Below are 57,671 nucleotides of genomic sequence, written 5' to 3' on the forward strand. Positions count from 1 at the left end.
TGCCGACCTCGGGCATGCAGTTGATCACGCTCATGCAAGATCCGGTAGAACGTGGACTCTGACGCCAGATAGCATCCCCGATCAAGCTGATCCGCGACGATAAACGCCGGTGGGCGACTCCGGTACCGCGGCTGATTGCAGAGCGATATCACAGTCTCGCGCTCCTGCTCTGACAGTTTATTGTGCGGCATCGGTCTGGGTACGACCGGCCGCTGATCGGCGCTCACCGCCTGATGTGCCGTCCAGCGCTGATAAGTGCGCACACTCAGGCTTAGCAAGGCACACGCCTTGACCAGCGATGCACCGTTACGCTGAGCCTCTTGGATCAGGCTAACGGCATGCTGGCGATCCGGGAGGCGGGTCATTCGTCCTCGTTTTTGGGGCCCCAGATCGCCTCGGCTTTTTTTGACAGGATCAACAGTGCAGCCGTTTCTGCCAGTGCTTTGTCCTTCCGGCGTAGATCCGCTTCCAACTGTTTGATCCGTTTGCGCTCAGCTTTGCTGCTTTGGCGATGGTGCTTGGCCTGTTCATCGGCTTGGGCATTGGCCCCCATACAGGCGGCCTTCCAGGCTTCGATCTGTTCTGGATACACACCGTGCTTACGGCAATACTCACTGAGCTCAGCTTCGCTCATCGGCGCGGTTTCAAGCACCATGCGAAACTTGTCTTCGCTGGTCCATTTATCGGGTGACGCTGAATTGGACGGCAACACAACACCTCGTTTTCTGGCGGCTTTACGCCAATTGTACAGGGTGGCACTGCTGATGCCTTCCTGGCGGGCTAACTCAGCAACGGACAGGCTATGAGGTGGTGCCATCTTCTGGAGAATAGCGGCTTTACGTTCTTCTGAGTAATGGGGCATGGTTGTTGTCCTCTGAAATGTTCAGGTGACAACTACGCTGACACATAGGGTAGGCTGGAGAAGGCTTGAGTGTTGGTCAAGTGCTTGATACATGCGTAGAAGCATGGCGAGCATCATGATCAGAGTTCTCTGAAATATTCAGAGGAGCTATAACCTGGGCGCAGATCTGCTGGGGTGTCGTTGTTAGCGGTGATTTTTACTGCTCAAAGTGCTTTTGAGCTTGAAGAATGAGTGGGTAGGTGAAACGTATGCAAGAGCAAGCAAAGGCAAAATCTTGGTGCGCATCTTGGTGCACTTTGGGTTTTTGGCTATTTTTACAGGTTAAACTGAACACGAAATGTACGTAAGTCATTGTAATAAATGGTGCCCCAGGCAGGACTCTAACCTGCGACCTGCCCCTTAGGAGGGGGCTGCTCTATACAACTGAGCTACTGAGGCATGATTTGAACGGGGAGGATTCTAACGGTCAACAGGCGTTTTGACTAGGCTTTGCCAAGGCTACGTTGGCCTTCATAGCGACCCTTGTCACCTTTCTGGTCGTAGATGGAGTTGCCTTGTGCATGTCCCTGCAGCAATGCCAGCAGCTGGTCGTTGCTTTGCTTGCTGCGTAGCAGCACCTGTTCGTTGCGCTGGTTTTTAGTGCGGATTTCGTCAAGCACGGCTTCCAGCTGATGCCAGGCGTCTGTCATCACTTGGGCGTCGGGCTCGGCGATGCGGTTCAGCAAAGCCAGTACAGAGGCACGATCATGTGCAACCTGTTGCAGATCCAGCAGGCCGTTGCGTTCGCGAATGTTGCGGTCGATCGCCAGTAGACAGGTTTGCTTGTCCCGGTTACTGGCGTTCAGTGCATCCAGGGAACGTGCCTGCATCGCTTCCAGCTCGGTATCGAGCAGTGTCGTCAGTTCCTGTAACAGCTGAGTGCCCTGAACGATCAGGGTGTGCAGCTGTGATGCATATTCAGGTGAAATCGGTAAAGCCATTCAGACAGTCAGCCCAGAAGTTTGTCAAATTGCAGCATACGTTCGGCAACGCGTTCGTTATCAATCTTGTAGCTTCCGCTGTCGATGGCTGCCTTGATCTGTGCGACCCGATCAGTATCGACATCGGCACTACTGTCTTGCTTGCCGACGGAACGCTGAAGCGCCTGAGCCGTATCACTGATACGTACGGTATCACTGATGTCGGGCTTGGACGTCTGCATATTTGCAGATCCTGGCGTTTGCGCATTGCCTGGTGTCTGCTGCTCACTGACTTTACCACGGTTGCCGGCCGCGGGGGCGGGTGACATGCCGGGAAAATCGATAGCCATGTTCAATTACCTCGCAATCTGTTCTGTGCAAAGGTATCGGGCACCTTGAAGAAAACTTTAGTATTTTTTGCCGGTGATCAATAAATACCGTCAGTATAGCGAAAGCTGACGGCCACGGCGATCAGGGTACCTGGACCCGACCGCTGGCCGTGACGCGTGCGCGAATAACAGTGCCCGAGCGGCGATTGGTGACATCGATCATCTCGCCGATACGGCCATCTTCCTCGGCCGTGCCTTCTGTGCGGATCAGTATAGTGCCACGTCGTGCTTCGATAATGACCGCATCGCCGCGGCTTACAGCGTTGGCCAGGGTCAGCATGCGCGGTGTGATAACACTGTCAGCGCTGATGTCGATACGGGCAATACGGCCGGTCACGTCCTGTTGACGGTGAAAGTAGTCACCCCTTAATGAAGCAATGTCATGCTCACGCAACTGCAACAGTCCTGGCCGAATGCGACTACCTTTCAGGATAGGGCTGGAGGCCGTGACGATCGTTTTGAAGACATTGACCTTGCCGGTGACGAATAAACTCCAGCGCGGTGTCGAACAGCTGACCTTTGCAGTCATGCGTGCGCCGCTGTGAAACGGGATGTTGATAGCCAATGGGTGCCTGCAAGGAGAGAGCTGCAGTTGTCGGTTGACCGGGTTCAGCTGGACCTCGACGCGACTGTCTGGCACTTTTTCGGTAAAGTGTTGTTTAATGGCTTCAGTTACCTGTTGTTTGATTTGGATTGAGGTATCGTCAGCGAATGCGGAAAAGGAATGCATTAATCCGCAGACTATGGCAAAAACGGCGGCAACTGGTGTTAAAGTATTGTGATTCACGCGGGTGTCCTGGCTGTCCAGCCGGGCTAAACTCATCGTTAGTGACCTCGGGGTTGGTTAGATCATGTCAGGGATCCTGGATACTGTAAACCTGCGTACGCAGATGGTAGGGCAGAACCGTTTGGAGCTGTTGCTCTTCGGGCTGGAAACCAATCAACGATATGGCATCAATGTCTTCAAAGTCCGCGAAGTGCTGCAGTGCCCTGAGTTGACTGAAGTGCCGCGCCAGACAACGGCCATCAAGGGGATGGCGCATATCCGTGGTGAAACCATACCGGTGCTGGACCTATCCGAAGCGATTGGTCGCCACCCCATCCCCGATGAGGACCTGAGCAAAACGTTTCTGATTGTTGCCGAATATAACCGTCGTACGCTGGCGTTTATGGTACGCAAGGTCGATCGTATCCTGAATACGCAGTGGGATCAGATTATGGCTCCACCGAAGGAGATCGGCACGGAGAATTACCTGACGGCCGTATTTGAATACGAAGGGAAATTGGTCGAGATACTTGATGTTGAGCAGATTCTGGCCGATCTTTACCCTATGCCGACGGATGTCAGCGACGAAGTGGCAACCAGTGAAGTGCGTGCCCGGGCGCGTGAGCACCATGTGCTGATTGTCGATGACTCGGCAGTTGCGCGTAACCAGATGCAACGTAGCCTTGAAGATCTTGGTGTAAAAGTGTCAGTGGCCAATAATGGCCGTCAGGCTCTGTCCTTGCTCAAGGGGTTGTTGGACAAGGATATCAGTGTCGAGAAGCTGTTTCTGATGGTGATCTCCGATATTGAAATGCCTGAAATGGATGGTTACACCCTCACTTCCATGATTCGTGAAGATCAGCGCATGTCCGGTTTGCACGTAGTACTGCATACCTCACTGAGTGGTGGCTTCAATGTGTCGATGGTGAAAAAGGTGGGGGCTGATGGCTTCCTCGCCAAATTTAACCCCAATGAACTGGCGGGTGTGGTCGTCAATCGTATCCGCCAAGTCGAACAGGGATGATGGGAGTAAGACTGGGTGACTAGCAGCTTTAGTATCACGCCTGCCGAGTTTCGGGAGTTCAGCACGTTTCTTGAGAAAAGCTGCGGTATTTTGCTGGCAGAACACAAGCAGTACCTGGTGCAGAGCCGTCTCGGCAAAATCATGCAGCAACAGGGCTGCACCAATCTGAATGAATTGGTCACCCGGTTGAATCGGCCGGGCGGCGGTACCCTGAAAGAGCAGGTCATCGATGCGATGACCACCAACGAAACACTGTGGTTTCGTGATATACACCCGTACGAAATTTTGCGTAACAAACTGTTGCCCGAGCTTCATGCCAGTAGCCGTTTTCAGAAGCTGCGGATCTGGTCGGCGGCCTGTTCAACGGGGCAGGAGCCATACTCAATCAGTATGGTGATCGACGAGTTCAAGCAGCAGACACCGGGTGCGTTTTCATCCGGCGAAGAGATATTGGCGACTGATATTTCGTCTACTGTCCTGGATCAGGCCCGTCGGGGTGAGTACGAGATGTTGGCATTGGGGCGCGGCTTGTCTCAGGATCGTCTGCACAAATTTTTTCAGTCCACTGAAAGCGGTAGCTGGACAATAGCGCCCAAGATAAAAAGTCGAGTACGCTTTCAGAGCATGAACTTGCTTGGCCCTTACGGTGCGCTAGGGCAGTTTGATCTGATTTTCATCCGCAATGTACTGATCTACTTTTCTTCCGACGTGAAGCTGGAAATTCTGCGCAAGATGCATCGTCAATTGCGGCCGGGCGGTTACCTGCTGCTGGGCGCCTCAGAGTCTCTGTCCGGCTTGTCCGACCTCTACAAAATGATTCATTGCCGCCCCGGCATTATCTATCAGGCGATCTGACTCGGGCGGCAAGGCTGCGATGGCCTTGCCGCTTTGCCGGTATGGCTTTGCCGCTTTTGCCCACCACTGTCCCTTTTCTTGTATCCTGATTCTCTCTCGCGACCTTCCCGCACCCTATAAAACGCAGTAGCTCCTAACTTGGCATATGAATTGCATTGTTTTATGTGCAATCAAATTCTTGCAGTTGGGAGAGCTACATGGCGGTCAATTTCGATTCAGCACTGGGTATTCACGATGATGCACTGGCATTGCGTGCGCGTCGTGCCGAAGTGCTGGCCAACAATATTGCCAATGCTGACACTCCCAACTTCAAGGCGCGTGATCTCGACTTTGCCTCTGTTTTGGCGGGTGAAACTTCGAGTCAGTACAGCCTGTCGCTGGCGCAGACCGAAACCGGTCATCAGGATGAGTTCCTGTCACCGGATACCGCCGCCGACCTGCTGTTCCGTACGCCCAATCAGCCTTCCGTTGATGGCAATACGGTCGAAGTGCAGGAAGAGATGGCGCGCTATAGCGATAACGCCATCCGTTATCAGGCGTCCTTTCAGTTTCTGAACAGCAAGTTCCAGGGGCTGGTTCGTGCGATCAAGGGTGAATAAGCATGTCATTGAGTAATGTTTTCAATATTGCCGGTTCCGCCATGACGGCACAGACCGTTCGCCTTAATACCACGGCGAGTAACCTGGCCAACGCCGAGAGCGTGAGTTCCAGCGAGGTGGATACCTACCGCGCGCGCAAGCCGATCTTTGCCGTTAAAGAGATTGCGCCTGAACAGTTGCCGGAAGCGTACCGCTCACTCGTGCCGGGGCAGGGTGTTGAAGTGCAGGAGGTGGTCGAGAGTGATTCACCACTGCGCATGGCATATGAGCCCAATCATCCGATGGCGGACGAGCAGGGCTACGTCTGGTATCCCAACGTCAATGTGGTGGAGGAGATGGCAGACATGATATCGGCTTCGCGCTCCTTCCAAATCAATGCCGATATTATGAATACGGCCAAACAAATGCTGCAGCGTACGCTTACGCTGGGGCAATAAGGCTGTTGAGAGGATAGCGCCATGAGTAACGTAAACGGCGTCGGCAGTAACATCTTCGACCAGATCAATCAGGCGAACCAGAGCCAGGCCAAACCGCAGGCCGGCAAGTCTGAAGACAGTGAGATGTTCATGAAACTGCTGATCGCGCAGCTGCAGAATCAGGACCCGTCGAGCCCGGCGGACCCGGCTGACTTTATGCAGCAGATCACCAACCTGAGCAGTGTCGAAAGCATTCAGAACCTGTCCGCCACCATGGAAAACATGAGCAACACCATGCTCAGCAGTCAGGCAGCCTTGCAGGCTTCGTCGATGGTGGGGCAACGCGCTTACGTGAACACCAATATCGCTCAGTTGTATGAGGAAGAGGGGTATGTGGATGGTTTGGTGAGTTTGGAGCAAAGCGCCAGCGACGTGCGGATCAGTATTTATGATGCAAGTGGTACCAAGGTTGATGAAGTGAGCATGGGTGCACAGCCGCCCGGCGATCATAACTTTGTCTGGCAGGCGGGGCCGGGTGTGCCGCCAGGTAACTACCGCATCGTTGCCGAGACTCCCATGGGAGCTGAAGGCAAGTATGAGGAAGTGGCAACCTACATGGGCTTCAACATCAATAGCGTCACTCTGGGGCAGAACGGGATCGGTATGAAGGTGAATACCGCGATCGGTTCTATCGATATGAGTGATGTGAAACAGCTCGGTTAAGCGAGGAAGAGAACAATGGCAGGTTTCAGTACAGCAGTAACAGGGCTGAAGGCATCCACCACCATGCTGGACGTGGCTGGTAATAATATTGCCAACTCCAGCACCGTGGGTTTCAAGTCATCGCGTACCGAGTTTGGCGATATCTATGCGACCGCGGTAGTCGGTGCCGGTTCTGCCAACGTGGCCGGTTCGGGCGTCACCGTGACTGACATTGCTCAGGACTTTAAGGCCGGCACGATCGAGTTCACCAACAACAACCTGGACTTGGCGATCAACGGTTCCGGCTTTTTCCAGCTGGATGACGGCCAGGGCGGTGTGACCTATACCCGTGCCGGTGCCTTTGAGCTGAACAAGGACGGTTACATCGTTTCCAAGAACGGCAAGTTCTTGCAGGGCTATGGTCTGGATGCTGATGGCAACCGCCTGCCGATCGGCAATATGGCCGTGACCGAGAAGGAGAGCCCGCCCAAGGCGACCGAGAACATCGATCTGTCATTCAATATCGATGCCCGTGACGATGCGTCAAAGTTGCTGCAGAGCTATGACAAGGATGAGCCGGGTTCGTTTACCTACACCACGACGATGCGCACTTTTGATAGTCTGGGTAACGAGCATACGATCAAGTTCAACCTGCGTGAGCAGTCCCCTGAGCGCAATGTGTACGGATTTGATAATACCGCGACGACTTTGTCCGGGGTGGATATTACCGGCGCGCCACTTCCAGGTGATCCCGCAATCGATCCGAACAATCTGCCGCAATGGGCTGTGGATCTGGCCGATGCGGACCCGCGCATTGATGTGACTTCTGTACGCTATGATCCGGCGGTTGCGCCCCCAGGTGCGGCGCTGACGTTTGAGTTGAAGGCGTGGGCCACGGACTCTGGCGATGTTGTTGTAACCGATGGCACCAACAGCGTTCCCAATCTGCTGACGGGGCCGGACAATTACCGCGCTGCGAATGAAGTCTGGTCTTATGACATCGGGAGTGTAACGGCTCCTGCATCCGGTGTTATCACCATTGGTGGTGTTGAGATCGATATCGAAAATGCGGGTGATGCCGGTGTTATTGGTCGCCGTATTGCTGAATTCGAACCTCAGATTCTGGAAGCCAACCCGAATATCGAGTCTGTGCAGCTGGATACCAATAGCACGCCGCCGAGTATCAAGGTGACGTTCAAGGCGATCGAAGGTGATGTTAATAACACCGATCTGGACTTGGTACAGGTCAATGACCTGACAGGTTTCGACTTCGGCGGTGCTGCTGCTGGGGCTGGGCCGCAGACAGTTGATCCTGCAGTCATTGCCCAAGGTGATAATTCCTATCAGGGATACTATCGCACTTACGCATACCTGAATGGTGAAGAACAGCTGGATCTGGGCAAGTTGACGGACCCCGGTGAAGCCAAGGGGACAGAGCCTGGTCCCATTTTGCTGAGTTTCAACCCGACCAATGGTTTGCTGCGTGGGGTGAATATTCAGGAAGACGGTGATTTCTTCTCGGCAGGCAGTGCTGTTCCCAGTATCACGATCTCTGGTGCAGACCCGGCCAACCCCGGAACCAAGATTGAGCTGGATATGTCGGGCACAACCCAGTTCGCATCGTCTTCAATTGTGAAGAGTCAGCTGCAGGACGGTTATACCAAGGGTGACCTGATCGGGGTGACGTTTGCCGGTACCGGTGAGATGATTGCCTCGTTCAGCAACGGCCAGAACCAGGCCTTGGGCGTGGTGGCGATAGCATCTTTCGAAAACCAGTCCGGTTTGCAGCCTAACGGCGATACCGAATGGTCGGCGACCTTGACGTCGGGTGATGCTGTAATGAATCCGCCTGGCACCGGTCTGAATGGCACTTTGCGGTCAGCAGCTTTGGAGTCTTCGAATGTCGACCTATCGGCAGAACTGGTTAAGCTGATCGAAGGTCAGCGCAACTTCCAGGCCAACTCGAAGACCCTGGAAACCCTGAATGCGGTAACACAGAGTATCCTGCAGATCTGATTACTGAGACTGCACTTCAAGAAAGCCGGGCTAATTGCCCGGCTTTCTTGTTTTTGGCATGTATATTGCTTAATACCCATCATATGATCTGAAGCGGCAAGCCCTTACCGGAGCAGTTGATGGACAAGGTTCTCTACGTCGCCATGACCGGCGCACGCGAAAATATGCTGGCCCAGCAGGTTCACGCCAACAATCTGGCCAATGCGACCACTACGGCGTTCAAGAGCGATCTTGAGCAGGCCCGTGCCATGCGGGTGCTGGGCGACGGTTTTGAGTCGCGGGTGTATTCAATGAGTGAGCGGCCGGGTACCAATCTGGAAAGTGGCGGGCTGATGGAGACCGGACGAGACCTGGATATTGCCATCGACGGTGAGGGCTGGATGAGTGTGATCGGGCCGGACGGTAGTGAGGTTTATACCCGTAACGGTGCGCTGCAGATCAATGCCGCCAATCAGTTGGTGACAGGCAGTGGTTTGCCGGTGATGGGCAATGGCGGCATTCCGATTGTCATTCCTCCGGCAGAAAACATCTTCATCGGCAATGATGGCACCATCACCATCAGGCCGTTGGGCGAGAACGCGGCGGAGCTGGCATTGGTGGATCAAATCAAACTGGTTCGACCGGAAGCGGGTGCGCTGTATAAGGGGCAAGATAGCTTCATGCACACCGATAACGATGTGCCGCTGCCACCGGCGCTGGATGTACAGGTGCGTTCCGGCTATCTGGAAGCGAGTAACGTTAATGCCGTATCCGACCTCACCGCAATGATCAGCCTGTCACGGCAGTTCGAGATGCAGGTCAAAATGATGAAAACTGCCGAGGAAAACTCTTCTGCGGCCGCCAAAATTCTGCAAATGAGCTGATAACGCTTTAAAGGAGTCTCAATCATGCATGGTGCTTTGCACGTCGCGAAAACCGGCCTGAGTGCTCAGGATACTCAGCTCAAGGTCATTTCCAATAACTTGGCTAATGCTAATACGGTCGGCTTCAAAAAAGACCGGTTGGAATTTGAAGATCTGTTGTATCAAGTACGCCGCCAGCCGGGTGCCGCGACTGGAGAAGATTCGCAGTTGCCATCGGGCTTGCAGCTGGGCAGCGGGGTGCGGACGGTTGGTACGCAGAAAATGTTTCAAACAGGGGATCTGCAGATAACCGATCAGCCTTTCGATGTGGCGATCAATGGTCGTGGTTTCATCCAGGTGACGCAGCCGAATGGTGATGCTGCCTACACCCGAAATGGCACGTTACATCTCGACGGTGAAAGCCGTTTGGTAACAGCTGAGGGTTACCTGATCGAGCCGGCTATTACCTTGCCAGAGGGTGTGACTAACTTCTCGGTGGGGGGCGATGGTACCGTGAGTGTCTCAGTCGCCGGAGATCCGAACCCAGTGGAGCTGGGGCAGCTGGAGCTGGCCGACTTCGCCAACCCGCAGGGACTGCAGGCAATTGGTCAGAATCTGTTTATTGAAACGGCAGCGAGTGGCGCGCCTGTTATCGGTGTTGCTGGTGAAGATGGGCTTGGGATGCTTCAGCAAGGTGTTCTCGAAGGTTCCAATGTTAATGCCGTGGAAGAGCTGGTTAACATGATCACCACCCAGCGGGCGTATGAGATGAACTCCAAAGTGATCTCCACCGCCGACGAAATGCTGGGCTACGTCAGCCAGCAGTTGTGATGATCTGAGCACTTTTTAATTCGGATAAAGGGGCAGGCAAGATGAAAGCGGGTATGCACGTCATGGTAACAATGGCGGTGCTGCTGTTGACCGGTTGTGTCAACAAGGCGGCGAAGCCGGACAACCCCTATTATGCCCCGATCCAGCCGGTGCAGATGCAACAGCCACAGCCGGTCACCGGCTCCATCTACGCTGCAGCCAGCGGTATGGATCTATACGGCGATGGCCGTGCCTATCGGGTTGGTGACATCATTACCGTACAGCTTACCGAGCGGACCCAGTCATCCAAAAGTGCTTCCACCACAGTGGATAAAAGCAACGACATGTCGATTGGTGCGCCCAATGTGCTGGGGCGTGACCTGAGTGTCTTTGGCAATCCGCTCAGCGCTTCCATGAACTCTGACAGCAGCTTTGATGGCGAAGGCTCATCCGACATGAGCAACAGTCTGAATGGCAATATCACCGTGACCGTGCATCAGGTATTGCCCAATGGCAACCTGCTGGTGCGCGGTGAAAAGTGGCTGACCCTGAATCAGGGCGACGAATATATCCGCATCAGTGGCCTGGTGCGCAAGCAGGATATCGGGCCGGATAACATGGTCGAATCGACCCGTCTGGCTGACGCCCGCATTACCTACAGTGGTACTGGTGCTGCGCACGACTCCAACGTAATGGGCTGGCTGGCACGCTTCTTTATCAGCCCGCTCTGGCCCTTCTGAGGTGAATAGCATGCGTACATTGATTCAGCAGATGACGTTGGTGTTCGGGCTGCTGCTGGCGGTTGCGCCGGTGCAGGCCGAACGGATCAAGGATATTGCCAGTGTGGCGGGTGTCCGTTCCAACCAGCTGGTCGGTTATGGCCTGGTGGTAGGTCTGGACGGCACCGGTGACAAGACCAGCTTCACCTCACAGACGTTTCGCAACATGCTCAACAATTTCGGTGTGGCCATTCCGCCGAATGTAGACCCCAAGTCCAAGAACATTGCAGCGGTGGCGATTCATGCCGAGCTGCCGCCGTTTGCCAAGCCGGGACAGACCATCGATATCACCGTATCCACTATTGGCGATGCCAAGAGCCTGAGAGGCGGCAGTCTGTTGATGGCCCCGCTCAAGGGGGCAGACGGTAATGTGTATGCAATTGCGCAGGGTAACCTGGTGGTGTCCGGTTTCGGTGTCGAGGGCAACGACGGTTCGCGATTGTCGCTCAATGTGCCCAGCGTTGGCCGTATTCCCAATGGTGCCTCGGTTGAACGTACCGTCCCCAACGCCTTTGCCCAGGGCGATAGCCTGATGTTCAACCTGAATCAGCCGGACTTCACTACCGCCCGTCGTGTCGCTGAACAGGTCAATGGCCTGCTCGGGCCGGATATGGCGATGGCACTGGATGCGGCATCAATTCGAGTGCGTGCACCGCGTGACCCGTCACAGCGTGTCTCTTTCCTGTCGGTGCTGGAGAATCTGGAAGTCGACCCCGGCACAGAAGCGGCCAAGGTCATCATCAACTCGCGCACCGGTACCATCATCATTGGCCAGAATGTACGCGTCTCACCGGTGGCGATTACTCACGGCGGCCTGACTGTGGCGATCAGTGAAAACCTGGAGGTGACTCAGCCAAACGTACTGGGTGGCGGCCAAACTGTGGTCACCCCACGTACCGAGATCGAAATCGATGAAGGCTCCGGGCGCATGTTCGAGTTCGCACCGGGGGCCACGCTCAGCGATATCGTCGAGGCGGTGAACCAGGTCGGTGCCGCACCGGGCGACTTGATGGCAATACTGGAAGCACTGAAACAGGCGGGTGCTCTGAAGGCCGAACTGGTGGTGATCTGATGACAATCAAAAGCGGCTTTGATGCCTCCTCACCTGGCCTGTTTACCGATCTCAATCAGCTGCAAAAGCTCAAGGGACAGGCCAAGACCGATGAACAGGCCGCCTTGAAAGGCGTAGCGCAGGAATTTGAGCAGCTGTTCATGAACATGATGCTTAAAACCATGCGGCAGGCCAACGATGTGCTGGCCACTGATAGTCCATTCAATTCCAACGATGTGAAGTTCTATCAAGAGATGTTCGACCAGCAGCTGACCCTGGATCTGTCGAAAAAGGAAAGCATGGGCTTGGCCGATATTATCGTGCAGCAGTTGAGCCAGCGTGCAGACGCGGTGACTCGGCCTGAGCTGGGTGATGACGAGCAACAGGAAACACAATCGTTGACTGAACAGATGCTCAATCGTGCCTTGGGTAACGGACCGGTGACCCCGCCCGCAGGCATGACCTTTAGCGCACCGGTCGATACGGCCGCGACCGAGCCGGAGAATGAGATCGAAGTGGATAGCGCTCTCGCAGACGCGGATGCACAGGAGAGCCTGCCAGCCCGTTTTGATACTCCGGCCCAGTTCATTGAGCAGTTGATGCCGCTGGCCGAGAAGGCCGCGCAGGCGCTGGGCGTGAACCCGTCGATATTGCTGGCACAGGCCGCGCTGGAAACCGGCTGGGGCAAATTCATTACCCGTGATGCCGCCAGTGGTCAGAGCAGTCGCAATCTGTTCAATATCAAGGCGGATAGTCGTTGGCAGGGTGATGCCGTGCAGGTACAGACACTGGAATACCGTGGTGGTGTGGCGGAAAAAGAGCAGGCTCGCTTTCGTGCCTACACGGATTATGCCGACAGTTTTGGTGATTATGTCGACTTTCTGCAGAGCAATCCGCGCTATCAGCAAGCACTGGAGCAGGGCGCGGACCCGAGTCGCTTTGTGCGTGAACTGCATAACGCCGGTTACGCCACCGACCCCGAGTATGCCACCAAGATCGAACGGATCTTCAACGGTGATTTGCTGGCGGGCGTGAACGGTACGGCTCAAGAAGGCTGAGTTCGGGCCGATATAGAATAGAGGTTGAGCGGCGGTGATGCCGTTCATCGGAGGAATATAATGAGTTACGGTTTGCTTAATTTGGGCTCGCAAGCCCTGTCATCCAATCAGTCGGCTCTGTCTGTAGTCGGGCAGAACATCGCCAACGTCAACACTGATGGCTATAGCCGTCAGCGGCCGGAATTCGCCTCGCGGGAAGGCCTTGGCGGCGTTGAAGTGTATGACATCTCCAGGATCGCGGACCAGTTCCTCAATCGCCAAATCTGGGCAGACAAGGCGTCCTACAGCAATGCCGAGCTCTACCAGATGTTCGCCGGTGAGTTGGATAACCTGTTAGCTTCGGAAGCGACCAGTATCTCCTCCGCCATGGACACCTATTTCGGTGCCTTGCAAACCGCCGTCGATGATCCGACCAGCCTGCCCAACCGTGAGCTGTTTGTGGCCGAGGCCAACGCACTGGTGCAGCGTCTGAACGATATGGATGCGAACCTGGAGCGCCAGAACAACAGCCTCAACGGTCGGTTGGAGAGCTCAACCGCTCAGGTCAACGCGATCGCCAGCAATATCGCCGAGCTCAACGACAAGCTGCGCATTGCGACGGCAGCCGGTAGTCAGGTCAACGAGCTGCTGGACAAACGCGATGCTCAGTTGGATAAGCTGTCCAACTTCGTTAACTTCACCACGGTCGACAATAACGCGACCGGTGAGGTTAACGTCTTTATCGGCAAGGGCGAGCCGTTGGTAATGGGCAAGGATTCCAATCGACTGGTCACCACCGTCGACCCTGCCGATGCCAGCCGGCTTAATGTGTCGTTGCAGATAGGCAATAACGTTAACGATATCACGGCCCAGATTGGTGGTGGCGAGATCGGTGGTTTGCTCGATTATCGTGACAACATGCTGGATACCGCACGAGATCAGATCGGCATCATCACCCTGGCATTTGCCGATACCATGAACTCTCAGCATATGAAGGGCATGGATCTGGATGGCGAACTCGGCGGACACCTGTTTACGGACATCAATGACCCCAACGCGATGGCGAACCGGGTCCTCAGTGACGGCCGCAACACCGTTGATGTCAGCAGCGCGACGGTGCATATCGACGATACCAGCGAGCTGAAAGCAAGCGAATACAAAGTGATCTTCGGTGCCGACAACAGCTTCACCATGGTGCGTGAAAGTGATGGCAAACAGTGGAACTCGTCACAATTCACAACGGCTGCAGATGCTGAATCGGTAGACGGCAATCAGCAAATGTACCGTGACCCGGCCAGCGGTGAACTGACCCTGCGCATTGACGGTTTCACTCTGAGCATGGACCCGGCCGGTAATGATTTCGGCGGCGGCGATCAGTTCGTCATCCGTCCTGCCCGCACTGCAGCATCGGATATCGATATGGTGTTGCAGGACCCGCGTGATCTGGCCTTGGCATCACCGGTCAAGATCGAAGCGGATGCCGGTAATGAAGGCACCGGTGTTGCCAACGTCACCGTAACCCGGCCCGAGCAGTTGGGTATCAATAACAACCAGCTGGGCACGCCGATCAAGATCGAGTTCAGTGAAGCGGAAGTACCTGCTGGCTCCGGCAATATGCAATCGTTCTACCGTGCGTTTGATGTTAGTGATCCCGATAACCCTATCGAGATTGATCTCAGTGACCCAGCTACTCTGCCTATTGAGGCAACGCCGTTTGTGGCCGGAGAGCCGCTGCAGCTGCCCGGAAATGTGGGCTATGAGGTAGTGATCACCAATCAGCCGAAAGCGGGTGATACCTTTACCGTTGGCTACAACGAGGGCGGGGTTTCCGACAACCGCAACGCGCTGGCCATGTCGGATCTGCAGTTCGACAAGAGTACAGTCGATAAGGCGTCTTACCAGGATCGTTATGGGCAGTTGATCGAAAGGGTTGGTACTCAGACGGCGGTGGCACAGATTAACGCCGAAGCCAGCAAATCGGTGCTGGACGCCAATCTGGCGGCTCGCGCGAGCGTCAGCGGCGTCAATCTGGACGAGGAAGCTGCCAAGCTGATCCAGTTCCAGCAGGCCTATTCGGCGTCAGCACAGCTTATCCGGGCCTCGCAAACCATATTTGATGCCCTGATCGGCGCGATATAAGGAGTCATCCATGCGTATCTCCACAGCCCAGGTATTCCTGTCCAATCTGGATAATTTGAGCCGTACCAACAACGATCTGTTCAAAACCCAGCAGCAACTGTCGACCGGCAAGCAGGTCCTGCAGCCATCAGATGATCCGTTGGCGGCGGCCCAGATCATTAAGCTGAAAAAGGAAGTGGCACTCAACGATCAGTTTCAGGGCAATATCGACGTATCCCGTCGCCGCCTGGAGCTTGAAGGGATCGCGCTGGAGCAGATCAACAACATCAATATCCGCCTGCGTGAGATCAGTATTCAGGCCGGTAACGGCGTCTTGTCGGCGGCGGATCGTGACTCGTTGGCGACGGAAGTGGATGAGATGACTCAGCAGATGTTGGGTCTGATGAACACCAAAGATGCCCAGGGCGAGTATCTGTTCGCCGGTTATCAGGGGGATGAGCCGGCCTATGCTTACGATGAAGCGCAAAAACAGTATCTGTATCAGGGTGACAGTGGCCAGCGTTTCATCCAGATCGGGCCGGACAACCGTATCGCCTCTACTGACTCGGGACAAAAACTGTTCGAGCAGATCGAAGGGTTGGAACAGGCTGTTGTCAGCAACAACCCGGATGGTGTGCTGACCGGGGTCAGTATTAGTGATCGAGCGCTGTTTGAGGAAGCGGTCGGCGAAGCCGATTTGCCATTGTCGTTTGCTGTGGATAACACGGTGCCCCCTGAAACAATTGTGGTGACGAACCGAGACGGTGACGAGTTATTTAACAATACAGCCGACCCTAGCGATCCCACCAACCAGTTGGAAGATGTGTTGGGACTGTCGATCAGCCTGAATACCAGCACTCCTGCGGGCAGCTACACCGCTGAAGTAGATCTGCGTGCCGAAAAAACCAACCCGCTCAACGTGGCGCTCAAGCTCAGTGATGGCCTTAGAAACCTGGACCTGTCCGACCCTGAACAGAAAAAGGAGTTTGATTCACTGATTGCCGGCACGCTGGATACCCTGACGCAGGCGGAAGAGAGTAACATCCGTGCTCGTACCTCGCTGGGCGCACGCATCAACGCGCTGGACCAGCAGGAGTCGGTCAATACGGATTATCAGTTGTACACCAAGCAGGCACTGTCTTCCTTTGAAGACTTGGATTACGCCGATGCGATCAGCCGTTTTGCGCTACAGAAAACTGTCCTGGAAGCCGCTTATCAGAGCTTTTCGCAGATCAAGGACCTGAGCCTGTTCAAGTATATTTGAGGTGTGGAAGGGCCTCAGCCCTTCCAGTAGAAATCAGCTAAAACTGCCGTAGGCCTTGCGAGCTTTTTGGTTCTGTTGCAGCTGATTGTGTTCGTGGCTGATCTTTTCTTGCTGCTGCGTGATGATGACCAATGCTTGGCGCTCAATGAGCTGTGATTGAATGAGCAGCTGTCGAATAGCTGTCAGCGTTTCTTGCGTCATATCAGGCTCGGAACTGTTTTCCAGTGCGTGAATCAGCTGAACACGTTGCTGTTGCAGTTGAGGTAAAGCATCCCAGTTCTCAGCTTCTGCGCTCTGGTGTAATGACTCTGTAACCTGCAGTAACCGTGTGGCAAGTTCATATGTATTTTCCATCATTACAGACCTAAACAGTTGTTTTCTCTATAAAATACGGCAGTGGACCATGCGACGATGTTGATCGGCCCCATTCCGGTAAAATCAATACGCTTGAAGCCCTGTGACAGCAAAAAATTTGAGCCTTCGTCATAGGCTGATCGTTCTGCGTTATCCAAAATCACGACACCACCATCTTTGAGCGATGGCACGACATTCCTCAAACAGTTTACCCGATCGCGCCCATCCACAAATGCGATATCAAATGCATTTGCATACTGAGGCTTCAATACTTCTCGTCCATAATCGCCACCGTACACCAGAGGGTGGTGGATGTAGTCTACATTGGACGGGAGCATGGTTTTAATTTTCTTAAACCAGTTTTCGTCATGCTCAACAGACACCACTTTTTTCACTTTTTGGCTGAGCCAAATGGTTGAGTTTCCGCTGCCGTATTCGAAAACGCTAAACTCAGCCTTAACTCGTTCATTGAAAAAATGAATAAATGGATAGGTGACCCAAGGGACAACACCGTCGGCTGTTACGCTTTCTCTGGATAGAATGGATTTTAACCAACCTACCTGTTTCAGATAGCTTTCGGGTTTGCTTAACAGCATGTTAGCCGCTTGCTGGCTGGGCGTTTCCACGCCATCAAGTGAGATATTGATATCTTTTATAGCATGAAGGTAGTCAGCAGCAAGTTGTGTCTTGGTCTTTTTATTGCGTTTGTCCAAAAGACCATATAGATTCAATGCATAATCATACGACCCGTATGCTTCATGCATGATGTAAGCCAGCTTCATAATAGATGCATCATCAACTTTTTGTAGTTGATCAAAGTCCAACACATATACAGCATCAGCAGTCGTGAGCTGATTAATACCCTGGTGTATTTGCTTATGTACAACCATGGGAGCAAACAATCTCTTTCGCTGTTCGAGTAAGGTATGCAACATGAAGCCATGTTTGCGCATCCATGCATCGATATCGGCAAAGAGAGGCTGGTTCTTGTACAGTGAAATAAAATTCACTTCTGTTTGAATGACCAAGCAGTTTTTCAGTTTCTCTTCTGCATTTTTGAAAACAGAAAGTTCGCCACCCTGAATATCGATTTTTAACCAGTCTATGGATTTAATTTCGTTAATATCATCTAATCTATGCGTTTTGACGGGTACTTCTTTTTTAACTTGCGCCCAAATTGGGTAGCCCTGGAAGCGATTCAGGAGTTCAAAATTTGGTTCCAGGGTTGAGGTCATGCCTTCTGCGTGACACAAGTACAGAGTCTTTTCCTGGCCATCACCGACGGCGTGGGGTAGATATGTTTCATTTTTCCCCTTCATGCGATTGAGCTTCTTGAGTGCTTCGCTCTGAGGCTCAAAACCGACAAGGCGTACATGGCCTTTGTCGAGTAATGTGCGATATGGCGGAGTTCCGTCGATCGGGTTAGCACCGATATCGACTACGGATATCTTGGTATTGAGGCCCCAGTCAAAAGTGGCCGCAGGGGTGGCTGCAGCTGTGGGCTGGGCAGAACTGGCGGCACTTGGCTGTTGGTGGTTAGGTGTAACGATACGTGGTTGTACTTTGGTACCTGCACTCGGTGTCTTGGGCTGAAGTTGTGTTTTCAGCTTTTCGGTTGTGTAGTGGATGTATTGCTCTGCCAGTGGGTGTGAACTGCCACCTAGCACGTCGTAACTCAATCCTTTTAGCCCGTAAACGCTGTCGGCAATAAACGCCAATTTCATGCGCTGGTTGGCATTTAATCTGTGCATCCTGTCATGGTCAGGGATGAACAGTGCGGCGGCTGCAACCAATTCGTCGCTGTAGCGGTTGGCACCGACAATATTTTGGGGCACCGGCGTATGTTCTTTCTGATCGGCAAAACAATAGAACCTGAAGCCATTTCGGCTAGCCCAATGAGCCATTTCGGTAAAGTTTGGCTGTCGGACATGCGTCGGCTGGAAGGCAACGTTGGTATGAATCAATAATGTATCGGCCAACGACGTTTGGCCATTTTCCAGTATGGCCAAACTGTCATTCAGGTCATCAAGTACCAACCAGTCGAGGCTCGGTAATTCATTAATTGTGTCCAATGACGCCGTTGCTACGGGCAGTTGTGCCAACAGCTGCAATGCCTGTTGTGTTGTTTGTTGCATGTGTTCGGCAGGTGCGGGTTCCAGTGTGCCGCTGTGCTGTGCCGATTGGCAGGCGTACAAGGTTGCAGGTTTGCCATTGCCCAGCGCCATGTTTGGATAGTAATGGCAGCCTGATTGGGAAATTACCGGGTTCTTTGTTTGATTGCTGGCAGGATCGAAAACCACCAGTTCCAAGGTACCTAGATCTAGCATCTGCTTGATGATCGGCGTTTTCAGTAGCTGTGCGCCATGGTCGATGGCAATCACTCGGCCATCAAATGTCCAGTTGAACGTGTTACCTTCTGCTTCTGGAGGGGCTTCTGGGTAGTGTAGCTCGACTGGCGCGTGCTCATCTTCGAACAGCACTTCACCTTGTTCATTAAAGCTCAGTGCCGCTGGTGCTTTGTTCTCCGTATAACGCTGCCAAATGGCTCTAAGGGCATTGTTCAGATGACCGGCAAAGGTCTCGGCATCACATACGGGTGACTGCAGTAGAACAGTGCGCAAGTGTGACCGGATGGTGGTCAGGCTATCTAGATCAGATGCCAGCTCTAGCACGCGCTCGCGATATTCATCCCAGCTGTTCGTGACCAGCTCAGGCATGCCGGCGTTCACCAAATGGGTGGCCGAGTGCCGGCCGGCAAATGTTGGGCCTGGCATCGTGACTACAGGGACGCCCATGGAAAAGGCCTCGCAAGTTGTTAAGCCACCAGAGTAAGGCCAAGGATCAAGGGCGATATCAACACGGTTGTAGCATGCCAACAGCTCGTTATGAGGGGAGAAGCCTTCAATGATAATGCGATGGTGGTCGATACCCTGTTGTTTCAGTACCTGCCGTGTCTGTTCACACAGTGCGTCTGAATTATACTCGGCACCTTTCAAAAACAGGACTGATTGAGGTAGAGCATGCATGATTAAGGCCCATTGTTCGAGTACAACGGGGTTTATTTTCATTGGATTGTTGAAACACCCTAAAGTAATAAATCCTTTCTTTCGTGAGGGCAGTTCAGCAACTTCAGGTGTGTATTCGGGCATTTCATAACAGATATAATCGTTGGGCATTCTGATCAGTTTCTCGGTATAAAATGCGTCATCACCGTAAGGAGATTCAACGCTATCTGTGATCAGGTAGTCGACAGTGCTGAGTCCTGTTGTGTTGATGAGTCCGCCGACCCATTTTACCTGTACAGGGGCCGGTTGCATGGCAAGTACGGGGACACGGGAGCCGTTGTTGTAACCAGCCAGGTCGATCAGTATGTCGATTTCATCCTGACGAATTTGTTCTGCCAGTTCCGCATCGCTCATATGAATAGTAACGTGGTAGTGACTGATTGCTTTGAATCGCTCAGTCACAGGATCAACCCTGCCACAGCTGCTATACGCATATAACTCAAAGGCATTTTTCGGTAAACGCTCTAGTGCCGCGATGATCATGCGACCGACCGGGTGGATGCGGAAACCATCTGAAATCATGCCGACTCGAAGCGTCTTTCCGTTTGATAAGTCAGCCGAAGTGGGACGTTTTCGTGGGGTTTCAGTACTCCGGCGCTCCCATTCAAGGCAGGCGTTGAAAATGGTTTCTTGCGTTTGCACAGGATCATAGTGCAGCGAAGTCAGTAAATTGGAAAAGGCACTGATATTATTCGGCTCGAGTCTAATGGCATGGTTGAAGCAGTGCTGTGCATCATTAGGTGAGCCTAACGCGTTATACAATATGCCAGCGTTATTCCAGTAGCGACTTGAATCTGGAAAGGTTTCCAGCAATGAGTTCACTAAGGCCAGGGCATCCGTATGCCGGTTTAGCTGAGCGAGAACGGTGCTCTTGTGAAACAGGTACTCACTGTAATTGGGGTTGAGCTGCAATGCCTGATCAATGGACGCCAAAGCCTTATCGAGTTGGTGTTGCTGCTTGTAAATATAGGAAAAGAAAAAATGTGTATCGGGCAGCGTAGGGTCATTGTCCAGAGAATGTTGAAGTGCAATTAAAGCCTTTCCGTCTTGGCCGCGGTTGATATGCATCTGCCCTTCAAACTGCAACATTTGTGCATCTTCGGGTGTGTGCTCAAGCCCTTTGCGTATAGCTGTTTCGGCATCGTCCCACTGTCCCTTTTGAATGGCGTATATTGCTATTTTTCTCCAGGGATTTTGGGTGTTATTCGCTGCTGAAAGCATAGATGCCTGCTGCTTGCCATGTTGCTTGTGACGGTTCTTGCTGTGTTCTTTGTTGCGAGTGTTCTTAGCCATGACGAGCAGCCCTGCTGGATTTCGAATGCACTTATCCTAACGGACTCCGGGAGGTCCAGCCACAGTGATGGTATAGCCGGTTACTGAAAAAACTCAAGAAAGTACTTAAGTCATGAGAACGTAGGCCGATAAAGTTGATCAACGGCAGCATTGCCGCATGGAACAAGGTGCAAAGGCTAGTTCAGCTAGCCAAGCATTCTAGGAACAAAGCCTGTTATGGCGATGCCAATATCTGAGGAGAAATACTCATGGCTATGGTAATCAATTCAAACATTATGTCGCTCAACGCGCAGAACCAGCTGACCAAAAGTCAGAATGACCTCAATACCTCAATGGAGCGTCTGACCAGTGGTAAGCGTATCAACTCCGCTGCTGATGATGCTGCAGGTCTGGCCATTGCCAACCGTATGACCTCTCAGATTCGTGGTTTGGATCAGGCGGTGCGTAACGCCAACGACGGCCAGGCACTGATTCAGACTGCCGAAGGCGCTTTGGATGAAACCAGCAACATTCTGCAGCGTATGCGTGAACTGTCTATTCAGTCTGCAAACGGAACCTACGATTCAGGTAACCGCTCGACCTTGAATGCAGAAGTGATGCAGCTGCAGGAAGAGATCACCCGTATCGCCGATACTACCAGCTTCAACGGTCAGAACCTGTTGGACGGCAGTCTGGGTGAGTTGACCTTGCAGGTAGGCTCTGAAGCGAACCAGACCATCTCCACTGAAATCGGCAAGCTGGATGCGAAAGGTCTTGGTGGTGAAGCAGGTGGTGATGTAGTAGGGGCTGCTGCAACTGGCGGTACCTTGGTCGCAGGCTTGACACTGCTGAACAGCTCAACCTCAATGACAATCAACTCTCAGGCAGTGGGCGACTTGTCTGATTCTGCCAACCTGCAGGAAGCGCTGGATTCCATCAACGAAAAAGTCTCTGGTGTTGAGGTGTCAGCCTTTACCGAGATGACAGCAGCTGATGAAGGTACCGGTATTATCCGTGATACCAATGTTCTTGAGTTGAGCATTGTGGGTCCGGGCGCCGAGAGTAATACGATTCAGATCACTGACACCGGCAGTATGGAGGAGCTGGTTGAAGAAATTAACTCTCAGGCAGCAGGTCAGCTGACCGCTTCTCTGGATGAAAACGGCAAATTGCAGATCGCAAGCGAAACCGGCGCGACACTGACAGTAGCCACTGATAGTGCCGATAAGCTTGCAGGTGCCCAGGCATCGGGCTTTGTTGCTGATACAGCCACAGCTGTTGATGGTTCTGAAAATGTGACCGGTAATGCTCAGCTGTCCTTCACCATCACCGATAGTAATGTTGATAGCGTAGATGTTGCGTTCACCAATGGTGCTACTGGCCAGGCCGCTTCCGCTGCAATTGGTGTACAGACCCGTGATGGTGCCGATATTACTGGTGTTGCAAATACTGGCCAGGCAGCATTGAATGAAGGTGACATCACCCTCAATGGTGTTGAAATCGGGGCTGTCGCTGCTGGTACAGGTGCCGTGACTCAGGGTGCGAATCTGGCTGAAGCGATCAATAAAATGAGCGCAGAAACTGGTGTGGTCGCAACTGCTGATGGAACTACTGGTGCACTGACGCTGGACTCTGTCTCTGGTGATGAGATTTCTATCGACTTCCGAGATGGCAGCAACGCAACGCTTGCCAATACCGGTTTGATTGAAACCAATAATGCTACCTCTGTTGGCAACTCCGTCGCCGATATCGACATCTCTACTGTGGCCGGTGCCCAGAAAGCGATCGATATTCTCGACAGTGCATTGGAACAGGTGAGCAGCATTCGTGGTGACCTCGGTGCGGTGAGTAACCGTCTGGACTCCACCATGAGCAACCTGGCCAACATCTCCGAGAACCAGTCAGCGGCCCGTTCACGAATTGAAGATGCTGACTTTGCCGCTGAATCGGCTAACCTGTCCCGTGCACAGGTACTGCAGCAGGCGGGTACTGCCATGCTGTCCCAGGCCAATGCAGCACCGCAGCAGGTCCTGTCACTGCTGCAGTAAGCCTTTAAGGTCTATCCTTAACGGATAAAAAAGGGCTACCCCGCCAAGGGGTAGCCTTTCTGAATAAGAGGTAAGGGTATGAGTATCGAAACCTCTGGTTTATCCAACCAGCAAGCATTTGCCAGCCAGACGACATCTTCCCGTCAGCAGCCTGAGTCAAGTAGTGCGGCGAACGCGGCACCTGTTGCTACCGTGAACAGCGTGACCGACTCTGTACAACAGATCAATTCATCGGAAGGTGCGGCTTTATCCATTGAAAAGCTGCAGGATGCTGTCGAAAAGATGAACGAGATGATGCAGAACGGCAATCGCTCATTGAGCTTCTCGGTTGATGACAGTACTGAAAAAGTCGTTGTTAAAGTCATGGATCTGGATACCGACGAAGTCGTACGTCAGATTCCTACGGAAGAAACCCTCAAGTTTGCCGAATACCTGGAAGGCGTGGTCGGTCTGATTTTCGATGAGACAGTCTGACCCAGCAGTGTCCTCTGTTACACTTCATCGGTCTCAATACGTTTAGGGGAGGCCCTCATGTCCAGTATTATTTCATCTCTTGGCGGTGGTTCAGGGATTGATACCAACAGCCTGGTATCCCAGCTGACCGCACTCGAACGTGCGCCTAAAGAGCAGCGTCTGGATAGCAGCCAGGAAAAACTGGAAGCTGAAATCTCGGCATATGGCACCCTGAAGAGTGCGCTATCCGAATTTCAAGGTGTGTTGTCGCCTCTGGCCAATAGCGATATTTTCAATGCGCGTTCGGCTGCCTTTCCCGAAACCGACATTATTTCACCGAATTCCTTGGCACCGGGAGCCCAGGCCGGCAGTTATCAGATTGAAGTGCTGAGTGTAGCCAGTGCTCAGACGCTGGTGATGGGCAACAGTTCCGACTCCAAATCACCGTTGGGAGCCAGCGGGGAGTTGAATATCCAGTTTGGTGCCTGGAGTTATGATGGCAGTGACAATCCGGATCAGTTCAGTGTCAACGCCGATAAGGGTGCGCTGAATATAACGGTTGAAGCCACTGACTCGTTGGAAGACATCGCAGAAAAGATCAACGCGGGTGGCTCTGACGTTCAGGCGTCGGTGATGAAAGTGGATGGCCAGTTCCAGTTGATGATCAGTTCACCGTCAGGTGCTGATAATGCCATGCAAGTGACGGCTTCAGATCCGTCGTTGTCGGCATTTGAATTCAAGCAGGGTAATGCTGCGGCGCTGGAAACCCAACAGGCCAGCGACGCGGTACTCAAGCTCAACGGCCTGACGGTCAATCGGCAAAGCAATACCATTGACGATGTTATCGACGGTTTCAGTTTTACCGTGAATAAGGCCAGTGTCGGCGAGACAGTCAGCTTTTCGATCGATGCCGACAAGGGCGTTGCCCAGCAAGCGGTACGTGACTTTGTCGACGCTTACAATGTTTTCATGGAAACGGCGAATAACCTGACGGGGTATAGCCGCGACGAAAACAATCAGGTCGTGCGGGGCGATCTTTCCGGTGACGGTACCGCCAAGGCGATGATCAACCGTCTGCGTGAGATGGTTGGCTCTGAAGTCGAAGGCGTAGAGTCCGGCTTCACGGCCCTGACCAACCTGGGTATCCGTACCGAGCGTGATGGCTCACTGTCGATCAATGACAAGGAGTTTTCTCGCGCCTTTAATGAAAACTTTGAGGCCGTTGGCGATCTGTTCGCCATGAAAACGTCATCGACTAACAGCTTTGTCGATGTTGGCACCGGCACCCGTTTAAGTAATACCGTTCCGGGTGAATACGAAGTTGAAATCACCCGTGACCCATCCAAGGGCAAGCTTGAAGGGGACAGCATACTGTCGACCTTGTTTGATGCACCGCTGGATACCACCGATGGCAGTTATACATTCAGGATTAACGTCAATGGTACCCAATCCAATGACATTACTCTGAATGGTGTCTATAACAGCGCTGAAGAGATGCGCGATGACTTACAGTCGCTGATTAACGGTGATGAAAAGCTCAAAGGGGTAAATGCCGGAATAGATGTGGGGTTTGATCAGGCCACTGGCCAGTTTACTTTCACATCCCGTGAATACGGCAGCAACTCCAAGGTGTCATTGCTCAATCAGAGTGCCAATATGGATACTCTTGGTCTTGGTGCTGCTTCAGCTCTGACGGCAACAACAGGGCAGGATGTGGCGGGTACCATCAACGGTGAGCCCGGCTTTGGTGCCGGTGAAGTTCTGTTGCCGAAGCTGGGTTCGGATGCGTATGGCCTGAATTTGACGATCCGCCCAGGGGCTGCAGCTGAAGGTGCATTCACCATCGGTTTTTCCAAGGGCGTCGGTGGTGAGTTGACCAGCCTGCTTGAACGCTTCATGTCACAGGGGGGCTCGATCGCCAACCGTGAGGAAAATATCACTAATCAGCTGGACAAGGTGGGTGAAGATCGTGAAGCTCTGGACCGTCGCATGGAGAAGTACCAGTCACGGATCAGCGCCCAGTTCCTGGCGATGGAAAAAATCATTGGTAGCCTCAATGCGACCGGCAGCTCGCTTGATGGCTTGATCGACCGCTTGCCGTTTACCGCGCCAAAATAATTTTCTGACAGAAGAGTAGTCGTAGAATGATGAACAAGGCCCTGAACCAGTACAAGAGTGTTGATCTCAATACTGCGGTCGAGGCGGCAAGCCCGCACCAACTGATCAGTATGTTGTTCCGTGGTGCACTGGAGGCTCTTGCCAAGTCAATGGGTGCCATTGAGCGCAAGGATATCCAGCTGCGTACCCAACAGATCAACAAGGCGTGCGAAATAGTTGTTACTCTGAAAGGCAGTCTGAACTTCGAGCAGGGCGGCGAAGTGGCAGAAAACCTGGATAACCTGTACGACTACATGCTACGTACGCTGATGCAGGCCAACCGCGAGAGTGATGCGGCCAAAGTGAAAGAAGTCAGTGGACTGATTGCTACCATCGCCGAAGGCTGGACACAGATCCCGGCTGAAGAACACCAGACCACAGCCTATAAGGCGAGCTGACCCGGCAGGGTTATGTTGTTCATGGCAGAATAAAAAAACCGGGCTTGGGCTCGGTTTTTTTATGTGCCCATTCCATTGACGTCAATCCATTGACATCCCCCCCGCAACCGGTACCTTTGACAGAATCCTGACAACCCCTTGGATTCAACCCATGCATGGAACGGACATACCGGCAGCCCGCTTCGAACTGCTGATCCTTGATGATGATGCCGAACGGCGGGCAACACTGCGGACCTGCTTTGAATGTATCGGCGTACACTGTCATGTTTTTGATTTTGTTACCTGGCTTCAGCAGGGCAGAGTATTCGATCTGGCCCCCATTGGCCTGGTCCTGATTGGCGAAAGCAGCTTGCCGATTGCGTTGAGCAAACTGATAACCGAGCTGGACGCAGAGCGCACGCGCCCCAAGCTGCTGGTTTGTGAGTGGTCCGAACTTGCGCACCGCGACTTTTCACGCCACGCCATCCTCGGTGTGTTGCACGCGCCCTATCGCTATCCACAGCTGCTGGACTGGCTGCATCTCTGTGGTGTGCTCAATACCCAGCCGCTGGACCCGTCTGCGTGGTTGCCCGAAATGCCCGGTTTTGTTGGCCAGAGTGGCCCGGTCCGGGAAATCCGGCAGCTGATTACGCAGGTGGCACCGCGGGATATCAGTGTCCTGATTACCGGCGAGTCCGGCACCGGCAAGGAGGTGGTGGCGCGCTGTCTGCATGAACATTCCAATCGCCGTGACGGGCCGTTCGTACCGGTCAACTGCGGTGCCATTCCCTCTGAATTGTTGGAAAGTGAACTGTTCGGCCATGAAAAAGGGGCGTTTACCGGTGCCATTTCCAGCCGTCCAGGGCGTTTCGAGTTGGCCAATGGTGGCACCCTCTTTCTGGATGAGATCGGTGACATGCCGCTGCCGATGCAGGTCAAGTTGTTGCGGGTGTTACAAGAGCGTCAGTTTGAACGGGTGGGGGGGAGTAAAACGCTGGAAGTGGATGTGCGCATCGTTGCAGCCACCCACAAGAATCTGGAGCGGATGATTGAGGAAGGTCAGTTCCGTGAAGATCTGTATTACCGGCTGAATGTCTTCCCGATCGAGATGCCGGCGCTACGGGACCGGTTGGAAGATCTGCCGCTGTTGCTCCATACCCTGAATGAACAGCTCGAAGAGGGAGCACTGCTGCAGTTTCATCCAACGGCACTGGCATCGCTGCAGCGTCACCCCTGGCCCGGAAATGTGCGTGAGTTGGCTAACCTGGTTGAGCGGCTCAGTATCATCCATCCGGGCAAGGTCATCGGCGTTTCGGAATTGCCGCCCAAGTTCCGCCATATTGAAGAACCGGATCCTGCACGTTATGCGTCCATACCTGCTGAGGGCGAAGCGGCTGCGATAACGGTCGCTGGCGCAGGCCGACAGTTGCAGCTGCCCGCAGACGGGATTGACCTCAAGGGCTGGTTGGAAGAGCAGGAACAGGTGTTGATTCGTCAGGCACTGGATACTGCTGATCAGGTGGTATCGCGGGCCGCACGGCTGCTACAGATTCGCCGCACCACGCTGGTGGAAAAAATGCGCAAATACGGGATTGAGCGTCAATGACCGAAGTTGAACAACTCAAGCAACGGGTGGCTGAACTCGACGTGCAGGTCGAGCAGTTGACCGAGGAGCGTCGCGCCTTGTCACGCTTGCGTAGGCTGATTGATCGCATGCCCGGTGGTGTACTGGTGATCGGCCAGACCGGGCGCATTACCGAATATAATCCGGCGGCCGAGGCTCTGCTTGGCATCGTGCTCGACGGTAAAAGCTGGCTTGAAGTGATTAATCAGTGCTTTGCGCCGCGTCCCGATGATGGCCACGAAGTGTCCCTGCAGAACGGACGACGAGTCAGTTTGTCGACCCAGGCACTGGATGGCGAACCGGGACAACTGGTTTTCATCACCGACCAGACCCACACCCGTACCCTGCAGGAACAGCTGCATCACTACCAGCGCCTGTCCGAGATGGGACGGATGATGGCCTCACTGGCACATCAGGTGCGCACACCGCTGTCGGCAGCGCTGCTGTATGCCAGCCACCTGATGTCCGCACAACTGGATGACGACAAACGTATTCGCTTTGCCGGCAAGGTAAAGGCGCGACTGACCCATCTGGAGCAGCAGGTGCGCGATATGCTGATATTCGCCCGTGGCGAGACCAAATTGGCCGACCGGGTGGACGGGCGCACATTGATGGCGCGTCTGGAAGACCTGCTGGACCAGCCGCTGACTCAATACGATGCCGATTGCGACTGCCTGAATGATGCTCCCGATGCCTTGATTCAGTGCAACCTGGAAGCACTGCTGGGTGCGATACTGAACCTGATTAATAATGCGCTGCAGGCGTGTGGCGATGGCTGTGAGCTGCAGTTGCGTATTGCCCGTGATCATGACCACCTGCTGATTGCAGTCAGTGACAGCGGCCCGGGCATGGATGCTGCGACGCTGAGGCAGGCGCAGGAGCCATTTTACACCACCAAATCACACGGCACGGGGCTAGGGCTTGCCATTGCCCAAGTGATGGCACGGGCCCATCACGGCACCTTTGAGCTGGACTCCACACCCGGACAGGGCACGCGTGCCTGTTTCCGGCTGCCTTTGCTTACCTTAACCGAACAGGAACATGCATGAGCGCGACCGTACTGATCGTTGAAGATGATGTGGACTTGCGTGAGGCGATTGCCGATACGCTTGCGCTGGCGGAGATCCGTTATCTGGAAGCCGGCAGCGCCGAAGAGGCGCTGGAAACTCTGCAGCAGGCCCGGGTCGACATGGTGATTTCCGACGTCAATATGCCCGGCATGGATGGCCATGCACTGCTGGCCCGTTTGAAGGACACCATGCCGGCCTTGCCGGTGGCGCTGATCACCGCCTATGGCCAGGTGAACAAGGCCGTTGAGGCGATCCGTAATGGCGCAGTGGATTACCTGATGAAACCGTTCGAGCCTGACCAGCTGATTGAACTGATCCGCAACCATGCCCAGGGCCTGGCGATGAATGCCGTGGGCGAGCCGATCGCGCAGGCACCTGGCAGTCGACAGCTGTTGCAGCTGGCGCAACGAGTGGCCGCGACCGACTCCACCGTGCTGATTACCGGTGAGTCCGGTACGGGCAAGGAAGTGCTGGCGCGTTATATCCACAGCCATTCGACGCGGGCAGAGCAGCCGTTCATTGCCATCAACTGTGCCGCCATTCCCGAAAGCATGCTGGAAGCGACACTGTTCGGCCATGAAAAAGGGGCATTTACCGGTGCGGTGAGCAGTCAGCCGGGCAAATTCGAGCAGGCCAACGGCGGTACGCTGCTGCTGGACGAGATCAGTGAAATGGATCTGAGCCTGCAGGCTAAGCTGTTGCGCGTATTGCAGGAACAGGAGGTGGAGCGGATCGGTGGCCGCAAGGTGATTCCGCTGGATGTACGGGTATTGGCAACCAGTAACCGGCAGCTGGAGCAAACCGTTGCCGAAGGCCGTTTCCGTGAAGATCTGTATTACCGCTTGAACGTATTTCCGCTGCAGTGGCAACCGCTGCGTGAACGGGTTGAAGATATTGAGCCGCTGGCGCAGCAGCTGCTGGCTCACCATTGCCGCAAAATGAAACGCGCTCCGGCGACGCTGGATGCTGGCGCGGTAGCCAGCCTGGGCCAGCACGTCTGGCCTGGAAACGTGCGTGAACTGGATAACGTGATTCAGCGGGCGTTGATTCTACAAGGCGGGCCGCGGATTCTGGCCAGTGATCTGCATCTGGGGAGTCAGGCGATCCCGTTGCAATCGTCACCGGTGGCACCTGCCGTGACGGTGGCCGCAGCAACTGCGGATGCGGTGGCGATGACAGCGGACGGGCTGTTGGGCAATGATCTCAAACAGCACGAGTACCAGCTGATTGTGGAGGCGTTGAAAGCCACTTCAGGTAGTCGCAAAGAGGCGTCGGAAAAGCTCGGAATCAGCCCCAGGACACTAAGGTATAAGCTCGCCCGCATGCGTGAAGAGGGAATCGATCTGGAGTCAATGCTTGCAGGTGAGTAAGTACTCGCTTTCGATGGAGTTTAAGACTTTTGTTGTGATCCGAGTAGACCAATGTCTAATTCAGGGGGATAGAGGGGCTTCGGTATAACCGTGTTATCCAACTCGCATACGCCGACAACAGCAACTATAACCAAGTGCGGCGTAATAGGTATAACAACAACACGCAAGTTAAGGGCATCACGATGAGTGAACAAAATATTTATCCGGTTGATCCGGCTTTCGCTGCCAAGGCACACATTGACAACGATACCTACCTGGCAATGTATGAGCAGTCGATCAATGATCCTGACGCTTTCTGGGGTGAGCAGGGCAAGCGTCTGGAATGGTTCAAGCCGTACACCAAGGTCAAGAACACCTCTTTCGATCCGCACAACGTCAATATCAAGTGGTATGAAGACGGCGAGCTGAACGCCGCCTACAACTGTCTGGACCGTCATCTTGAAACCCGTGGTGATCAGGTAGCGATCATCTGGGAAGGCGACAACCCGAGCGAAGACGAAAAAATAACCTATCGTGACCTGCACGCGCGCGTATGCCGCTTTGCCAATGCGCTGAAGGCCAAGGGCGTCGAGAAGGGTGACGTGGTCACGCTGTACATGCCGATGATTCCGGAAGCTGCGGTAGCCATGCTGGCCTGTGCCCGCATTGGTGCGGTTCACTCCATCGTGTTCGGCGGCTTCTCACCGGAAGCGGTGGCTGCCCGTATCGAGGGGGCCAAATCTAAAGTCGTCGTAACCTCCAACTATTCTCTGCGTGGTGGCAAGGTTGTGCCGCTGAAAGAGAACGTCGACAAGGCGCTGGACAACCATGAAGCCGGTAACCTGATTGAAACCGTGTTCGTGGTCAAGCGCGTGGAAAAAGATGTTGCCTGGAATGACAGCCGCGATGTCTGGTATGAAGAGGCAGTTGCTGGGCAGTCGGCTGAGTGCCCGGCCGAGCCGATGAATGCGGAAGCTCCGTTGTTCATTCTGTACACCTCAGGTTCAACCGGTGCGCCCAAGGGGCTTGAGCACACTACCGGCGGCTACATGGTTTATGCCTCCATGACCCACGAGTACGTCTTTGACTATCACGAAGGGGATGTGTACTGGTGTACAGCCGACGTGGGCTGGGTCACTGGCCACAGCTATATCGTGTACGGTCCGCTGGCGAACGGTGCCACCACGCTGATGTTTGAAGGTGTGCCGAACTATCCGGACAACAGCCGTTTTGGTCGTGTGATCGAGAAGCACAAGGTTAACCAGTTCTACACCGCACCGACCGCTATCCGCGCGTTGATGCAGCAGGGTGAAGATGTACTGGGTGATGCTGATCTGTCCAGCCTCAAGCTGCTGGGGTCTGTTGGCGAGCCGATCAACCCGGAAGCCTGGACCTGGTACCACCGTATCTTCGGTAACGGCAAATGCCCCATCGTTGATACCTGGTGGCAGACCGAGACTGGCGGCATCATGATTGTACCGCTGCCGGGCGCAACTCCGACCAAACCTGGCTCTGCTGCCCGCCCGTTCTTTGGCGTACAGCCGGCGCTGTTGGATGGCGAAGGCAACGAGCTGGAGGGTGAAGCGGCAGGCAGTCTGGTGATCAAGGATTCTTGGCCGGGTCAGAGCCGTTCCATCTGGGGTGACCATGAGCGCTTCACCCAAACCTACTTCACCAGCTTCAAGGGTGTATATACCACAGGTGACGGTGCCCGCCGTGATGAAGACGGTTACTACTGGATTACCGGTCGCGTCGATGATGTGATCAACGTATCCGGCCACCGCATGGGTACCGCCGAGGTTGAATCTGCGCTGGTTGCGCACGCAGCAGTTGCTGAAGCGGCTGTGGTTGGCTACCCGCATGACCTCAAGGGGCAGGGTATCTACGTGTATGTGACGCTGCAGACCGGTTACGAACAATCCGACGAGTTGATGAAAGAGCTGCGCAACTGGGTACGTACCGAAATTGGTCCGATCGCGTCGCCTGACCTGATCCAGTTTGCACCGGGCATGCCGAAAACCCGTTCGGGCAAGATCATGCGCCGTATCCTGCGCAAAATCGCCGAGGACGACTTCGCCGCTTTGGGTGATACCTCGACGCTTGCAGACCCGAGTGTGGTGGATGATCTGATCGAACACCGGATGAACCGCAAAGGCTGAACCCAAGCCAATACCTGCAGGTAACAAGAACGCCCCCGACAGCAGTGCCGGGGGCGTTTTTTGTGGGTGATCTGGCGACAAAGCCGTGGCAGATGCGGCTTTGTCGGTGAAGTGGTGCTATTATTGCCCACCGGTAATATTACTGTTCGATACCCGCCTGGACCGGCTTGGGTCCAAAAGCACCAGGGAGATGATGTATGCAATTGGCACAGAAAATCATTATTGCGGATGACCACCCTCTTTTCCGCGCGGCACTGCGCCAGGCGGTGACCCAGGCGGTGCCCGGTGTTGAGATTGTGGAAGCAGACAGCCACGCGGCGGTTCAGGAAGCGGTGGTACAGCATAGTGATGCCGACCTGGTGCTGTTGGATATTCATATGCCGGGTACACACGGCTTTTCGGGTCTGGTGTTTCTGCGCGGCCAGCACCCGGGCATGCCGGTCATCGTGGTGTCCGGCAGTGAAGAGACCCATGTGATGAAACGGGCGATCGATTACGGTGCGTCGGGCTTCATTCCCAAGTCGTCTCCGCTGGAAACCATCTCGGCAGCCATCACGGCGGTACTTGAAGGTGAAGAGTGGCTGCCGCAGGAACTGACTGACAACATGGATGACGTCAGCGAAGAAGATCAACAGTTTGCCGCGGCGCTGGTTTCCCTGACCCCGCAGCAGTTCCGCGTGTTGACCATGTTGACCGAAGGTTTGCTGAACAAGCAGATCGCCTATGAGCTTAGCGTGTCAGAAGCGACCATCAAGGCCCATGTGACCGCCATTCTGCGTAAGCTCGGAGTACACAGCCGTACTCAGGCGGTGATTGCTGCCCAGCGCTTGGGCGTTGAACCCCCCAAGACCGAAGGCTGATCAGTACCGGCACCCGGCGGGTGATTGCCCGCACGCGGGCGCCCACCCACCCGATATGCCGTGTTACCCCCCCTTGTCCTTTTCCATCCGCACCGTCGCAATAATCTTGTTGATCATCGCCCGTAGAGCCGCCGGCTTGATCGGTTTGGTCAGCAGCTGGGCTCCTGCTTCCCTGATTTCGTCCCGTACCTCGTCGGTCCGGTCCGCCGTGATCACAATGGCCGGGGCAAAGTAGCCGGTTGCTGCATCGGTGCCATCCAACGCTGCCAGCTGGCGCAGGGCCATGACGCCGGTTTCGGTTTCGCCCAGGTGGTAATCGGCCAGTACGATATCCGGCGTCCATTGCCGAGTCTGTATGGCCTCCAGAGCGGCATCGCCGGACAGCGCGGTGACCACTTCACAGGACCAGCCGTTGAGCAGGGCACTCATGCCTTCGAGGATCTTCGGTTCATTATCGATCACCAGCACCTTGATGCCGTTCAACCCCTTGCTGCGAATCCAGCCGCGTTTTTCCGGGCGCGCCTTTTGTGCCAGTGCCGCTTCGCCCAGTGGCAGTGTGATGCTGAACACGGTGCCCTGGCCGAGCCATGAGCGTACTTGGATCTGGTGGCCCAGCATGCGGGCAATACGGTCTGTGATGGCCAGTCCCAGACCCAGCCCCTTGACCTGACTGTGCTTGGGGTTGTCGATGCGCTTAAACTCTTCGAACACTTCACGCAGCTTGTTTTCAGGGATGCCGACACCGGTATCCCATACCTCAAGGCGCAAGTGTTTGCCGACGCGGCGTGCGCCCATCAGCACCCGCCCCGAAGCGGTATAGCGCATGGCGTTGGAAAGAAAATTCTGCATGATGCGGCGCAACAGAGCCTGGTCGGAATGGACGACTTGGCGGCAGCTCACGGTATCCAGTCGAAGGCCTTTTTCCCGTGCCAGCGCGCTGAATTCGGTGCTGAGTGTCTGGAACAGGTTTTCCAGTGAGAAATGGGTCAGGTTAGGTTCGAGTGCGCCGGCATCCAGTTTGGAAATGTCGAGAATGGTTGTGATCAGTTCCTCGGCGGCCTTTAACGAGCCATCCAGATTCTCGACCAACTGGTGTGTATCTTCGCCATGGCTTTGCTGTGCCAGTGCCGAGGTAAACAGGCGGGCTGCATTCAGCGGCTGCAGCAGGTCATGGCTGGCAGCCGCAAGAAAGCGGGTCTTGCCGAAGTTGGCCGCTTCCGCATCGGACTTGGCCTGGCGCAGTTCGTCTTCCATCAACGCCCGGATTGTATTCTCCTTGCGCAGTTCCTTGTTCACCACGGACAGCGCATGGGTACGTTCGCGTACGCGTTGTTCCAGATTCTCGTTATTTTCCTGCAGTGCCTGTTCCGCCTTGCGGCGTTCGGTGATGTCCTGATACAGGGTGAAGTAACCGAGTACGTCGCCGTATTCGCCAATATGGGGAATGTAGGTCACTTCCGCAAAGCGTACGCTGTTGTCATGGGTTGGCAGCCGGGTTTCAAAACGTTGGCGCTCGCCGCGCAGCACTGCGTCAATATAATGACGTCGGTGCAAATACTCCTCTTCCGGGAGGGCATCCAGCGCGGAAACACCGGCAATATTGTGCCGGTCGAGGCCGAAGGCATCGGCATAGGCCTTGTTAATGAACAGGAAGCGCTTTTCCGGGTCCAGATAGCCGATCAGGACCGGCACGTTATCGGTGTAGATACGGATATTCTGTTCGCTTTCGCGCAGGGCTTCCTCAATATGCTTGTGGTCCGTGATGTCCATGTAGGTGTTGACATAACCGCCATTGGGCATCGGGTTGCCGCGTACTTCCAGCACCGTACCGTCCGGTCGGAAGCGTTCATAGGAATGTGGCACACCGGAGCGGATCGATTCCAGCCGCATCTTGACCTGATATTCGACATCACCCAGGCCATACTCGCCCTTGATGGCGTTGTAGCGGAACACTTCCTCGATCGGGCGGCCGATGCAGATCAGGCCGTCCGGGTAGTTGAACATGTCGATATAGGGTCGGTTCCAGGCGACTACACGCATCTGCTGGTCAACCACGCTGATGCCGAGGCTGATGTTCTCGATGGTGGACTGCAGCAGCGAACGGTTGAAACGCAGCGCCTGGGAAGCTTCGTCAACGATGGTCACGACGTCGCCGATCTCCATCTCCTTGCCACGCAGGGTCGAATCCATGACGATCCGTGCTGATGAGGCGCCGATGGCACCCGCAAGCAGACGTTCGGTGTGCTGAATCAATTCGGGAGTGGCTTTTTCGGCGGCCATCGGCGGACCGTCACCTTGGCTCTGGCCGAAGCTGCTGAAGGCCTGACGGGTACGGCTCATGCCCAGAAAACGCTCACTGAGCATCTGCAGGTCACCCACGGTGACTTGGCCGAAGTGGCGTGATGGGTCGGCAATGCCCTTGGCCGAAACTGTTACGAAGGCGCTGGCCTGAATGCGGTCGACCAGACGCTGAGTGGCGAAACGTGAGACCAGTACAAACAGCAGCAGATTGACGCCCAGGCTCCAGAGGACGCCATGGGTGAGCGGGTCCATACCGGTAAAGCCGAACAGGCTGGTGGGACTGAGCCAGCCGTCACTGCCACTCAGCTGTGGCAGCCATTCGTAGGGAATCAGGCGTGCAGAGTTGAGCGTGGGCAGCACCAAGGTATAGAGCCAGAGTAGAAAACCGGCGCTCAGACCTGCCAGCACACCATGGCGGGTGCCACCTTTCCAGTAAATACCGCCGATGATCGCGGGCATGAACTGGATGGCGGCAACAAAGGCGAGCAGTCCAAAGGAGGCCAGAGGGCCCTGTTCACCCAGTATCCGATAGTAGAAATAGCCCATCAGCAGCAGGCAGAAGATGGTAATGCGGCGTACCCGCAGCAACAGGGCTCCCAGGTCCTTGGATTGCGACAGACGCAGCCAGGAGATGCGGAGCAGCAGCGGCATCACAATATCATTACAGACCATCGTGGCCAGGGTGATGCTGGCGACGATCACCATACTGGTGGCTGCTGACAGGCCACCGATAAACGCCAGCGTTGCCAGTTTTTCCGACCCGGCTGCCAGGGGCAGCATCAATACAAAGGTATCGGCGTCGACATCGCTGTTGTTGAACACAATCAGACCGCCGGTGGCAATCGGCAGCACGAACAGGGCCATCAGCAGCAGGTACAGGGGGAACAGCCAGCGGGCGGTAAACAGATTGCGGCGCTGAGTATTCTCGACGATGCTGACATGAAACTGGCGGGGCAAGCAGAAGGCCGCCGCGCAGGCGAGCACAATTTCGGTCATGAAGCCGGTGTTGAGCGGCGAGCTGAAGTTGTCGTTGTAACGCAGCTGCGCCTGGATCTGGAAACCAAGATCATCAATGCCTTCAAAGATGCCGAAGACCACAAACAGGCCGACCGCGACGAAGGCGGTCAGCTTGATCAGGGATTCGAAGGCTACGGCCAGCACCAGCCCCTCGTGGTGCTCGGTGGCGTCGATATGGCGGGTGCCGAACAGAATGGCGAATACGGCCATGATCAGCGCCACGAACAGGGCTGTGTCACTGCCTTTGCTCATCGCTTCGGTCACCCCTGGGGCCAGCGCGTTGTAACTGATGGCAACGGCCTTCAACTGCAGGGCGATATAGGGGATGGTGCCCATGACAGCGAGCAGGGTTACCAGCACCGCAAGGCTCTGGCTCTTGCCATACCTTGACGAGATGAAGTCGGAAATTGTGGTGATGTTCTGCTGTTTGCTGACCAGAAAAATCTTTTCAATCACCCGGATAGCCAGCAAAAATACGATGACCGGCCCGAGGTAGGTTGCCATAAACTCCCACCCCGTCGATGCGGCCCTGCCGACGGCGCCGTAAAAGGTCCAGCTGGAACAATAGACAGCCAGTGACAGTGAATAGACCACCGGGTTGCTGGCCCACTGCTTGCCGGCGCTGCTTTTGTCACCGAAGTAAGCGATGGCAAACAGCAGGCCAAGATAGGCCAGGGAGATCAGGATGATGGACCAGCCGGACAGCATAGCGAATCTCTCGTATCAGGGTTCTTGAGCGGAGTGTAACGGTGATTGCCTGATGCTGTAACCGCTGTTGCGGCCAAAGCTGTGTTGAGGCGGATCATTAATACCGTTTTTCATACGTGACTATTGTATTACATGCTCAGAGTCATGTTTTTGGCGCTTTCAAATAATCCTTTGATTTATATGGATTAATTTAATTTTTGTACGAATGAATTATAGGCGTTCTACTAAAGTCGGGGCTTTTATTGGCTCGCGTCTTTATGCAAGATCGAAGGGTATATTCTCGGCTCCAATAACAAGAAAACGGAGAAACATCATGGCAGATGATAAATCCAAAGCTGCTCACTACTGGTCGACGAATCTTCGTCTGATCATGGGAAGCCTGGTTGTGTGGGCGTTCGTGTCCTACGGCTGTGGCATCCTGTTTCGCCCGCTGCTTTCGGGTATAGCGGTCGGCGGTGCCGACCTCGGTTTCTGGTTTGCTCAGCAGGGCGCCATTCTGACCTTTATCGTGATCATTTTCTTCTATGCCTGGAGAATGAACAAGCTCGATAAAGAGATGGGTTTGGAGGAGTAAGCCAGTATGAGTCAATTTGCAATCAACCTGATTTTCGTGGGTGCATCATTCGCACTCTATTTTGGTATTGCGATCTGGGCCCGTGCCGGATCCACCAAAGAGTTCTACGTCGCTGGCGGCGGTGTCCACCCGGTCGCTAACGGTATGGCGACGGCAGCCGACTGGATGTCAGCGGCGTCCTTTATCTCCATGGCAGGCCTGTTGTCGGCCGGTTATGTCAACTCTTCCTTCCTGATGGGCTGGACCGGTGGTTATGTACTGCTGGCGATGCTGCTGGCACCTTACCTGCGCAAGTTCGGCAAGTTCACAGTGCCTGACTTCATCGGTGATCGATTCTACAGCCGCGGTGCCCGTCTGGTTGCCGTTATCTGTTTGATCGTTGCGTCCGTGACCTATGTAATCGGTCAGATGGCCGGTGCCGGCGTTGCCTTTGCCCGCTTCCTTGAAGTGAGCAATACCGCAGGTATCTGGATTGCGGCCGGTGTCGTATTCTTCTACGCCGTATTCGGCGGCATGAAGGGGATCACCTATACGCAGGTCGCGCAGTACGTCGTGCTGATCGTTGCCTACACAATTCCGGCGGTATTCATTTCACTGCAGCTGACTGGCAACCCGTTGCCGATGTTCGGCATGTTTGGTGACTACACCGCTGAAGGCGCGGCCAATGCGGTGCCGTTGCTGGAAAAACTGGATCTGGTCGTACGTGACCTGGGCTTCCGTGATTACACGGCTGATGTCGATAACAAACTCAACATGCTGCTGTTCACCCTGTCGCTGATGATCGGTACTGCGGGCCTGCCGCACGTTATCATCCGCTTCTTCACCGTACCCAAGGTGGCTGATGCACGCTGGTCTGCCGGCTGGGCACTGATCTTCATCGCACTGCTGTACCTGACGGCTCCGGCTGTTGGTTCCATGGCGCGTCTGAACCTGATCAAAACCGTCTACCCGGCGGGTGTTGAGCAAGATGCACTGTTGTATGCCGATCGTCCCGAGTGGGTCAAAACCTGGGAAGAAACCGGTCTGGTCAAGTATGAAGACAAGAACGCAGACGGCCGTATCCAGATGTACAACGACAAGGCTGGCAGTGCTGAAGCTGACGCTTTTGCTGCAACCGCTGAGGCACGTGGCTGGAACGGTAACGAACTGGTCGTGAACAACGATATTCTGGTACTGGCTAACCCTGAAATTGCACAGCTGCCAGGTTGGGTTATCGGCCTGATTGCGGCGGGTGGTATTGCGGCTGCGCTGTCTACTGCAGCGGGTCTGTTGCTGGCGATCTCTTCGGCGATTTCCCATGACTTGATCAAAACCATGATCAATCCGAACATCAGTGAAAAAGGCGAACTGACGGCTGCCCGTATCTCCATGGGTGTGGCGATTCTGGTCGCAACCTATCTGGGCTTGAATCCGCCCGGGTTCGCCGCGCAGACGGTCGCACTGGCCTTCGGTATTGCAGGTGCCTCCATCTTCCCGGCGTTGATGATGGGTATCTTCTCCAAGCGTGTGAACAACAAGGGTGCAGTTGCCGGTATGGTAGCGGGTCTGACGGCTACGCTGGTATACATCTTCACCTTCCTGGGCTGGTTCTTCATTCCGGGTACCGCAACGCTGGCGAATACGCCTGATAACTGGATCCTGGGCATCTCGCCGCTGTCGTTTGGTGCGATTGGTGCGATGATCAACTTCGCCGTGGCCTTCGCCGTGTCGTACATGACTGACGAGCCGCCGGTTGAAATTCAGGAGCTGGTTGAAAGCGTACGCTACCCGAAAGGTGCTGGTGCCGCAGTTGACCACTAAGCATAATAGACCCGAGACGGGCCGCGAGGCCTGACCAAGGGTGAACTACCTCGGGCTTCCAATTGGAAGCCCGACTTTTTTCGGGAATGGAAACATATGATCTGGAATCTGGTTGCAGTCGTGTTTGCGGGTTTGGGAGCGGCAGGCGTCGCGATGTTGTTGCGCCTGTTGAGCAAAAAGAAACTGCCAAAGTGGATTATTCCGGCATTTGCCGGTGTCGGCATGTTGGCCAGTCAAATCTACATGGAGTACACGGCACTGGATCTGATCAAGCAACGGTTGCCTGAAGGGACTGTGGTCATGTCCACTGAAACCGGCTCCATGGTGTGGCGTCCCTGGACCTACTATTACCCGATGGATGTGGCGTTCACCGCGCTGGACGAACGCAGTATCGAGCGAGGTTTCAATAACGGCAAACAGGGAGTCAAGTTTGTGCTTTACCGTTTTGAAAAGCATTATGTGGCTCAAGTAAAGCCGCATCAGCAGTTGCTGGATTGTGAAAGTGGCAACATGCTGACGCTGGATGAGCAGGGTCAGCCGGATCTTGCGTCGGTCGTTAAGCTGGAAGCGGGAGACCGCTTGCGCCAACGGCTTTGTCAGGGCTAAGCCGAAGTCTGTAATGCTCCGACTAAAGTCGGGGCATATTTACCCCCCTGTGTTTGTTAGATTCAGGTAAACCTCAGCGGTTTCACCAGTAATAACAACAACAGGATGGTGTAATGTCTGCGCAAAATGAAAGTGCCCGTTCCTACTGGCGCGAAAACCTCAGAATCATCATGACCTACATGGTCATCTGGTTCGCTGCCTCCTACGGATGTGGCATCCTCTTCGTCGATGAACTGGATCAAATTCAATTCTTCGGCTTCCCGCTTGGCTTCTGGTTTGCCCAACAGGGTGCCATCTACGTATTTATTGGCCTGATCTGGGCATACGTCTTCAGCATGAACCGGCTGGACGAAAAATACGACGTACACGAATAACAATAACTAAGTTAAGGAAGGCTTTGTTATGAGTCTTGACCTGCTCACCTATATTTTCATCGGTGGCTCTTTTGCGCTCTATATCGCGATTGCGATCTGGGCTCGCGCCGGATCTACCAAGGAGTTCTACATTGCTGGCGGTGGTGTACCACCGGTTGCCAACGGTATGGCCACAGCGGCCGACTGGATGTCTGCAGCTTCTTTCATCTCCCTGGCCGGTATTGTGTCCTTTATCGGCCGTGACGGTGCCGCTTATCTGATGGGCTGGACCGGTGGCTATGTACTGCTGGCAATGCTGCTGGCACCTTATCTGCGCAAGTTTGGCAAGTTCACCGTGCCTGATTTCGTCGGTGACCGTTACTACTCCAGCACGGCACGCACGATTGCCGTGATCTGTACCATCGTGATCTCGTTTACTTATGTTGCTGGCCAGATGCGCGGCGTAGGCATCGTATTTTCGCGTTACCTGCATGTGGATATCACCACCGGTGTTGTGGTCGGCATGATTATTGTTTTCTTCTACGCTGTACTGGGGGGCATGAAAGGGATTACCTATACCCAGGTCGCACAGTATTGCGTGCTGATTCTGGCTTTCATGGTGCCAGCCATTTTCCTGTCGATGCAGGTGACGGGGCATATACTGCCGCAAACGGGTCTGGGCGCGACGTTGGACAGCGGTAAAACGGTGCTGACAACACTTAATGAACTGTCGGTTGAATTGGGCTTTGACCAGTATACGCAGGGCAACAAGACGACCATCGACATGTTCTTCATGACGGCAGCGTTGATGTGTGGCACCGCGGGCTTGCCGCACGTCATCGTGCGTTTCTTCACTGTGCCGCGGGTCAAGGATGCGCGTATTTCTGCGGGCTGGGCCCTGATCTTCATCGCTATTCTCTATACCACTGTACCGGCCGTGGCAGGCTTCGGTCGTGTCAACCTGATCGAAACCATCAACGGCGCAGACAGCAACGGGGTGGAGTACACCCAGATGCCGAGCTGGTTCAAAAACTGGGAAGAGTCCGGCCTTATTGCCTGGGTCGACAAGAACGGTGACGGCAAGGTGTACTACTCGGCAGGCAATGCCTTTGAAGGTGGCAAGCCGGTCTTTGTCGAAGGGGTTGGTGACAGCGGCGAGCGCCTGACATCGAACGCGACCGCCAATGCCAGTGAGGTCTATGTAGACCGCGACATCATGGTGCTGGCGAATCCTGAAATTGCCAACCTGCCTGACTGGGTAATCGCGCTGGTAGCGGCAGGTGCTGTGGCGGCGGCACTGTCGACGGCGGCAGGTCTGTTGCTGGTGATTTCGACCTCGATCTCGCATGACTTGATGAAACGAACCATCAATCCGAGCATTAGCGATAAGCAGGAACTGCGTTATGCACGCATGGCTGCAATCGTTGCCATCCTCATCGCCGGTTACTTCGGTATCAATCCGCCGGGCTTTGTCGCCCAGGTGGTGGCGCTGGCATTTGGCCTGGCAGCCTCGTCGGTGTTCCCGGTGATCATCATGGGCATCTTCAGCACCCGCATGAATACCCAGGGCGCCGTATCCGGCATGGTTGTGGGTCTGGCGAGTACTATTGCCTATATCGTCTACTTCAAGTTCATGGGCGGGACGGCAGACCAGTGGTGGTTCGGTATTTCACCGGAAGGCTTTGGCACCGTCGGCATGATTCTGAACTTCGTTGTGGCTATGCTGGTATCCAGCGTAACCCCGCCGCCACCCGCGGAAATTCAGGCCATCATCGAGGATATCCGTATCCCGCGTGGCGCAGCGGAAGCCCACGTTCACTAAGCCGATCAGTCATGACAGGGAGCGGGGGCATGCCGGCATGAAGGTATGCCCCCGTTTTATTCCGGACCCGAAAAACAGAGGGACAGAATGCCTAACTCATTCAAGATGGATAACATCCCGTTCAGTTTATTGACGGATGCCGAACAGACGCTGCTGCGTGCCAACCTGGATATCGGCTACTTCCAGAAAGGCGAAAAGGTCATCACGGCGGGGGAAGTGCCGGATGGCGTGTACGTCATTCTGAAAGGCTGTGTCAGCGAAAGTGAAGCGATCGAAGCCGGTGTCGAAGCCCCACAGCAGGTCTTTGTGCAGTACCAGAATGAAGATTATTTCGGTGGCTGGTCAGCCCTTCGGGGTAAGGCGATCCATAACTTTGTCGCTGAAGAAGAAACGATCTGTCATATCCTGCCGACACGGACATTGCTGGATCTGATCGCGAGCAACGCCCAGTTTGCCGACTACTTCCAGCAGAATCTGGCGGTCAAGCGCGAGATCGTTGCCCAGCATGGCAGCAATCAGGATATGGCCGAGTTCATGTTGGCCAAGATTACCGCTGCAGCCGTCCGTGATCCCCTTATCGTGGAGCAGGGCACCAGCATCCGTGATGCGACCGAACTGATGCGCACCCACAAGGCGGACTGTGTGCTGGCGCGCAAGGGCGGTCGGCTGGGGATGGTGACCGGGACCGATCTGCTGGATGCGGTGGTACTCAAGCAGTTGCCGCTGGAAACCGATGTGTCCGATATCGCCAGCTACCGCCTGGTAACCATCGACCATCAGGATTACCTGTTCAACGCACTGGTGATGATGACGCAGCAGCAGATTGAGCGCGTGGTAGTGATGGCGGGGGACGAGATGGTTGGCGTGGTCGAGTTGACCGACGTGCTTAGCTATTTCTCCAGCCACTCCCATGTGATCGGTCTGCGTATTGAGCGTGCAGCCAGTGTGGATCAGCTGCGTGAAGCCGCGCAGGGACTGAACGACCTGATCAAGGCGTTGATCTCCAGCGGGGTCAAAATCCGCTTCACCATGGACCTGTTGGCCGCGATGAATGGTCGCATCATCTCCAAACTGTTCGACCTGATCATCCCTGCGGACATGCAGCCGCATGTGTGTCTGATCGTGATGGGCTCCGAAGGACGGGCTGAGCAGATCATGAAAACCGATCAGGACAACGCGCTTATTTTTCGTGACAATCTGGCCTGGCCCGGCATGCAGGCGACCATGCAGCACTTCAGTGACACGCTGATCTCTTTCGGCTTTCCGCCATGCCCCGGGAATATCATGGTGTCCAATCCGGCCTGGGTGAACTCTGTTGGTGACTGGACTCAGCGCTTGAGCGACTGGGCGGCGACCTGTGAAGGTAGTGCGCAAATGCAGTTGGCCATAGCGGTCGACGCCAAGCCGGTGGCCGGCAATGAAGCGTTGTTCAAGGTCGCACGCAACTGGTTTCTGCGGCATCTGCGTAACAATGATGTCTTCTTTTCCCATTTTGCCCGTGCGGCGGTGGAGTTCGACACACCGTTGACCTTTTTTGGCAATTTGAAGGATCGTGGGCAACTGGATATCAAGAAGGGTGGTATTTTCCCCATCGTGCATGGTGTGCGTACGCTGGCGCTTGAGCATCGTATTCTCAAGACCAATACGTTTCAGCGTATAGAACTGCTGATGGAGCAGGGCGTGATGGAGGAACAGCACGGCAAGGATCTGGCCGAGGCGCTGGCACTTTGTATTCAGCTACGGCTACGACAGCAAATTCTGCGTGCAGAGGAAGCAGAAGACGGTATCGACCCGACGCCTAACCTGATTGACCTGCAGCAGCTGAACAAACTGGAGCGTGACCTGCTGCGTGATGCACTGCATGTGGTGAAAGGATTCAAAAAGCACTTGGCACAGCGCTATCACCTGGGAGGCTAAACCACGATGATCATCCCACGCTCAATACGGCGTATGAAAGAGAAGCGCGAGCACCGCGAAGGTCCTTGGGCGCATTTGTTCGAACGCTATGATGGGGACGAAGTGGTATCACTGGACTGTGAAACCACCAGTCTTGATGTGAAAAAGGCGGAGATCCTTTCGATCGGTGCCGTACGCGTTAAGGGACGCAAGGTGATCACCAGTGAGCGGTTGGACATCAAGTTAAAACCGCCGAAAAGTCTCAGTGGTGACTCGATCAAGATCCACAAGATTCGGGCCAGTGATCTTGCTGATGGTATAGAGCTGGACGACGCGCTGGAACAGGTACTTGCCTTTGTGGGTAACCGCCCGATACTGGGGTATTACGTCAACTTCGATATTCGCATGTTGGACAAGTTCATCCGGCCGCGGTATGGCTTCGGGTTGCCCAACAAGGCGATAGAGCTGTCACACGTTTACCACGACATCATCAAATGGAAGCACATTGGTGGTGATGTCGATCTGCGCTTTGACACCATTGCCGGTAAATTGGATATCCCCATCCTTGAACGCCATACGGCCTTGGGCGACGCGATCACGGTTGCTCTGATGTATGTACGACTGAAATATGGCGTGGCACCTGATATCAGTTACTGAGCCGTGTATAGTGTGACGTTGATCGAAGCGGGCCATATGGCCCGCTTTTTGCTTGATAGAAGCGATGAGACTCGGTTAATACCGTTATACGTCAGTATATTGTCGAATTGGTACCCTTCGGGCTTGATGCGGAGAGGGCGCACTCTATAATGTCAAAATATTGCCACAGGGAGGCAGATGAGCATGATCGATCGTGCTGATATCAACAGCCTGCTGTCGCAGATGCGCACGATGCGCACCGATATGCAACAGGGCGTGGCACCGGTTGCCCGGCCGGATTTCAACACCCCGGGTATCAGCAAGACGGAGAGTACCGGTTTTGCCGATCTGTTGAAGAATGCGGTGGATAATGTCAATGCGCACCAGTCAGAAGCGTCCAAGTTGAGGACCGCTTATGAGCAGGGCGATCCATCGGTAGACCTGTCAGAAGTCATGATTCAAGCCCAGAAGGCGTCCGTCTCGTTCCAGGCGATGACTCAGGTACGTAATCGCCTGGTGTCCGCGTATGAAGATGTTATGAAGATGCCGATCTGAGGCATGTAACCGGTTAGGATTGAATGGATAATTCGGCAACACAGGTGAGTAGCAAAGGCAGTCTGATGTCCGGCTTCAACGGGTTGGGCATATTGCGTCAGCTCGGCCTGATGGTGGGCCTGGCTGCCAGCATTGCGATCGGTTTTGCCGTCGTGCTCTGGTCGCAAAAGCCGGATTATAACGTCCTGTTCTCCAACCTCAGCTTTGCCGATGCCAACGAAGTGATCGAGCAGCTGAGGCTGTTCAATGTCCCCTATAAATTCGATACCGATGGTCGTGCCATTCTGGTGCCGCAGGAGCATGTGCATCAGGCGCGCCTGAAACTTGCTTCCGAAGGCTTTACCAACGACAAGACGGTGGGTTTTGAGCTGCTGGAGCAGGAGCAGGGGCTGGGTACCAGTCAGTTCATGGAAAATGCTCGCTTCCGCCGTGGTCTGGAAGGTGAGCTGGCGCGCACGATCAGCAGCCTGTTGGCGGTGCGTGCGGCCCGGGTACATCTGGCGTTGCCCAAGGAGTCCGTCTTTGTGCGTGACCAGCGCAAGCCGCGTGCCTCGGTGTTCATCGAAATGTTTTCCGGCCGTACTCTGGAACGTGACCAGGTCGCGGCAATCGCCAATCTGGTCGCATCCAGCATTCCTGAGCTGGCGGTTGAAGATGTAACTGTTGTGGACCAGAAAGGACGCTTGCTCAATACCCGCGATCAGGATGAAGACGTTGTGCTGGCGGCCAAGCAGCTGGAATACACCCGCAAGATCGAACAGACGCTGGTCAACCGCATCAACAGTATTCTGCAGCCGGTGGTGGGGCTGGGCAACTTCCGGGCCGAGGTCTCTTCCGAGATCGACTTTACTGAAGTTGAACAGGCTGACGAGATCTACAACCCGGACCTGCCGGCCCTGCGCAGTGAAAAAACGATGGAAGAAAATCGGGCGTCCGGTGATCTCGCGCAAGGGGTTCCGGGAGCATTGTCCAATCAGCCGCCGGGGCCGAACTCCGTGCCGGAAGAGATGGCAGGCAATGCCGCTGCGAGCGGTCGGGCAGCCAACGGCTCCAGTCGCGAACAGGCGGTTCGTAACTATGAGCTGGATCGTACGCTGAGCTATACCCGTCATCAAACCGGCGTGGTCAAGCGCCTGAGCGTGGCGGTCGTGGTCGATGACGTGAACAGTATCAATGCCGAAACCGGTAACAGTGAGCGCGTGCCCTGGTCGGAAAACGAACTGCAGCGCTTGCAGATGCTGGTGCGCAATGCTGTCGGTTATTCCGCCGTGCGGGGTGACAGTGTCACGGTGATCAATTCGGCTTTCGTGGCGACCGAGCCGTTTGATACGGCAGACCCGGCTCTGTGGGAGCAGGACTGGTTCTGGGAAGTGATCAAGCAGGTGATGGCCGGGCTGTTTGTGCTGCTGCTGATTCTTGGCGTATTGCGTCCGATTCTGAAAAGTCTGGCGGATGCGGGCAAGCACAAGGAAATCACCACGTTGGGGCCGGCGGGCGAAATATCGGCCGACCTGGAAGGTCTTGAAGGCAGTGGCGTGGCCGACGACAAGGTAACCTTGGGTGGCAGCAGCGGCAACCGTGGCGTGCTGCCTACACCGAATGAAAGCTTTGATTATCAACTGAATGCCATCCGCAGCATGGTGGCGGAAGATCCGGAAAAAGTGGCACAGGCCGTGCGGCAATGGGTGATTGATCGTGACCGATGAAAGTGAACTCACCGAGATCCAGAAAGCGGCGATCCTGCTGATCAGCCTGGGTGAATCCGATGCGGCGGAAATTCTCAAGCATCTGGGACCCAAGGAAGTACAGCGGATCGGTGAAGCGATGACGCAGCTTGATAACATTCCGCAGTCCCGTGTGGAAGCGGTGGTCGCCGACTTCATGAACGTGGTCAGCGACCAGACCGGCATTGGCATCAACAACGACCGTTACATCCGGGCCATGCTCAATCAGGCACTGGGCGAAGAAAAGGCGAAGACCCTGATCGACCGCATCCTGTTCAGTACCAACACCTCGGGATTGGATACCCTGCGCTGGATGGACCCGCGCCAGGTGGCGGAAGCTCTGCGCTATGAGCACCCTCAGATTCAGGCGGTTGTCATCGCCTACCTTGATTCCGATCAGGCGGCCATTGTGCTGTCCTTTTTCGATGAGAAGTCGCGGCTGGAAATCCTGATGCGTATCGCGGCCCTGGATCGTATCCAGCCGCAGGCACTACAGGAGCTTAATGACATGTTCGAAACCCAGTTTACCGGCAGCAAGGCGAGCCAGTCCCGGACTCTTGGCGGCGTGCGTTCAGCCGCGAACATCATGAACTTCATGGAGTCGTCGCTGGAAGCTGAGCTGATGGAAGGGATCAAGGATAATGACGAAAGCCTGGCCAGTGAAATCTCCGATCTCATGTTCGTCTTCGAGAACCTCTCCGATGTGGATGATCGCGGTATTCAGGTCATCTTGCGTGAAGTGTCAACCGACAGCCTGGTGATGGCCCTGAAGGGCGCTGATACCTCGCTGCAGGAAAAGGTTTTCAAGAACATGTCCAAACGTGCGGCCGAGCTGCTGCGTGATGACCTTGAGGCCAAAGGACCCGTGCGTGTGTCCGAAGTTGAAGAGGCCCAAAAAGAGATTCTTACGGTGGCTCGACGATTGGCGGATGATGGCGAGATTATGCTGGGCGGTTCCGGTGAAGAGATGATTTGATGAAAAGCGATACTCCAGCCCGCATCCGCGCAGCCGAGGCTGGCCAAGTCGAGCGCTGGTTGCCGCCTGATGTGGGTGGCGAGGCGCGTGTGGTACAGGCGTTGGCGCGCAAGCAGCCAAGCCCGCTGGCCGAACTGGATGTGTCGGTCGTCGAAGAAGAGATATTTGCCGAAAAATTGACGCTGGCGCAATGGGAATCGATCTGTGAGGAAGCGCGTCAGGAAGGCTATGCCGAAGGGCTGGTGCAGGGGCAGGAACAGGGTCGCACAGATGGTCATGCTCAGGGACTGGCGCAAGGGTTGGCGGCCGGGCAGGCCGAAATCGAGGCGCGCCTGCAACAGCTGGATGGCTTGCTGCAGCAACTGCAGCAGCCGTTGGAACAGCAGCGTGAAGCCCTTGAGGATACGCTGATACGCCTGGTTGTCAGTCTGGCGGAGTCGGCCGTCAAGGCAGAGCTCAGTATCAATATCGAGCACCTGGCCCAAAGTGCGCGTGAGGCCCTGGCCCAGTTGCCTGAAGGTACCGGCGAAGTGGTGCTGAAAGTGCATCCCGACCAGCTGGTTGCACTGGCCCCACTGTTGAATACCGAAAAACTGGCCCTGGTCGGCGATGATACGCTTGCGGCCGGGGGCTGTCGGGTCGATAGCGGCAGCTGTCGGGTCGACTATCAAGTCGAGCAGCGTTTCCGCCAGGTCGCCGACCAGTTGCTGGCGCGCCTGATCAAGACTCCCGTCGATAGTGATGACGCATAATGGGTAGCGCTCATGCCGGATCTTGATCAGCGCCTCAAACGTTATCTCCAATGTGAATATGAGCCGCCACGGCCGGATGTCGAAGGCCGTGTTACACGCCTGATAGGCCTGACGCTGGAAGCGGTGGGGCTTAAGGTTGCTCTGGGGGATTACTGTCTGGTTTCCCTGCAAGGCAACGGCAGTGTTGAAGCCGAAGTGGTCGGCTTTTCCGGCGACCGCGTGTATCTGATGCCTCTCGACAGCGTCGATGGACTGTCGCCTGGCGCGGCGGTACGCCCGCGCGTAGGTGCCAGTCTGGTGCCGGTCGGTTTCGGTTTGCTCGGACGGGTCATTGACGGCATTGGTCGTCCGCTGGATGGCAAGGGGCCGCTCCGGCCTGACGATATGGTGACGCTGGCGGGTGAAACCATCAACCCGTTGCACCGCCACCCGATTGAACAGACTCTGGATGTCGGCGTACGTGCCATTAATGGCCTGCTGACGGTGGGGCGTGGGCAGCGTTTGGGTCTGTTTGCCGGCAGTGGCGTGGGCAAGTCGGTGCTGCTGGGCATGATGACCCGCTTCACCGAGGCGGAGATTACTGTCGTGGGCTTGATCGGTGAGCGTGGCCGTGAGGTGCGGGAGTTCATCGACCACAGCCTGGGCCCTGAAGGCATGGCGCGCTCAGTTGTGGTGGCGGCACCTGCAGATGATTCGCCGCTGATGCGCTTGCGAGCGGCGCAGCTGACCACGCGCATTGCCGAATATTTCCGTGCGCAGGGCAAGAATGTACTGCTGTTGATGGATTCGTTGACCCGTTATGCTCAGGCGCAGCGTGAGATCGCATTGGCGGTGGGTGAGCCCCCGGCCACCAAGGGCTATCCGCCCTCGGTGTTTGCCAAGTTGCCCAAGCTGGTCGAACGTGCCGGCAATGGCGAGACCGGTGGTGGTTCGATCACGGCGTTCTATACTGTGTTGACCGAAGGTGATGACCAGCAGGACCCGGTTGCCGATTCGGCGCGCGCCATTCTGGATGGGCATTTTGTGCTGTCACGTAGCCTGGCCGAGCAGGGTCATTATCCGGCACTGGATATTGAGGCATCAATCAGCCGTGCGATGCCGCAGATTGTGGATGAGAGCCAGCTGCACCTGGCCTTGCAGTTCAAGCGGCTTTACTCGCGCTACCAGCAGAATGCCGACTTGATTGCGGTAGGTGCGTATGCTCGCGGCAGTGACCCGGAAACGGATCGGGCGGTGGACATGTTGCCGGTGATCCGTGCCTATCTGCAGCAGGGCATGAATGAACCCATGCCGATCAAGCGCTGCATGCAGGAGCTGGCGATGCTGATGTCGGCGCCGCCGCAGCAGCCACAAAATGCAACGGCTCAGGGACAACCGCTGCGGCGCACGCCCTGACCAGAAGGATAGTGGAAAATGACCAAGCCCCGTTCCCAACGATTACAGGTAGTTCTTGCCGTCGCTGAACGCAAGCGTCAGGAAGCTGAACGCTTTCTGGCGGATGCACAGCGACGTGTCAATCAGGGCGAAAACGGTATCGTTCAGCTGCAGGGCTATCTGGGCGAATATCAACAGCAGTTTACCGCAACGGGACGTGAGGGTATCAGCATTCAGGATCTGCACGTACAGCAGGCGTTCATGCAGAAAATTACCCATACCATGCAGGAGCAGGAGCAGGCACTGCAGCAGGCACGTGATCAGGTGCAGCAGGTACAGGCCTACTGGCAGCAAACCTATGCGCGGCAGAAAGGTATAGAAAATCTGGTGCAAAAGGCGCAGAACGAAGAGTCACATGAGCGTGATCGCAAATTGCAGCAGGAAATAGACGAGCGCTCGCAACATGTCCGTCCGCGGTATATCTGAAACATTGGCACTTAAATTGCTTGTTCCTGTTGTTATCATTTGCAGGACTCTGCCATGGCCATCATCAAAACGGTTTCGAATTCACCACTGGCGCTGAATCTGGCGGTGCTTCCGGCTGCCTCCATGACGGCCACAGCTGGTGCTCCGATGCAACCGGGCGGTACTCCGGCTTCGGGTTTTCAACTCTTGTATCAGGGCTCATTGCAGGCGCAGGAGGGGCAACAGCCCGCGTCTGTTGACGGAAAGCCTTTGCCTCCCGAAGGCGAAGCCTTGCCGGAGGAGGCTGCATTGGTGGATGCGCAGGTCGAGCCGGGCGTTCAGCAGGCATCGGCTGAGCACCCAGCACCGTTGTTGGCAGACGGCCACTGGTCTTTGCCGGCACCCTCAATCAAAGGTATAGCGGCCGACGCTGATGGCAAACCGATTGTTCCTGCCGCCGCCACTGCGCCGCTACCGACTGATGAAGCCGCGCGTGCTGCAGGTGTGGCCACGCCGACACGGTCTGCAGGTACAGCAGCAGCCCCCGTCGTGACACCTCCGCCGTCACCCGCAAATGTGCTTCCGGCTCAGAATGATATTGCCGCTCAGATGGCTGCCAGCGTTCAGTCCTCGGCACTGACTCAAACCCAAAATGCAGCTCAAGTTCAGGCTCAGGCTCAGGCTACGTTGGCGGCTGCAGGCCATCGTGGCGAGGCGGTCCCTCCGATTGCAGTGCCTGCGGGCGGTACCGACAAACCGGGTAGTAACAATAAGCCGGGCACTCCTGCTCAAGTATTGCCTGCGACCTCGGCTGCGAGCCCCGGTAGCGCAACAGTCTCGGCCGCTGAGCTGGACGCGTCTCTGAAGGCAGGTACGGCGGCGGCCGGTGTTTCTGACACTGCAGGGGCGAGCGGAGTTGCTGTCGCAGCATCCAGTGTGTCGACAACGGGTGTTGCGGCGGGAACTACGGGAGTGATGCCGCAGACGAGTGAGGGCGTAAGTACGGTGGCAATGGCTGCATCTGCAGCCCCTGCGGCGAGTACCGTGGCTGGTGATTCACCGTCGGTTGGTACACCGGCAGGGCTGCCGGCTCCCTCTGTCGAAGCGTCTAAAGCGGGCGCAGTGGATATGGATGCGGTGCGTGGTACGCTGGCTGCAGCGGATAAAGCGGCAGCTGAGGTTACGGTTGTCCGTGAGGGAGCTACGGCTTCATTGCCCACGCGTCCTGATAGTGGTGTGCCACGCCCTGCGATGGAGGGGGCTGCAGGCAATGCACGCATGGAGGGTGGTGCTCAGGCCGTGCAGGCCATTGCAGCAGCCACGACAGAAGGGGGCGATACATCTTCCGATACCGGTCAGCAGCAGCGGCAGGATGGCCAGCAGGCCTCGTTGTCCAATAGCGCGTCATCGCGCCCGCTTTCCGGGACGGCTCCGGCCGCGTCACCGGCCGCATTTGCCTTGCAGCAGCAGCTGGCTGAGCCGCGCTGGAGTCAACAACTGGGTGAACGTGCTGTCATGATGGCGCAACACGGTCCGCGTGTAGCGCATATCCAGCTGGATCCGCCGGAGCTGGGAGCGATGCAGATTCGTATCCATATGCAGGGAGCGGATCAGGTCAGCGTCAGCTTTACCAGTGCGCACCCAATGGTTCGCGATGCGCTGGAGCAGCAGATGCCCAGATTACGTGAGATGTTCGCCGATCAGGGCCTGAATCTACAGGACTCCTCGGTTGCGGATGAGGCGCGTCAGCAGGGCTCGGATCAGCGCGAGCGCGCCGATGAACAGGGGCGTGCCGGGCACTATGCCGGAACGGCAGACGGCAATGCATCCGAGGCTCCGGCCGCCGCCATCGCGTTGGGTCTGGTGGACTACTACGCCTGAGGCTTCAGCCCCAAAAGCAGTGTGGTATATTAGTCGCTTGATCGGCATATACGCGATAACCGGTGGAGGCACGAATGGCGACCAATGACGCGGCTGAAAACAGCCCTGCGGATGGTGGTAAGGGATCCAAGAAAAAACTGATTATCATGCTGGTACTGGGGGCTGTTCTGCTGCTTGGGGGCGGTGCAGCCGGTACTTTCTTTCTGTTGTCCTCCGATGAGGTGGCTGTGGAGGCTGCTGCGGCTGCGCCACAGGTGCAGCAAGAGGCGATCTATACCAAAGTCCGTACGCTGGAAGGCAAACCTTCATTTGTGGTGACGCTGCAATCGGCTGATGACAAGCGGCATTACATGCAGGCCTTTGTCGAGGCGAAAAGCCGTAATCCTCTGGTGGATGAGGCCCTTCAGTTGCATATGCCGCTGATTGTTGCACGCTTGAATGCGCTGTTTGGTACCCAGTCGTTCGAAGACTTGCAAAGCCTTGAAGGCAAGAAGGCACTGCGTAATGAAGCAACACTGCTGGTGCAGTCGATCATGCAGGACAAGCTCGGCGAACCGGGTGTTGAAACCATTCTCTTTACCAACTTTGTCATGCAGTAGGATGAACTAGATGTCGGTCAAGGATCTGCTCTCCCAGGACGAGATCGATGCGCTGCTCCATGGCGTTGATGATGGTGACGTCGAAACCGATGATGACGCGGATGCGGAGTCGGAAGGCGGCATACAGACCTATGACTTGGCCAGTCATGAGCGTATTGTGCGTGGGCGCATGCCCACGCTGGAAATGATCAATGAGCGTTTTGCCCGGCATACCCGCATCAGCCTGTTCAATTTGCTGCGTCGCACTGCTGACGTCACCGTAGGCGGCATCCAGGTGATGAAGTACGGTGACTACATCCACACCCTGTACGTGCCAACCAGCATGAGTCTGGTCAAGGCGCACCCGTTACGCGGTACGGCACTGTTTATCATGGATGCGCGCCTGGTATTCCGGCTGGTTGACCAATTCTTTGGTGGCGATGGCCGACATGCCAAAATCGAAGGGCGGGAGTTCACACCGACCGAGACGCGGATCGTACACAAGACCTTGCAGCAGTTGTTTCATGACCTTGAAGAGGCCTGGCGTCCGGTGCATCCGTTGAGCTTCGAGCATGTTGGCCACGAAGTGAACCCGGCCATGGCCAATGCGGTCAACCCGACTGAGGTAGTGGTGGTCAGTACATTCCAGATCGATCTTGAGGGTGGCACCGGCGAGCTGCATGTCACCATGCCCTATTCGATGCTGGAGCCGGTGCGTGATCAGTTGCTGTCGGGTGTACAGACTACCGAAGAACAGAAGGATGAACGCTGGCTGGGTGCCTTGCGCCGTGACATCATCATGGCCACCCTGGAGCTGGACCTGCGTGTGGCTGAGCGGGAGTTGACCCTGCGTGACATCATGGAGTTCGAGGCGGGTGACATCATCCCGATCGAGCTGTCTGACAGCCTGCAGCTCAACGCCAATGGCGTACCGCTGTTCAACTGCCAGCTCGGTACCTCGCGTGGCAATATGGCGGTGAAAATCAAGGATATCATCAAGCGACCGGGTTCCGACTGAGCCGGCCTGCGGAGAGAGCAACGTGAGTAACGAAAACAACAACCAGGACCAGCAGGCGATGGCCGATGAGTGGGCCGCCGCACTGGAAGAGCAGACAGCGGATGCAGGTTTTGACGCCGACTCGCTGCTGAATGATGTACAGGCCCAGTCGGCCAGCGCGGCACAGGGTGTCGAACTGGATGAGCTGAAGGATGATTCGATACCGGTCTCCGACCCCAAGCTCGATGTGATTCTGGATATTCCGGTGACATTGACCATGGAAGTGGGGGGCACTGAAATTGCGATCCGCAACCTGCTGCAGTTGAGCCAGGGCTCGGTGATCGAGCTTGACCGGGTGGCGGGTGAGCCATTGGATGTAAAGGTAAACGGCACCTTGATCGCTCATGGTGAGGTGGTGGTCGTCAATGACCGCTACGGCATCCGACTGACGGATGTTATCAGCCCGCAGGAACGCATCCGGCGGTTGAAATGAAGTGGCTGAGTAGCGCCCTGCTGCTGCCGTTGATGGCGCATGCAGGTGAAATACCGGTCGCTCCACGCGCCGAAATGCCTGATCCATTGTCCTGGGGCAGTTTGCTGCAATTGGGGCTGGGACTGGCGCTGGTTGTCGGCCTGATTTTACTGCTGGGCTGGCTGGTGCGACGGGTCAATGGCGCCTCGGCATCCGGCCAGGGCATGAAAGTGCTGGCGGCCCTGCCGTTGGGGCAGCGTGAGCGGGCGGTCCTGGTGCAGGTGGGGCAGGAGCAGCTGTTGCTGGGAGTCGCTCCCGGTCGGGTCAGCTTGCTGAAGCACTTTGATGCACCGGTGGTGGACTCCGAGGCCGTGCGTGGCAGCATGTTTGCCGAGCGTCTGCAGCAGGCGATCGGGCGCGGAGGTCCGCAGTGAGGTTGATGGCTCTGCTTGCGCTTCTACTGTTTCCTGTTGCGCCATTGCTGGCTGCGGATACCGGTATTCCGGCGGTGACGCTGGTCACCGGCGAAGACGGCACAACCAATTACAGCGTCACTATTCAGATACTGGCGCTGATGACATTGATGACGTTCCTGCCGGCGATGCTGATGATGATGACGTCGTTCGCCCGCATTATTATCGTCTTTGCCATTTTGCGTCAGGCACTCGGCCTGCAGCAGACGCCGTCCAATCAGATTGTTATCGGTCTGTCCCTGTTTCTGACCCTGTTCATCATGTCGCCGGTACTGGACGAGGTCAATGCCCGTGCCGTGCAGCCCTATATTGCTGAAGAGATGACCCCGCTGGAGGCGTTCAAGGCCGCGGGAGAGCCGTTCCACGACTTCATGTTGCGGCAAACGCGGGAAAGCGATTTGAATCTGTTCATGCGCATTTCCAATACGCCACCCATCGAACGCGCAGAGGAACTTCCCTTTACTATACTGATCCCGGCATTCGTGATCAGTGAACTGAAAACGGCGTTCCAGATCGGTTTCATGCTGTTCATTCCATTTCTGGTGATCGACCTGGTGGTGGCCAGTGTGTTGATGGCGATGGGTATGATGATGCTGTCGCCGGTGATCATTTCGTTGCCGTTCAAAATTATGCTGTTCGTGCTGGTGGATGGTTGGGCAATGGTGGTCGGCATGCTGGCGGCCAGCTTCGGCATTTAGGAGGGTAGATGGATCCGGGATTAACGCTCGACCTCTTTGGCCAGGCACTGTGGCTGGTGGTGATCATTGTTGCCGTAATTGTGGGACCGGCACTGGCGGTTGGCCTGATCATTTCCGTATTTCAGGCCGCAACCCAGATCAACGAGCAGACGTTGAGCTTTCTGCCGCGTCTGATTGTGACCTTGCTGGCGCTCATGTGGGCCGGGCCCTGGATCGTGACCAAAATTTCGGATCTCTTCAATTTCCTGTTCCTCAATATCCCGCGTTTGATCTCATAGGCTGGTCATGGAACTGAGCCTGCTGCAGATTGAACACTGGGTAAACGGCTTTCTTTGGCCGTTGTTTCGCGTGATGTCCTTTTTCATGGCGATGCCGATCATCGGAACCCAGATGTTGCCGGTGCGACTGCGTTTGGGGTTGGCACTTGCGGTTACGGTACTGCTGGTGCCGGTGTTGCCGCCGATGCCCGAGTTTGATGCCTTGTCATTGAAGAACTGGATCGTGGTGGCGCAGCAGGTGCTGATTGGCAGTCTGCTCGGCTTTTCCGCCAATATCCTGCTGCAGAGTTTTGTCGTCGGCGGGCAGCTGATGGCGATGCAGATGGGTCTTGGCTTCGCCTCCATGACGGACCCGGCCAACGGTGTCAGTGTGGTGATCGTGGCACAGATCTACCTGATGCTGGTGATGCTGCTGTTTCTGGGGATGGATGGTCATTTGGTCCTGATCGAGATTCTGGCGCAGAGTTTTCATGTGTTGCCGGTCGGGGCCGGCAGTGTCAGTCAGGCCACGCTTTGGCATATGGCCCTGTCGGGCGGCTGGCTGTTCATGGCGGCCCTGCTGATGGCGCTGCCGGCGGTGACCGCGTTGCTGGTGATCAACTTTGCTTTTGGCATCATGACCAAGGCGGCACCCCAGCTGAACATCTTTGCCATCGGGTTTCCGTTTACCATGCTGATGGGGATCGTGATCGTTTGGCTCAGTTTGTCCGGTTTTTTCAGCCACTATCAGGTGTTTGCTGCCGAGGCGCTGGGTAATATCGCCGGTTTGCTGACAGTGGAGGGGCCGGGTGGCTGAAGAAACGGGTCAGGAAAAAACCGAAGAGCCCACGAGCAAGCGTCTCAATGACGCACGCGAAAAGGGCGATATCCCCCGGTCACGTGAGCTGTCGGCGACGGTCCTGTTGCTGGCTGCTGCCGCCTCGGCCATCCTTTTTGGCAGCACCGTGGCCAGTACGATGCTGGGGATCATGGTCGACAACTTTGCCCTCGATCGGCGTGATATCTTTGATCCGGCACGGATGTTCAGTCATCTGGGAGAGGCTCTATATGCCGGTTTCTTCAGTCTCTGGGGGTTCTATCTGCTGACATTGCTGGCTGCACTGCTCAGTCCGATTGCGCTGGGAGGGTGGAATTTCAGTGGTCAGGCGGTTCAGCCCAAGGGCAGTCGGCTCAACCCGCTGAGCGGACTGAAGCGGATGTTTTCGCTTAAGGCGTTGATCGAGCTGGCCAAGGCGTTGGCCAAGTTTTTGCTGGTTGGCTCCTTTGCCATCATGGTGTTGTGGCTGGATCGCCCCGACCTGGAGGCGTTGGCTCATGAGGCCGTCGAATCGGCGATTGCGCACTCGTTGCAAATCCTGGGCTGGTCCTTTCTGGTGATGAGTCTGTCATTGATCATCATCTCGCTTATTGATGTGCCGTTTCAGCTGTATGACTACAACAAGAAGCTGAAAATGACGC

Annotated in this window: 52 protein-coding genes, 1 tRNA gene and 1 pseudogene (1 of these 54 running past the window's edge); 45 read left to right on the plus strand and 9 right to left on the minus strand. The window is 55.4% G+C overall.

Annotation, left to right across the window (positions count from 1 at the left end):
• The 6 genes and pseudogenes from CLV44_RS12610 to flgA all read right to left on the minus strand — a co-directional run.
• Window positions 1-365, minus strand: a pseudogene (locus tag CLV44_RS12610) (helix-turn-helix domain-containing protein); the annotation flags it as partial.
• Window positions 362-862, minus strand: a complete 501-nt coding sequence (locus CLV44_RS12615; protein WP_106592478.1) for a transposase — start codon at window positions 860-862, stop codon at window positions 362-364. The gene CLV44_RS12615 and the pseudogene CLV44_RS12610, both read right to left, overlap by 4 nt.
• Window positions 863-1,223: 361 nt before the next feature.
• Window positions 1,224-1,300 (minus strand) — tRNA-Arg (locus CLV44_RS12620).
• A 44-nt stretch (window positions 1,301-1,344) separates the two neighbouring features.
• Window positions 1,345-1,842 carry a flagellar protein FlgN gene (flgN, locus tag CLV44_RS12625; protein WP_106592479.1) on the minus strand — a complete coding sequence of 166 codons (498 nt, stop codon included), beginning with the start codon at window positions 1,840-1,842 and terminating at the stop codon, window positions 1,345-1,347.
• Between the two features lie 8 nt (window positions 1,843-1,850).
• Window positions 1,851-2,171 (minus strand): flagellar biosynthesis anti-sigma factor FlgM, encoded by a 321-nt coding sequence (gene flgM, locus CLV44_RS12630; RefSeq protein WP_106592480.1) that lies wholly within the window; start codon window positions 2,169-2,171, stop codon window positions 1,851-1,853.
• Between the two features lie 121 nt (window positions 2,172-2,292).
• Window positions 2,293-2,823: a flagellar basal body P-ring formation chaperone FlgA gene (gene flgA, locus CLV44_RS12635; RefSeq protein WP_281257832.1), complete on the minus strand. Its 531-nt coding sequence runs from the start codon at window positions 2,821-2,823 to the stop codon at window positions 2,293-2,295.
• Here flgA and CLV44_RS17650 point away from each other — a divergent pair.
• The 14 genes from CLV44_RS17650 (at window position 2,752) to flgL (ending at window position 16,489) form a co-directional block, all read left to right on the plus strand.
• Entirely contained in the window at window positions 2,752-2,907 is a 156-nt protein-coding gene (locus CLV44_RS17650) for a hypothetical protein (protein WP_281257834.1), read from the plus strand. The two genes, flgA and CLV44_RS17650, sit on opposite strands and share 72 nt — an antisense overlap.
• A gap of 154 nt (window positions 2,908-3,061) precedes the next feature.
• Window positions 3,062-4,000 carry a chemotaxis protein CheV gene (locus CLV44_RS12640; RefSeq protein ID WP_106592482.1) on the plus strand — a complete coding sequence of 313 codons (939 nt, stop codon included), beginning with the start codon at window positions 3,062-3,064 and terminating at the stop codon, window positions 3,998-4,000.
• Between the two features lie 15 nt (window positions 4,001-4,015).
• The gene (locus CLV44_RS12645; RefSeq protein WP_106592483.1) at window positions 4,016-4,855 is read left to right on the plus strand and encodes a CheR family methyltransferase; all 840 of its coding nucleotides are present in this window, start codon (window positions 4,016-4,018) and stop codon (window positions 4,853-4,855) included.
• Between the two features lie 197 nt (window positions 4,856-5,052).
• Window positions 5,053-5,454 (plus strand): flagellar basal body rod protein FlgB, encoded by a 402-nt coding sequence (gene flgB / locus CLV44_RS12650; RefSeq protein WP_106592484.1) that lies wholly within the window; start codon window positions 5,053-5,055, stop codon window positions 5,452-5,454.
• A gap of 2 nt (window positions 5,455-5,456) precedes the next feature.
• Complete coding sequence (gene flgC / locus CLV44_RS12655) at window positions 5,457-5,891, plus strand: flagellar basal body rod protein FlgC (protein WP_106592485.1); 435 nt, start codon at window positions 5,457-5,459, stop codon at window positions 5,889-5,891.
• Between the two features lie 21 nt (window positions 5,892-5,912).
• Window positions 5,913-6,593, plus strand: coding sequence for a flagellar hook capping FlgD N-terminal domain-containing protein (locus CLV44_RS12660; RefSeq protein WP_106592486.1), 681 nt, complete (start codon window positions 5,913-5,915; stop codon window positions 6,591-6,593).
• A 15-nt stretch (window positions 6,594-6,608) separates the two neighbouring features.
• Complete coding sequence (locus CLV44_RS12665) at window positions 6,609-8,588, plus strand: flagellar hook protein FlgE (RefSeq protein WP_106592487.1); 1,980 nt, start codon at window positions 6,609-6,611, stop codon at window positions 8,586-8,588.
• A gap of 119 nt (window positions 8,589-8,707) precedes the next feature.
• On the plus strand, window positions 8,708-9,451 hold the full coding sequence (gene flgF / locus CLV44_RS12670; RefSeq protein ID WP_106592488.1) for a flagellar basal-body rod protein FlgF: 744 nt from the start codon (window positions 8,708-8,710) through the stop codon (window positions 9,449-9,451).
• Window positions 9,452-9,475: 24 nt separating this feature from the next.
• Window positions 9,476-10,261, plus strand: a complete 786-nt coding sequence (gene flgG / locus CLV44_RS12675) for a flagellar basal-body rod protein FlgG (protein WP_106592489.1) — start codon at window positions 9,476-9,478, stop codon at window positions 10,259-10,261.
• 41 nt (window positions 10,262-10,302) lie between these two features.
• On the plus strand, window positions 10,303-10,980 hold the full coding sequence (gene flgH / locus CLV44_RS12680; RefSeq protein ID WP_245912688.1) for a flagellar basal body L-ring protein FlgH: 678 nt from the start codon (window positions 10,303-10,305) through the stop codon (window positions 10,978-10,980).
• 31 nt (window positions 10,981-11,011) lie between these two features.
• Window positions 11,012-12,091: a flagellar basal body P-ring protein FlgI gene (locus CLV44_RS12685; RefSeq protein ID WP_106592561.1), complete on the plus strand. Its 1,080-nt coding sequence runs from the start codon at window positions 11,012-11,014 to the stop codon at window positions 12,089-12,091.
• The gene (gene flgJ / locus CLV44_RS12690; RefSeq protein WP_106592490.1) at window positions 12,091-13,128 is read left to right on the plus strand and encodes a flagellar assembly peptidoglycan hydrolase FlgJ; all 1,038 of its coding nucleotides are present in this window, start codon (window positions 12,091-12,093) and stop codon (window positions 13,126-13,128) included. Before CLV44_RS12685 ends, flgJ begins: the two co-directional genes overlap by 1 nt.
• 60 nt (window positions 13,129-13,188) lie before the next feature.
• A complete protein-coding gene (flgK, locus tag CLV44_RS12695; RefSeq protein WP_106592491.1) occupies window positions 13,189-15,246 on the plus strand; it encodes a flagellar hook-associated protein FlgK in 2,058 nt (685 codons plus the stop codon).
• Window positions 15,247-15,256: 10 nt separating this feature from the next.
• Window positions 15,257-16,489, plus strand: coding sequence for a flagellar hook-associated protein FlgL (gene flgL, locus CLV44_RS12700; RefSeq protein WP_106592492.1), 1,233 nt, complete (start codon window positions 15,257-15,259; stop codon window positions 16,487-16,489).
• A gap of 33 nt (window positions 16,490-16,522) precedes the next feature.
• Here flgL and CLV44_RS12705 read toward each other — a convergent pair whose 3' ends face one another.
• A complete protein-coding gene (locus tag CLV44_RS12705) occupies window positions 16,523-16,846 on the minus strand; it encodes a flagellar protein FliT (RefSeq protein WP_106592493.1) in 324 nt (107 codons plus the stop codon).
• The gene (locus CLV44_RS12710; protein WP_106592494.1) at window positions 16,846-21,201 is read right to left on the minus strand and encodes an FkbM family methyltransferase; all 4,356 of its coding nucleotides are present in this window, start codon (window positions 21,199-21,201) and stop codon (window positions 16,846-16,848) included. Before CLV44_RS12710 ends, CLV44_RS12705 begins: the two co-directional genes overlap by 1 nt.
• 248 nt (window positions 21,202-21,449) lie before the next feature.
• On the opposite strand from CLV44_RS12710, the gene CLV44_RS12715 reads away from it, so the two are divergent.
• From CLV44_RS12715 to CLV44_RS12755, 9 genes are all read left to right on the plus strand, one after another.
• A complete protein-coding gene (locus CLV44_RS12715) occupies window positions 21,450-23,228 on the plus strand; it encodes a flagellin N-terminal helical domain-containing protein (RefSeq protein WP_106592495.1) in 1,779 nt (592 codons plus the stop codon).
• 78 nt (window positions 23,229-23,306) lie between these two features.
• The gene (locus CLV44_RS12720; RefSeq protein WP_106592496.1) at window positions 23,307-23,702 is read left to right on the plus strand and encodes a flagellar protein FlaG; all 396 of its coding nucleotides are present in this window, start codon (window positions 23,307-23,309) and stop codon (window positions 23,700-23,702) included.
• Window positions 23,703-23,759: 57 nt separating this feature from the next.
• On the plus strand, window positions 23,760-25,799 hold the full coding sequence (fliD, locus tag CLV44_RS12725) for a flagellar filament capping protein FliD (protein WP_106592497.1): 2,040 nt from the start codon (window positions 23,760-23,762) through the stop codon (window positions 25,797-25,799).
• Between the two features lie 26 nt (window positions 25,800-25,825).
• On the plus strand, window positions 25,826-26,236 hold the full coding sequence (fliS, locus tag CLV44_RS12730; RefSeq protein ID WP_106592498.1) for a flagellar export chaperone FliS: 411 nt from the start codon (window positions 25,826-25,828) through the stop codon (window positions 26,234-26,236).
• A 151-nt stretch (window positions 26,237-26,387) separates the two neighbouring features.
• Window positions 26,388-27,821 (plus strand): sigma-54 dependent transcriptional regulator, encoded by a 1,434-nt coding sequence (locus tag CLV44_RS12735; protein WP_106592499.1) that lies wholly within the window; start codon window positions 26,388-26,390, stop codon window positions 27,819-27,821.
• The gene (locus CLV44_RS12740; RefSeq protein ID WP_106592500.1) at window positions 27,818-28,888 is read left to right on the plus strand and encodes a sensor histidine kinase; all 1,071 of its coding nucleotides are present in this window, start codon (window positions 27,818-27,820) and stop codon (window positions 28,886-28,888) included. Before CLV44_RS12735 ends, CLV44_RS12740 begins: the two co-directional genes overlap by 4 nt.
• Window positions 28,885-30,279, plus strand: coding sequence for a sigma-54-dependent transcriptional regulator (locus tag CLV44_RS12745; RefSeq protein ID WP_106592501.1), 1,395 nt, complete (start codon window positions 28,885-28,887; stop codon window positions 30,277-30,279). The genes CLV44_RS12740 and CLV44_RS12745 overlap by 4 nt, the downstream gene beginning before the upstream one ends.
• A gap of 182 nt (window positions 30,280-30,461) precedes the next feature.
• The gene (gene acs, locus CLV44_RS12750) at window positions 30,462-32,417 is read left to right on the plus strand and encodes an acetate--CoA ligase (RefSeq protein WP_106592502.1); all 1,956 of its coding nucleotides are present in this window, start codon (window positions 30,462-30,464) and stop codon (window positions 32,415-32,417) included.
• A gap of 197 nt (window positions 32,418-32,614) precedes the next feature.
• A complete protein-coding gene (locus CLV44_RS12755) occupies window positions 32,615-33,277 on the plus strand; it encodes a response regulator (RefSeq protein WP_106592503.1) in 663 nt (220 codons plus the stop codon).
• 63 nt (window positions 33,278-33,340) lie between these two features.
• Here the strand turns inward: CLV44_RS12755 and CLV44_RS12760 are convergent, their stop codons facing one another.
• Complete coding sequence (locus tag CLV44_RS12760; RefSeq protein ID WP_106592504.1) at window positions 33,341-37,303, minus strand: hybrid sensor histidine kinase/response regulator; 3,963 nt, start codon at window positions 37,301-37,303, stop codon at window positions 33,341-33,343.
• A 313-nt stretch (window positions 37,304-37,616) separates the two neighbouring features.
• Between CLV44_RS12760 and CLV44_RS12765 the strand changes: the two genes are divergently transcribed.
• The 22 genes from CLV44_RS12765 to flhB all read left to right on the plus strand — a co-directional run.
• The gene (locus tag CLV44_RS12765) at window positions 37,617-37,877 is read left to right on the plus strand and encodes a DUF4212 domain-containing protein (protein ID WP_106592505.1); all 261 of its coding nucleotides are present in this window, start codon (window positions 37,617-37,619) and stop codon (window positions 37,875-37,877) included.
• Between the two features lie 6 nt (window positions 37,878-37,883).
• Entirely contained in the window at window positions 37,884-39,677 is a 1,794-nt protein-coding gene (locus tag CLV44_RS12770) for a sodium:solute symporter family protein (RefSeq protein ID WP_106592506.1), read from the plus strand.
• Between the two features lie 96 nt (window positions 39,678-39,773).
• Window positions 39,774-40,283, plus strand: a complete 510-nt coding sequence (locus CLV44_RS12775) for a hypothetical protein (protein WP_106592507.1) — start codon at window positions 39,774-39,776, stop codon at window positions 40,281-40,283.
• A 113-nt stretch (window positions 40,284-40,396) separates the two neighbouring features.
• Window positions 40,397-40,657, plus strand: a complete 261-nt coding sequence (locus tag CLV44_RS12780; protein ID WP_106592508.1) for a DUF4212 domain-containing protein — start codon at window positions 40,397-40,399, stop codon at window positions 40,655-40,657.
• Window positions 40,658-40,685: 28 nt separating this feature from the next.
• Window positions 40,686-42,458, plus strand: a complete 1,773-nt coding sequence (locus CLV44_RS12785; RefSeq protein WP_106592509.1) for a sodium:solute symporter family protein — start codon at window positions 40,686-40,688, stop codon at window positions 42,456-42,458.
• 87 nt (window positions 42,459-42,545) lie between these two features.
• On the plus strand, window positions 42,546-44,375 hold the full coding sequence (locus tag CLV44_RS12790) for a putative nucleotidyltransferase substrate binding domain-containing protein (protein WP_106592510.1): 1,830 nt from the start codon (window positions 42,546-42,548) through the stop codon (window positions 44,373-44,375).
• Between the two features lie 6 nt (window positions 44,376-44,381).
• The gene (locus tag CLV44_RS12795) at window positions 44,382-45,011 is read left to right on the plus strand and encodes a 3'-5' exonuclease (protein ID WP_106592511.1); all 630 of its coding nucleotides are present in this window, start codon (window positions 44,382-44,384) and stop codon (window positions 45,009-45,011) included.
• Between the two features lie 183 nt (window positions 45,012-45,194).
• Window positions 45,195-45,545, plus strand: a complete 351-nt coding sequence (fliE, locus tag CLV44_RS12800; protein WP_106592562.1) for a flagellar hook-basal body complex protein FliE — start codon at window positions 45,195-45,197, stop codon at window positions 45,543-45,545.
• Window positions 45,546-45,568: 23 nt separating this feature from the next.
• Complete coding sequence (gene fliF, locus CLV44_RS12805) at window positions 45,569-47,251, plus strand: flagellar basal-body MS-ring/collar protein FliF (protein WP_106592512.1); 1,683 nt, start codon at window positions 45,569-45,571, stop codon at window positions 47,249-47,251.
• The gene (fliG, locus tag CLV44_RS12810; protein ID WP_211298142.1) at window positions 47,241-48,245 is read left to right on the plus strand and encodes a flagellar motor switch protein FliG; all 1,005 of its coding nucleotides are present in this window, start codon (window positions 47,241-47,243) and stop codon (window positions 48,243-48,245) included. Before fliF ends, fliG begins: the two co-directional genes overlap by 11 nt.
• A complete protein-coding gene (locus tag CLV44_RS12815) occupies window positions 48,245-48,997 on the plus strand; it encodes a FliH/SctL family protein (protein ID WP_106592514.1) in 753 nt (250 codons plus the stop codon). Before fliG ends, CLV44_RS12815 begins: the two co-directional genes overlap by 1 nt.
• A gap of 12 nt (window positions 48,998-49,009) precedes the next feature.
• Entirely contained in the window at window positions 49,010-50,392 is a 1,383-nt protein-coding gene (fliI, locus tag CLV44_RS12820; RefSeq protein ID WP_106592515.1) for a flagellar protein export ATPase FliI, read from the plus strand.
• Between the two features lie 18 nt (window positions 50,393-50,410).
• Window positions 50,411-50,857 carry a flagellar export protein FliJ gene (gene fliJ, locus CLV44_RS12825; protein ID WP_106592516.1) on the plus strand — a complete coding sequence of 149 codons (447 nt, stop codon included), beginning with the start codon at window positions 50,411-50,413 and terminating at the stop codon, window positions 50,855-50,857.
• 54 nt (window positions 50,858-50,911) lie between these two features.
• Window positions 50,912-52,717: a flagellar hook-length control protein FliK gene (locus CLV44_RS12830; RefSeq protein ID WP_106592517.1), complete on the plus strand. Its 1,806-nt coding sequence runs from the start codon at window positions 50,912-50,914 to the stop codon at window positions 52,715-52,717.
• 74 nt (window positions 52,718-52,791) lie between these two features.
• A complete protein-coding gene (locus CLV44_RS12835; RefSeq protein WP_106592518.1) occupies window positions 52,792-53,316 on the plus strand; it encodes a flagellar basal body-associated FliL family protein in 525 nt (174 codons plus the stop codon).
• 10 nt (window positions 53,317-53,326) lie between these two features.
• Window positions 53,327-54,313 carry a flagellar motor switch protein FliM gene (fliM, locus tag CLV44_RS12840; protein ID WP_106592519.1) on the plus strand — a complete coding sequence of 329 codons (987 nt, stop codon included), beginning with the start codon at window positions 53,327-53,329 and terminating at the stop codon, window positions 54,311-54,313.
• Window positions 54,314-54,335: 22 nt separating this feature from the next.
• Window positions 54,336-54,785 (plus strand): flagellar motor switch protein FliN, encoded by a 450-nt coding sequence (gene fliN, locus CLV44_RS12845; protein WP_106592520.1) that lies wholly within the window; start codon window positions 54,336-54,338, stop codon window positions 54,783-54,785.
• Window positions 54,782-55,198: a flagellar biosynthetic protein FliO gene (gene fliO, locus CLV44_RS12850; RefSeq protein WP_106592521.1), complete on the plus strand. Its 417-nt coding sequence runs from the start codon at window positions 54,782-54,784 to the stop codon at window positions 55,196-55,198. The genes fliN and fliO overlap by 4 nt, the downstream gene beginning before the upstream one ends.
• A 5-nt stretch (window positions 55,199-55,203) precedes the next feature.
• The gene (gene fliP / locus CLV44_RS12855) at window positions 55,204-55,935 is read left to right on the plus strand and encodes a flagellar type III secretion system pore protein FliP (RefSeq protein WP_106592522.1); all 732 of its coding nucleotides are present in this window, start codon (window positions 55,204-55,206) and stop codon (window positions 55,933-55,935) included.
• Between the two features lie 8 nt (window positions 55,936-55,943).
• The gene (gene fliQ, locus CLV44_RS12860) at window positions 55,944-56,213 is read left to right on the plus strand and encodes a flagellar biosynthesis protein FliQ (RefSeq protein ID WP_106592523.1); all 270 of its coding nucleotides are present in this window, start codon (window positions 55,944-55,946) and stop codon (window positions 56,211-56,213) included.
• 7 nt (window positions 56,214-56,220) lie between these two features.
• Window positions 56,221-57,009 carry a flagellar biosynthetic protein FliR gene (gene fliR, locus CLV44_RS12865; RefSeq protein WP_170069344.1) on the plus strand — a complete coding sequence of 263 codons (789 nt, stop codon included), beginning with the start codon at window positions 56,221-56,223 and terminating at the stop codon, window positions 57,007-57,009.
• On the plus strand, window positions 57,002-57,671 hold the 5' portion of the coding sequence (flhB, locus tag CLV44_RS12870) for a flagellar biosynthesis protein FlhB (protein ID WP_106592524.1). The gene runs 476 nt beyond the window's last position; the window shows 670 of its 1,146 coding nt (coding positions 1-670); it begins with the start codon at window positions 57,002-57,004; the stop codon falls past the right edge of the window. Before fliR ends, flhB begins: the two co-directional genes overlap by 8 nt.

Source organism: Marinobacterium halophilum (genome assembly GCF_003014615.1).
Taxonomy (GTDB): domain Bacteria; phylum Pseudomonadota; class Gammaproteobacteria; order Pseudomonadales; family Balneatricaceae; genus Marinobacterium; species Marinobacterium halophilum.

Coding starts and splice junctions, on each gene's coding strand:
- CLV44_RS12715 (WP_106592495.1), top strand. CDS start 21,450: ATGGCTATGGTAATCAATTCAAACATTATGTCGCTCAACGCGCAGAAC.
- CLV44_RS12755 (WP_106592503.1), top strand. CDS start 32,615: ATGCAATTGGCACAGAAAATCATTATTGCGGATGACCACCCTCTTTTC.
- fliP (WP_106592522.1), top strand. CDS start 55,204: ATGGCTCTGCTTGCGCTTCTACTGTTTCCTGTTGCGCCATTGCTGGCT.
- fliJ (WP_106592516.1), top strand. CDS start 50,411: ATGACCAAGCCCCGTTCCCAACGATTACAGGTAGTTCTTGCCGTCGCT.
- fliD (WP_106592497.1), top strand. CDS start 23,760: ATGTCCAGTATTATTTCATCTCTTGGCGGTGGTTCAGGGATTGATACC.
- CLV44_RS12615 (WP_106592478.1), bottom strand. CDS start 862: ATGCCCCATTACTCAGAAGAACGTAAAGCCGCTATTCTCCAGAAGATG.
- CLV44_RS12660 (WP_106592486.1), top strand. CDS start 5,913: ATGAGTAACGTAAACGGCGTCGGCAGTAACATCTTCGACCAGATCAAT.
- CLV44_RS12815 (WP_106592514.1), top strand. CDS start 48,245: ATGAAAAGCGATACTCCAGCCCGCATCCGCGCAGCCGAGGCTGGCCAA.
- fliO (WP_106592521.1), top strand. CDS start 54,782: ATGAAGTGGCTGAGTAGCGCCCTGCTGCTGCCGTTGATGGCGCATGCA.
- flgC (WP_106592485.1), top strand. CDS start 5,457: ATGTCATTGAGTAATGTTTTCAATATTGCCGGTTCCGCCATGACGGCA.
- CLV44_RS12710 (WP_106592494.1), bottom strand. CDS start 21,201: ATGGCTAAGAACACTCGCAACAAAGAACACAGCAAGAACCGTCACAAG.
- flgB (WP_106592484.1), top strand. CDS start 5,053: ATGGCGGTCAATTTCGATTCAGCACTGGGTATTCACGATGATGCACTG.
- CLV44_RS12735 (WP_106592499.1), top strand. CDS start 26,388: ATGCATGGAACGGACATACCGGCAGCCCGCTTCGAACTGCTGATCCTT.
- CLV44_RS12780 (WP_106592508.1), top strand. CDS start 40,397: ATGTCTGCGCAAAATGAAAGTGCCCGTTCCTACTGGCGCGAAAACCTC.
- fliS (WP_106592498.1), top strand. CDS start 25,826: ATGATGAACAAGGCCCTGAACCAGTACAAGAGTGTTGATCTCAATACT.
- CLV44_RS12640 (WP_106592482.1), top strand. CDS start 3,062: ATGTCAGGGATCCTGGATACTGTAAACCTGCGTACGCAGATGGTAGGG.
- CLV44_RS12770 (WP_106592506.1), top strand. CDS start 37,884: ATGAGTCAATTTGCAATCAACCTGATTTTCGTGGGTGCATCATTCGCA.
- fliF (WP_106592512.1), top strand. CDS start 45,569: ATGGATAATTCGGCAACACAGGTGAGTAGCAAAGGCAGTCTGATGTCC.
- CLV44_RS12720 (WP_106592496.1), top strand. CDS start 23,307: ATGAGTATCGAAACCTCTGGTTTATCCAACCAGCAAGCATTTGCCAGC.
- flgM (WP_106592480.1), bottom strand. CDS start 2,171: ATGGCTATCGATTTTCCCGGCATGTCACCCGCCCCCGCGGCCGGCAAC.
- CLV44_RS12760 (WP_106592504.1), bottom strand. CDS start 37,303: ATGCTGTCCGGCTGGTCCATCATCCTGATCTCCCTGGCCTATCTTGGC.
- flgN (WP_106592479.1), bottom strand. CDS start 1,842: ATGGCTTTACCGATTTCACCTGAATATGCATCACAGCTGCACACCCTG.
- CLV44_RS12665 (WP_106592487.1), top strand. CDS start 6,609: ATGGCAGGTTTCAGTACAGCAGTAACAGGGCTGAAGGCATCCACCACC.
- flgH (WP_245912688.1), top strand. CDS start 10,303: ATGAAAGCGGGTATGCACGTCATGGTAACAATGGCGGTGCTGCTGTTG.
- CLV44_RS12775 (WP_106592507.1), top strand. CDS start 39,774: ATGATCTGGAATCTGGTTGCAGTCGTGTTTGCGGGTTTGGGAGCGGCA.
- CLV44_RS12795 (WP_106592511.1), top strand. CDS start 44,382: ATGATCATCCCACGCTCAATACGGCGTATGAAAGAGAAGCGCGAGCAC.
- fliI (WP_106592515.1), top strand. CDS start 49,010: ATGCCGGATCTTGATCAGCGCCTCAAACGTTATCTCCAATGTGAATAT.
- CLV44_RS12835 (WP_106592518.1), top strand. CDS start 52,792: ATGGCGACCAATGACGCGGCTGAAAACAGCCCTGCGGATGGTGGTAAG.
- acs (WP_106592502.1), top strand. CDS start 30,462: ATGAGTGAACAAAATATTTATCCGGTTGATCCGGCTTTCGCTGCCAAG.
- CLV44_RS12830 (WP_106592517.1), top strand. CDS start 50,912: ATGGCCATCATCAAAACGGTTTCGAATTCACCACTGGCGCTGAATCTG.
- flgK (WP_106592491.1), top strand. CDS start 13,189: ATGAGTTACGGTTTGCTTAATTTGGGCTCGCAAGCCCTGTCATCCAAT.
- CLV44_RS12785 (WP_106592509.1), top strand. CDS start 40,686: ATGAGTCTTGACCTGCTCACCTATATTTTCATCGGTGGCTCTTTTGCG.
- CLV44_RS12705 (WP_106592493.1), bottom strand. CDS start 16,846: ATGATGGAAAATACATATGAACTTGCCACACGGTTACTGCAGGTTACA.
- CLV44_RS12740 (WP_106592500.1), top strand. CDS start 27,818: ATGACCGAAGTTGAACAACTCAAGCAACGGGTGGCTGAACTCGACGTG.
- CLV44_RS12790 (WP_106592510.1), top strand. CDS start 42,546: ATGCCTAACTCATTCAAGATGGATAACATCCCGTTCAGTTTATTGACG.
- fliM (WP_106592519.1), top strand. CDS start 53,327: ATGTCGGTCAAGGATCTGCTCTCCCAGGACGAGATCGATGCGCTGCTC.
- CLV44_RS12765 (WP_106592505.1), top strand. CDS start 37,617: ATGGCAGATGATAAATCCAAAGCTGCTCACTACTGGTCGACGAATCTT.
- flgJ (WP_106592490.1), top strand. CDS start 12,091: ATGACAATCAAAAGCGGCTTTGATGCCTCCTCACCTGGCCTGTTTACC.
- flgL (WP_106592492.1), top strand. CDS start 15,257: ATGCGTATCTCCACAGCCCAGGTATTCCTGTCCAATCTGGATAATTTG.
- fliE (WP_106592562.1), top strand. CDS start 45,195: ATGATCGATCGTGCTGATATCAACAGCCTGCTGTCGCAGATGCGCACG.
- CLV44_RS12685 (WP_106592561.1), top strand. CDS start 11,012: ATGACGTTGGTGTTCGGGCTGCTGCTGGCGGTTGCGCCGGTGCAGGCC.
- fliQ (WP_106592523.1), top strand. CDS start 55,944: ATGGATCCGGGATTAACGCTCGACCTCTTTGGCCAGGCACTGTGGCTG.
- flgF (WP_106592488.1), top strand. CDS start 8,708: ATGGACAAGGTTCTCTACGTCGCCATGACCGGCGCACGCGAAAATATG.
- CLV44_RS12745 (WP_106592501.1), top strand. CDS start 28,885: ATGAGCGCGACCGTACTGATCGTTGAAGATGATGTGGACTTGCGTGAG.
- fliR (WP_170069344.1), top strand. CDS start 56,221: ATGGAACTGAGCCTGCTGCAGATTGAACACTGGGTAAACGGCTTTCTT.
- flgG (WP_106592489.1), top strand. CDS start 9,476: ATGCATGGTGCTTTGCACGTCGCGAAAACCGGCCTGAGTGCTCAGGAT.